The following is a 56412-nucleotide window of genomic DNA, read 5'->3' on the forward strand; positions in this document are numbered from 1 at the left end:
AGGGATCTCCCAGCACCTGGTCGATCAGGGCTACAACGATGTCGCCGCCGCTACGTAGGGGCCGCCCGAGGCGAAACAGCCGAGACGCAGGCCGTCGGCCGTTCGAGCTGGCTGCGCGAACGTCGCCACCGAACAGGGCGCCGAGAATCGGCGGGACGAGAGTGATCACGACAACCTCCCCGTGGGCCAAGCACCAAGGCGACCGTTGCGGGAGGGGACCGCCAGGTAGTCGGCGTGCTTCCCCGTCACGCCGAAGTGGCGCAGCAGCGTCCTCAATGCGCCGAGTGGGATGGGGTACTCGGCGCGCTCCCACCGGCTGACAGCCGAGACCGACGCCCCCGCTACGCGGGCCGCGTCCTGCAGCGTGGTGCTCTTCGCCTCACGCAGACCGCGCAGGTACACGCCCAACACGATCCCGGCAGGTGCCTGGGGCACTTCGGTGGGCGGCGAGAGGAGGTCAAACATGATCGTCCTTGCGTGGTGTGGCCGAGCGGTTCAGGACTGGTCGCGTGGCACAGATGACCGGGTGTCGGTAGGCCCCGGCCGGGGCTGCCGGCTCGTTCTCTGTCCTCGGACGACGAGGACGGCCATGGCTCCGACGATCAGACTGATGATGATCAGTCCGGTGCTGGTCACCGCAGCCTCGGCGTGGATCCGGCGTAGGCGATCGTGACCAGCACGAGGGCGAAGGTGAGCGCGCGCAGGCATTGGCAGTTGGGGCACCAGGCCCGTCGGCGTGGCCGCCAAGGACTAGGCACGGCAGACTTCCCGGCGCTGCGGGACGGGCGTTCCGCGCGGCGCCCGCATGCGGTCCCTGGTACGGCTGAGCGCCTCGTGCAGCGCAGCCGCCGGGGTGGTGGACACAGCTACCGGCTCCGGCCGGGTCACCCACAGGCCCGTACAGCCGCGGCCGCCGTACCCGTCGCAGACCCACCGCCCGGTCCTGGTACCGGGCACGCAGTCGGAGTGGGCGGCCCCCCACCGGTGGAATGTGCCGGCCTCCACCGGCACCAGAAGGCTTTGGTGGCCGAGGCAGTACTTCAGCGGGCCAACCCCCGTGCCGTCGGCCACGAGGGCGTCGATTGCGGGCAGCCCCAGAGCCATTCCCACACGCACAGTGTCGTGGGCTCGCGGGAGCGCACCCGGCGGCGGTTCACCGATCGCGACATGCCACAGGTGGTGACTCCGTAAGTTCATGTGAACTGCTCTCCAGACGAGAAGACCGCTCGGGTGAATCGTGAGAGGGGGTTCTGGTGCCGTGCCGTAGCGGGGGAGGCCGGCGCGGCACCAGAACAGGGACAGGTCCCACGACTGTCAGGCGTGCGCGGAACCGATCTGGACGGCCCGGGAAGGAGCTGACCGCCCAGACAGCGGCCCGTGATCCGGTGGCTCCGGGACCGCGGTCGCTGGCGTCACTCCACGGTGACGGAACCGGCGGGACAGCGGTACGCCAAACCGCGGCCACTTGTGGGCCACTTCACCCGCGGCACGCGCACAAACCGAGGGTGTTTTGGTCTGCTTTATCCATCGTCATGGGTGCGGCGCAGCGACGGGCGGCGGGCGAAGTGACACAGAAGTGGCCGCGGTTTGGCGTACCGATGCCTGCCGTGTTCCGTCACGGTGGAGGTGGGTCGATTCCGGCCGCGCCGCAGGGCGTCTCGATCACGAGGAGACGAGGTTGCCTCCGACTACCGCCGAGCTGGTCCATGACCAGAGCCTCGGAAATCTGCTAGACCACTGCGATGTCGAGCTTGCAGGACTTCCGGCCCCGCAACGCACCGCACGCGTTGCGCTCACCAGCTTCCTGGACGATGTCGACGAGGGACAGCTCGATGACGCCAAGCTGGTCGCAAGTGAACTCATTGCCAACGCCGTCAAGCACGGCCGCGGCGCGGTCCTCATAAGGATCGAGGTCTACGAACTTGGCACGGCGCTGGGCGTCGTCGACCTGGGTCATGACACCGGCGTCCTCCCCTCACACCCGCGCAACTCGTCCGTGGAGCCGGACACCGCGGCCACATGCGGACGCGGACTGTTCATCGTCCAGAACCTCGCCAACACCTGGTCGGTCGAGGAAACCGCGAACGGAAAGATCGTCATCGCTGTGCTGACGCGGGAAGGATCTCGCTGATGACCGACTTGGACACCATGAGTCGTCATCTGGGACAGGGCCTCTTAGCTCATCCCCTGGGCGTCAACCTCGGCGCCGTCGGACTGGCGGGGAGCCCCACCCGCGGCGAGGACGATGGTCCCTTCCTCGACGGCCTGCGCCGCGCCGTGGAGCTCGGCGCCAACCTCTTCGACGCAGCGGACTCCTACGGAGCCGGGCGGGCCGAACGAATGCTGGGGCGCCTGCTGAGGGAGTATCCGGATCAGACTTTCCTGATCAGCAGCAAGGTCGGGAAGATCCGAGGCTCCGCGCCGCACGCCTACGCCGACCGGCACATCCACCACCAGCTGCAGCAGACACTGGAGAACCTCTACGCCGAGGAGCTGGACCTCTACACCCTGGACTCGTGGGACTTCGGCCCTCAAGACCGCTACCTGGGCACCGCAATCGATCAGATGCACACCCTGCGGGAAGTCGGCGCCATCAAGGCCATCGGAATGCGGGGGCCATACACGCCCGCCGAAGCGACTCCCGCCGAACGCGCCGCCTGCGCCGAGCGATTCCTCCACCTCTTCCGGCTCATCAGACCGAACGTCATCTGGACTCGATGCAACGCCCTGACGCCGACCATCACGCTGGAAGGCGAAGACCTCTTCGCCTTCACGGCACGCCACGGGGTCGGCGTGATCCTCGCGGCGCCGAAGGCCCTGGGTCTCCGGAACGCTCTCGCTCCGGCCGGCGCCGAGAAGGCACCCTGTGGGCTTGAGTCGCTGTACGCCAGATTCGGTGACACTCCGGGAACGCTGACCCGGCTCGCGTTGCTGTCTGGCGTTCAGCGCGCCGGCCACTGTGCCACGGTCGTCGGCTTCACCAGTGAGGCTCAGCTCGAAGAGAGCTTCGGGTCTCTTTCCGGACCCGTCCTCACGGCCGTCGAGCTGCGGCTGCTCGACGACGCGTACGCCCGAGTCCGCGCGCAGATGCACCCGAAGCCGAAGGAGAGGCTGGCGGCCGGCACCGGCCTGTGATGGGCCAGCGCTGCCGGGCCGTTGCCGTCCATTGTGCGACCACTTCTAGGCGAGCGTAGTCCGCGAGGTTGCGGAGGAGGGCAGGGGAACCGAGCGGATGGTCCTCCAGCGGTAGGTTCTGTCCTGGCGCCGCAGTTCCACGAGATCCACGGTCGTGAAGTGCAGCGGCACCGGCGGGAGAGACCGCAGAGGTTCGACGGCGTCGATGACCGCGGGCGCGGATCGCTCCTGGTTGCTGTAGGCGATACCCAGATGCGGGCGGAACGCCGTCGTCGGAGCGCCGCCGGGGACGCCGGCCTGCTTTCCCACAGCGTGAAGGGCGGCGTGGAGGCGGACCAGCGGTTTCCAGGGCGTGAGGCTGAAACGGACGGCGCCCCGTGAGCCGGCCAGAGGGTGAGCGAGGCCGTGGAAAGCGCTGACGGGCAGCTCCTGCGTCAAGTCGAGCAGGTGCTCCACCTGCGCGGTCGATACCTGGTCGACTGCGCCCACGCGCAGCAGGGTCACGTGCAGACCGTCGGCGGGGACAGGATCCATGCCCAGGTGCTGCAGAGCCCGTTGGCAGTGTTCCGTCCGCTGCAGCAACTGGCCGGGGTCCGGGAACGTGTGCATCCAGTAGTACTTGCGCTGCCGATCCGACCACCCGGGCCGGTCCCAGTGATCGGCCATGCGCTCGACCCGCTGGAACGCCCGCCAGTCGTGCTCGACGATCACTTCGGGATCGTCGAGGCTGGCAGGCGGCGCGCTGGGAAAGGCGCTGGGATCGGTGTCCAGCTCGGGCGACACGTAGCTCCTCGGAGGGTCAGGGTGCGATCTGCGACGCCCAGCCGACGGCGATCAGACCGACCTGCGGTTGTGACTGCCAAGTCCGCAGTTCCTCGGCATAGTCCCCTACCTCAGCTTCGTCGTGCCACCGCTCGGCGTTCTGGTAGAGCTCGACCGCCCTCTCCCAGACGGATTTGATTGGCCGACCGGTGCCTGATCTCAGGGCGCGGCGGCCCCGCGCCATGGCGTGCTCGATCTCGGGCGAGCCCTGCTTCAGCAGCGCGGATGCCACATCCAGTCCGACCAGGGCACGGCTCCACTCTGACTGTGAATGCTCGATCAGCTCTTCGATCTGGTCGGCGTGGGCCAGGACCTCCGCGGTGTCCCCGAGGGACAGCCGTGTGGTGATGGCGTTGGCGAGGGAGCGCGCCATGGAGTAGGGCTCGAAGCTGATGCACGAGGTGAGGCCGTCGGGGAGTGACGTCTGGCGGTCTGAGAGTTCGAGGGCGTGCCCGATGGCTGCTTCAGCTCCTGCGCGATCGCCGATGCGCGCGAGCGCCCGGGCACGGCCGTTGACCAGCAGTCTGATGGCCTGGGGGTGGCCCGGGGCGAGGGCGATACCCGCGGAAGCGGCGTCGTCAGCGTCCGCATAACGCTTCTGGTAGTAGAGGCCGAGCGAGCGGGTGCCGTTCGCCCACATCTCCATGGCCACCTCGCCGACCTCCCGGGCCAAGGTCTCCGCTTCCGAGCAGTAGGCGTCGACCACCTCGTAGCGGGCGCCGGCGTTGACGGCCATGTATCCGAGAAGTCCCGAGGCCTGTGATGCAAGCCGGAAGAGTTCCGTCCTCGTACGGGGCGGTTGGTGGCCGGCGAGGATGCCGTGCAGCGTCTCGCGGATGATCCTGGCTTCCCCTGCCAGATGCTGGGGCCCGAGCGTTTCGTACCGGGCCACGATGCTGGCGATCGTTCCCCTCACCATGCCGAGGACGGGGTCGTCGGCGTTGGAGCTGGTCAGCCTGTGAGTCTGGCTCACGATGGTCAGAGGGTCGTCGAATCCGGGGGGATCCGCGGGCGCGACAGGGGCGGTGCTGCGGTGCCCTGAGCTCCAGGAGCTGGCGTCGATGGGTTCGAAGAGCCGCTCGGGCGACATGTTGAACATGTGCTGAAGGACGAGGGCGGCATCACGGCGGGGGGTGCTTGAGATCGCACCCTTGCGCCCCATCCAGCGGGCGTAGGTACTGCGGGCAATGTCGGTGCGTGCGAGCCGCGGGTTGTTCTCCTTCTCGGCCGCTCGCGCCGCCGCTTTGGCGAAGCGGATGCAGAAGACCTCGTACGAGTCCCAGTGCCGTTCTTGCACCAGGAGGGCGAATCGTGTGGTGGTGTGCACCTGCCGTCCCCTTCAGGTGGGCTCCGGATGAATGCATGTGCTCCGCTGGCCAGGTCCTGGCGTACCGGCCGCGTCGGCCAGGGCGTCAGTCCGTCCGGCCGAACGTGAGCAGGGGCACGTCATACAGGCCGGGGTCACGTGGGCGGGTTACCTCCGGGGCAGTCCACTCTTCGATGACGACCTCGGCAAGGAACTGCACTGTCCCGCCTTGCAGATGGCTGGTGCGTCCGTCGGCGGAGTCCGCCTTGAGCCCTGCCGAGATGTGGATGTGTGGGGCGACTCGCTCCTGGTCGGGGTCCCAGGCGAGCGTCCCGCTCCCGAGGACCTCCAGGGTCTCGACTTCGACCTCTTTCCACAGCGGGCGCTCTGGGTGCTCCAAGGGCTCGCAGGTCCCCACCAGCCGGGCATGACTGAAGCCGCCGATGAAGGTGAGGTGGCCCGCCCGGACGCCGGCCTCGCGACAGAAGCGGTCCAGGGACTCGTAGAAGTCCTCACCGTGCTCGAAGACGACGGCGAACGTCCGGCCGACGGTGATCTCGGTGGCGCGCATGATGATCCGATCGTGGGTCTCGGTGGGTCAGCGGTGCGCCGCGAAAGCGGCCTGGATCGTGGTCTGATCGGCGCCGGAGCGCAGCAGCGCCAGCAGAAGCAGCCGGGCCTTACGCGGCTCAAGCCGGCCGCCGTTGATCAGGCCACGGCCCAGGAGGTCGGTCTCGGAGCCCGGGCCGAAGTCGTAAGTGCCGGTAAGGACGCTCCCCGCCCCCGTCCTTGAGGTGAGGACGACCGGGAAACGGGAGGCCAAGTTGCCCAGCCGCGGAGCCCACGTCCGGGGTACGTGGCCAGCGCCGAAGGCCGCGACGACCAGGCCGTCCAGGGAGCTCGCTGCGTCGAGGAAGGCGCCCTCACTTCCGAGCGTGGCTTCGATCACCTCGACGGAGGCGGGGCGGATCAGGGGCAGCTCGACGCGCGGCTGTCGCGGCAGGGCGAACTGGAACCGCGGCCGGCCTTCGATCAGGAATCCGACCGGGCCAGCCCCGGGCGAGGAGAAGGCCGACGGGCTGGTGCTGTGAATCTTCTGGACGTGGCGGGCGGCGTGCAGTTCGTCGGCGAAGGCGACGAGGACACCCATCTCGCGCGCTTGGGGGCTGACGGCGGTGCGCACCGCGGCGAGGACGTTGGCCGGACCGTCGGCCCCGGCCATCTGCGCGTGGCGCATGGCGCCGGTAACCACGACGGGCGCCGCCCCCTCGTACAGCAGGTCGAGAAGGTAGGCAACCTCCTCCAGGGTGTCGGTCCCTTGGGTGATCACAAATCCGGTCGTCCCTTCCGCGGCCTGCTTGTTGAGCAGCTCGGCGACAGCGGCGATGTCGTCGATCTCCAGCCACGCTCCGGGGATCTTTCGGAAGTCCCGCAGCTCCAGCTCGGCCTCCTCGGCGAGCTCCGGAACCGCGGCGACGAGGTCCTCGGCGGTCAACCGGGGCGCTACGCCGCCGTGTCCTGCTCCCGGGGCCGCCATCGCGATAGTGCCGCCAAGGGAGAGAACCAGAGCGGAGGGGAGCTGGGCCCGAGGGCTGGGGTCCATGAGGGCTACCTTTCGAAGAAGCGGATCAAGGAGTGCGGAAGCGGCGTCGGACTTCTCAGCGGTCCGGGGCAAGAGAGGCGAGGAAGGCGAACACCTCGTCGAGGGATTCCGCGGTCAGGTGCCGGCTGCGCGGGCGGACGATGCTCGCCGTGCCGCATTCGCGCATCTCACGGGACCGCTCGACCAGCCACACCCAGTCGATGTCCAGGTATCCGGCCATGGAGCGGAGCCGGACTTCCGGGTCGGGGCCCTGCATCACGCTGTGCTCCCGCGCTTCGCCGAGGGCCTCGCTGTACTCCCGCAGGGCTGGCCGCCGTGTGACGGTGTCGACAGCCCAGATCTCCTCGTCTGTCCGCGCCCAGTTGGCCACCACGGCTCGCTGCCCCGGGACCAAGGCGAAGCCGTCGACGTGGGAGTACTCAGGCTTGGACAGCACATCCACACGAACCCCGTGCAGTTCCATTAGCGCGATGGCCAGCAGCAGAAGGATCCGCTCGTACCTGCCGCTGCGGCTCACCTCGGTCTCGGGAATGCAGAAGGCGCGGGAGAGCGGGGCGGAGCCGGCATAGCGCGCCGAGATGGTCTGGAGGTAGTCAGTCTTGTGCCTGAGCCACAGCCACGCGGCGGCTTGCTCGCCCGTCTGCTCACGGGTCCAGAACGCCGGGGGTTCCGTCAGGCCCTCCAGCCGCCGCATGATGTGGCGGGCACAGTAGGTGGATCCGAGCCATTGGGCACCTGCCTTCGTGAGGTCAGGAACGGTCCTGCGACTGGGAGCCGATCGCGGGAGATCGAGGTACGTCTCCAGTACCTTCTGCTCCTGCTCAAGAGCGAAGTCGTCGGCCAGGAGTCCGTCGTCCAACTGCACGAGGGACCACACCAAGCCGTACGTGAGGTCATCCAGTAAGTGACCTTTCGGCAGGGCTAACGCGCCTTGCCCGGCCGATGCCGCTCTGTCACGGCGGGCGATCGCGGCGTCGACGACAAAGAGCTGCGGCGACTCCCGGTCGTCAACGCCGATGAGGAAGCCGCGACGGGCTGGTCGGAGGAATTCGTACAACGCTCCCGCGTCGCCAGCGTCGAGGTGGGCGAGGCAACCTTCACCAGTGGCGGCGCGGAAGGCGACAGCCGCTGTCGTGCCGTCCAGTGCCTGCCGACCGGCCAATTCCCACCCGCCGACCGTTTCACCGGGCGTCATGAAGAACCGGCTCGTGGGCCACTGCTCTGCGACGAACACGGAGGCGCGCAGAGCCTCGCCCTCGGGCGCGGAAGCGCTTGATGGGATGAGAGCCGGTGCTGGGCTGAACAGATCGGCTGCCGGGACCTTGAAGAGATGTTCGAGGATCAGAGCGGTGTCGGGCCAGGGCCGTCCATACCAGTCGCCCTTCGCCCACCGGTGGAAACTCTTCCGCGACACCGTGACACTGGCCAGCCTCGGTTTGCCCAGCTCCCCCGCCAGATCACGGGCTGCGCGCTCGAACTGAAGACAGAACGCGCTCCACTGGTCCCACCGGCGCTCCACGAGCATGACGTGGAACAAGCTGGGGTGGGGCATCAACACGGCCCTCCTCGAACAGCTACGGAGCGCGGCTCTCACGGTGGAGCGGACACATCCCACACGGCGCGACACCAACAACACAGATCGTGACCTCGGTCAGGATGCTCCTCCATCTGTGTCCTGCGCAACACAACCTAGAAATTTTCTTCATAGAATTGGTTGTCGCAAGCCGGACCGACCGCCACACTGGCCACCATGGCGGATGCGAACGAGGCCCCCTGGTCACTCACGCACAGCGAAGTGGGCAGTCGGCTGGAGGAGTTGAGAGAGCGCCGCGACCTGACGCAGGGCGCGACCGTCGAACTCCTCATGCGAGAACGCAGCATCAGGACCAACGTCTCCACGTTGAGCAAGATCGAGAACGGCAGGCAGAAGACACTGCCGAGCGACCTCGTAGAGGGCCTGCTCGACCTGTACGGGGCCGAACCCGAGACGCGACGGTATGTGCTCGGCTTGCTGAGCGTGGACACGACTCCAGCCGGTCGCCGACGTCGGCCGGCGCTTTGGCGACGCCACGCAGCGCTACTCGGACCGATGAAGTTCGAGGGGTACCTCCAACTGGAGCGGCGCGCGTCGCGGATCCGGAACTATCAACCGCACCTGACGCCGGGTCTTGTCCAAACTGATCTCTACGCACGACATGCCATCGCGAGCATGCGCCCCGAACTCAGTGCAGCGGATGTCCGCGGTCTCGTCGACGTCCGTATGGATCGGCAACAGCAGGTCTTCGGCGGGAGTCCGCTTCGCGAGTTCCAGGCATTGCTCGAACAGGGGGCGTTGCGTCGCAAGGTGGGCGACGAAGAGGTCCGGCACGGGCAGCTCGAGCGCCTCCTGCGTGTGTCGCAGGAGGAGAAGATTGAAATCCGCGTGCTGCCGGACAGTATCGGGAGCCACCCAGGCCTTGCTGGGCCGTTCGTTCTAATGGGGTTCGACGAGGCGTCCAGGGACGTTGTCTGGTGCGAGCTCGCGAAGAGGTCGGTCTACTTCGACCAACCCGATGACGTGGCCTACTACGACGAGGTATTCACCGATCTATGGAAGCGGGCTCTGAGCCCTGCTGACACGCGCGTCCTCATCGAGGAAATGATCAAGGAGAAGTAGTGAGCAAGAGCAAGCCCGCCCCCTCCGAGTTCGACCTGTCGGCCGTGGAGTGGGTGGTGTCCTCGCACAGCGGTGGCGGGGGCGACTGCGTCAGGGTCGGCACGCAGGACGGGTTCGTCCTGGTGGGCGATTCGAAGAACCCGGATCGCCTCCCGCACGTCTACACCCCCGGCGAGGCCAAGGCCTGGCTGCTGGGGGCGAAGGACGGTGAGTTCGACTTCCTGCTCGGCTTGTAGACCCCAACTTCCAGGCGATCACGCTACAAATCGGACGCTGAGAAGGTCGACGCAGAACTGTGGCGACAGCGGCGGGCTCGTTCCGGTCGGGCGACCCGCCGCTTTGGTGTGTTCGATAGCGATAGGGGTCGTCTTGTTGGTCGGGCCGCCCCCCAGGCCCCGGCGCCGACGGTCCTGAGGGAGAAAGGCCGTTCATGCTGCACGGCAGGACTGACTAACGGGAGCCCATGCGCGGCGAAATTTCAGGACTCGCGCAGTCTAGATAATGGCTGGCGCCTCGGCTGGCCGGCGAAGCGAATTCGTGAAGAGCCGCCGGGCCTCGGCAGCATTTGATCGCGCAGCCCCTGATAGGGCATTTCGCAGACTCCTGGAAATCACGGCTGAAGATTCGCTGGTGATGAGCCATCCGGCGAGAGAGGGTACTCGCTCGGCCTTCCGCTCTAGAGCGTACGTAGTGTGGCCGCCGAGGGTCGCCACACTACGGATGAGTCGAAAGTTCTGCTGCTGGTAGTACGCGGCGAGGGCTGCAGAGCTGCAGTCGCGGCGGACGTGGCTGATGCCTGCACGGGCTGCGTGGTCGACGGCCCAATCGGCAATGAGTGTGCCGAGTTTGCGGTGCCGTACAGCGGGGTCGGTGACGGTGCCGTTCAGATAGTAGGCAGTCTCGGCCGCTTCGTCGGCGGTCCAGGTCCAGGGTGCCGCGGTTCGGAGGACCGTAGTGCAGCCCAGGATCCGGTCGTCTTCGGTGAGGACCCACATCTCGCTCGGGTGCCTGGTGCAGTTGCCGGCCAGCTCGTGGACGTGTTTTCCCCAGCTGCGCCAGCTCGGGAGCTGCTTGTCCTTCATCCAGTCGGAGCGGGCCTGGATCATCAGGGCGAGGCGGGGTTGGTCTTCCGGCGTAGCCGGGCGCATTGCGAGCATGCGGTCCGCTCCTGTGTGTGCTCGTCCACGAGCGGGTCAACAAGTTGATGTGCTGGGCGGAACCTTAAAGGCCTACTTCCTGGTAGCTACAACTTTCCCGCCAGAGCACTTCGAAACGCTTGATGAACCATGCCGGTACGTGGAGGGATGCCCGGAAAGCGCTCTTAACAGGCAGGTCCCAACCCGGCTGAAGTCCGCTCAGGCCGCGGTAGGCATGGCTCGGCGCAGCCCGTCGGCGAGGCGCTGGGCGAGGACGGCGGCCTGGTGGGCGCCAGCCGGCCCAGGGGTGGCCTCGATGGCGCGGATGAATGCGGATCCGACAATGACCGCGTCGGCGTAGGAGCCGACGCAGGCCGCCTGCTCCGGGGTGGAGACGCCGATGCCGACGCCGACGGGGAGGTTGGTGAGGGTGCGCAGGCGGCCGACGAAGGTGCGCAGGCCGGGGTGAAGTGGGCCTTGGCCTCCGGTGACGCCGGCCGTCGCAGGGGCGTAGACCATGCCGCTGGCGGCGGCGCACACGCGGGCCAGGCGTTGATCGGTGGCGTTCGGGGCGACGACGAACACGGCGTCCAAGTGGTGTTCGTGGGCGGCGCTCAACCAGTCGGTGGCCTCTTCGACGGGCAGGTCGGGGATGATCACGCCGGTCCCGCCAGCGGCAGCGAGTCGCTGGGCGAAACGGGAGGGCCCGAAGTGGTGGATGGGCTGCCAGTAGCTCATAACGACCAGCGCGGTGTTGGAGGCAGCAGCGAGCTCGCGCACGGTGGTGAACAGGTGCTCGGTGCGGAAGCCAGCCCGGAGGGCCTGTGCGGCGGCGTGCTGGATGACCGGGCCGTCCATGAGGGGGTCGGTGTACGGCAGGCCGATCTCGATCACGTCGACGGTCGTCGACAAGAGATGCAGGGCGTCGAGGCTCTGCCCGAGCGTGGGGTAGCCGGCGGGGAGGTAGGCGGCGAGTGCGGCCCGGCCTTGTCCGCGAGCGTTGGCCAGGGCCTGACCCAGGCGGGATGGCGGTGCGTCGAGTGACGAAGGGGTGGGGTTCATAGTGCCCGTCCTGGGGCTCGATCGGCCGGCCGACGGTGGTCAGCCCGGCCCGGGGCTGCGAAGCAGGCGATGGAGGCCCTGCGAGGTGGGAGCTGGGCTCCGCGTGCGGGTACGCCGACGGCGGCCCGGGATCACAGGGGGCCGGGCCGCCGTTGCGTCGTCCTGAGCCTTCACGAGGTGTCGGCTCAGGCGCTGGTGGGCCGGGAGAGCTCGATTCGTCTCCGTCGGCCGGTGAGGGTCAGTCCAGTTGCATGGGCACGTTGATGTACTGGGCGGCGACCCAGCCCTTCTGGCCCTTGTGAGCCCCGGACTTGACGGTGACGTAGCCCCAGGCGCCCGGCTTGTCGTTGCGGCCCTTGTTGCACTGCCAGTACACGTCGGTGCCCTTGGAGAGCTGGCCGGTGGCGGTGTATCCGGTGCCCGGGCCGGTGCGGAACTTCACCGTTGTGTACACGTCGGTGTTGATCTTGATCTGGTGGGTGCAGGCGCCGCTGCCGACCGTCGCGGCGCTGGCGGTCGAGGCGGTGGCGACGGCGCCGCCGAGGAGCAGCGCGCCGGTGGATGCCACGGTCGCGGCTCGGCGGGTGAGGGTGTTCATGTGCGGCTCTTCCTGGTGTCGTCGGCCAGAATTCGCTCGGCCGCCTGTGCAAGGCTTCTTCACCGCGGTGCTCAGGCGGTGCGATGAAGGCGAGCGAGAAGGGAATCCGGAACCCGACAGGTTCGTCTTCGTTCCGGATCCGATCTTCTTGCTGAGCAGGGGAGTTGACCAGGCTCGGTTTATTCCGTGAAACCGCATTCCGGAACGGTGGTGTCAGGTAGAGGCCGTTCCGGGAATCGATATGCAGGAAGAGCTATTACAGGAAGCGGTATTTCCGAGAGCCCCGCGGCGGCGACGGTCAGGCTGTGGTGACGGAGACGGCGAGGGCCCCGATGACCATGTAGGGGCCGAAGGAGACGTGCGTGCGGCGGGCGCGGCGGGCCGTCAGCCGTGCCACCTCCGACACCGCGCCGACGACGAATCCCGCGGCTGCTCCCCAGAACAGGGCCGTCCAGCTGCTCCAGCCCAGGAGAGCCCCGATGGCCGGTGCGAGCTTGACGTCGCCGAGTCCCATGGCGCCGGAGAACGCCATGAGGAGGAAGACGGCGGTGAGCACGCCGGCGGCGGCCGCCGCGCGGCCCAGGCTGCCGGTCTCGCCGGCCAGCGCGGCCGCGGTGAGCAGGATGAGCGTCCCGCCGCAGGCGGGGAGGGTGAGCACGTCGGGAAGCCGTTGCACGGCGAGGTCGATCAGGGCGAGGGCGACACCGCACGCGGCGACCCAGTACTGGGCGGCGGCGAACCAGCCGCTCGCTGCGCCCGTTGCGACCACGGCGAACGCGGCGGCGGCCACCGCCTCCGGCACGAGGGCGCGCGGTCCGATCGCCTGTGCGCACGCCGGACAGCGTCCGGAGACGGGCAGTACGGGCAGCCGGCGTCCCAGGACGGCGCTGCCGCAGTGCGGGCAGGCACTACGGGCGGACGCGGGCGCCGGGACCGAGCGGGCGAAGACCGCAGGGCGGGCCGCAGCACCGGCCAGGGATCCGACGACGGCGGTCAGGGCAACGCTGAGGGCGGACAAAAGAGACTCCTACGTACACAGCCCGGCCTCCCCGTGACGGGCCGGTCTGCTTCGACCCTACGGCTCGCTGCGACGACTCCCTCCGGCCCGCCTCCGTGAGTCCCTACACCGCGCCCGGTAAGGCCGCCGGGCGGCAGAACTCGAAGGCACATCGGCCTCGTACGGCGCCGGCTCATGCTCCCCGTGCGCCGGCGTCGAGCGTCTCCGCCAGGCTGAGCGCGGCCAGGACCTGCGCCTGGCCCTCGGCCGGTTGCAAGGTGCCGGCCGCGGTCGCCTCGGCGATCCGGGCCGCGTGTTCCAGTGCCGTGGCCACGCCGGTCGGCTCCCGGTAGGTGGTCAGCCACTCGAATCCCGCGCGGAGCGCGGCCGCGAGGTCGCCGCCGTGGTCCTCGGGGGCGTTCGTGGTTAACGCTCGGAGCCACAGGTCGGCATGGGACTGCATGATCGCGGCGAAGGGCCGGTAGTCCGTGACGGTGCCGCACCGGCCGCCGGCGCCTTCGGGGCCGCGCCGCCCAGTCCATCTGTCCGCCAGCCACCGGTGGCGGCGGCAGACCTCCAGTCGGTAGTCCACCGGCCGGTCCCGTGCCCGGGTGCGGCGTTCGACGACGACGGTCGACGGTGTGGTGCAGGTGGTGATCTGGCGCAGGACCGGCACAGCGGTGCCCCCTTGGTCGTGGGTGAGGATCTGATCATGGCCACGGAGGGGCGCGCCGGCGTCCACGATTGGACGGTACGGCTGTGACCCGGATCTCACTTTGTGGGTGGTGTTCCGCAGCCGTGCCGGTCTCGGTGCGGGGTGCGGCGGTCGTTTTCGGAGATTGGTCAGCGCGCGCCGGCGGATCCCGGTACGACGCGAAGGCGGCCGGGCTCGGGTCCCGGACCTGTGGGTGGCGTGGGAAGCAGCTGGTAGGGCTGCCACAGTGCGGGGATTTGCTGGCTGTGCTCCCAGTGCGGGGCGCCGGTCAGGGCGACGATCCGGTGCACGGGGACGTGCAGCGGCAGGTGTCGGCCGCCGGGGTTGAGTGCGATGCCAGCGCTGTCGACGGCTTCGAGCGTCCCGAACAGGGTGGCCCACGAGTGCTGTTCAGCGTCACGGCCGCACAGCACGTCCAGGCGCAGCGCGCTCCAGCGCAGCCAGGGCGCCATCTCCTCCAGCTCGGCCAGGGCCTGTGGGCTGTCGGGAATCCAGCAGCCGTACCCGTCGCGCAGGGCGCTCGCGATGCGGTAGGTGCGTTCCTCGCCCGCTCCGTCGCGCCACGGCCGGTCGGCCGCACGCCGGGCCCGGCGCTGCTCGAGGACCTCGTCCGTCGGGGTGGACGGCTCGCGGTCGCCGTCGCCGGGCAGGAATGGGAACGCCTGCCGCAGCAATGCCTCAGCTGCCGCCTGGTCTGCCGCGCCGCCGGTGACCGGGCCGCCGGCGGTGAACCGCGGCTCGTAGTGGGAGGGCTGGGCTGCCTGTTCCCGTTCCAGCTTCGCCACCAGGTGCGCCGGGGCAGCAACGACCGCCGCGTAGGACGGTCCGGCGGTGTCGCCGCCGCTCCAGGACACGTAGTCGTCGACCTCGCGGTGCCCGTGGGGGACGACCGGGCCCAGTACGGGGGAGGCGGCCAGGTAGGCGACCGGGGTGTCCCGGGTGCCGGTGAGCGGCCAGTCGCGTACCAACAGCAGTCGCGCGGACATGGCGGCGGACTCCGCCTCGAACTCTTCCTCAAGGCGGGTGCACGCGGCTGTCACGGCCTGCGGCCACCACAGGGCCAGCTCGGCGTCCGCCCACGCTGCCGGGTCTGCGTGCCGGTCGCTGGGGGTGCGCGGCGGCACGGGCAGCCGGGTGACGTCCCGCACTCGGGCGCCCTTCAGCTCGTCCGCGACGGCGGCGCGGGCCAGGTCGGCGGACTGCTCGGCGCCACGGCCTCGCGAGCGGGCCGCAAGCCACACCCCGCATACCAGGGTCCACACGTCCAGGCGCGGTTCTGGCTCGTACATCCGGGCCCGCCGGCGCGAGAGGTTGCCGACCGCCGCGCCGATCTGGTCCAGCTCCCGGCGCTGGTCGGTGTCGGCGCAGCGTCGCACCGCGTCCCGGGCGCCGTTGTATGCCTCGACCTCAGGGCACTGGGCGGCGTACTCCTCCAGGAAGCCGCGGAACTGGGCTGCCAGCTGCTGCCAGGCGTCGGCGAGCACGGCGGCATCGGCGGCCAAAGTGGAGTCGGTGCGGGCGGTGTCCAGCCAGCGCCGGAACTGCTCGTCGTCACCCGGTGCCCACCGGGCGGCGTGCCGCGCGTACCCGAGCCAGGTCTGCGGCTCCCGGTCGGTCCGGCAGCGGTCCAGCTGGTCTTGGCGCTGGGCGGCGAAAGCGGCCGCCCGCCACAGGGCATCGGGCGCCTTCGGCAGGACGATGTCGCACTTCTTGCAGATCTGCGCGAAGACCTCGACGAGCGGATGAGTGGAGGCCTCGGCGGCCGGCTTGGCGAACCGGCAAGCATCGGAACTGAAGCGGCGCAGGTCGGGGTGGGGGACGTGGAACTTCCCGCTGCGGCCGCCGGTCAGGGCCACCCGGATCGCGGCCAGGGCCGGCAGCTCGGTCCCGAGGGCGGCGAGCCCGCGGCCGGAGATCTCAGGGAAGGCCCGCCGCACCGCTCAGGCCCCCGTCGCCGGGGCCATCACCGGGCGCGTGCCCAGAGCTCCGCAGGCGCACGGCGGTGACCCGCCGTCCAGATGGGCGGGGAAGATCTGCGCCCACGCCAGCAGCGAGGCGGTCCACAGACCACTCAGCAGCTCGTGCACCTCCTCCTCCGACGGGGTCCTGCCGGTGTCGCAGCGCAACAGGGCCCGGGCTAGGGCGTGGACGGCGATGTTCACCATCGACTCGCGTTCCGTGCAGCTCTGCCGGAGCGGGTTCTCACCCGCCAGCGAGAGGCACCGGTACGCCTCCGCGAGCTCCTCGCGAGCCGCTTTGGTTTCGGCGGCGTCCATGGCAGGCAGGATGTCCGCGGCCAGGTCGCCGAGGAACACAGCGGTATGGGCGCCGGCCTCACCGCCGGTGTGCAGGGCGCGGGCGTCGAAGGCGAGCAGGGCCCGCCGCAGAAGGTCTTGGACAGCTTGCGGGGCGGGGGCGGTCGTCACGGGGAAAGCGTACGGGCTGCGCTGCGCCGGCCCAGGGCGTTCTCGGTTGCTCACCCTCCCGAGTGCCGTGACCTGTACGGGCTTTGCAGCCCGTCACGCCCTGATCCGCGGCGGCAACAGCACCTTCTCGGCCAATGCGGGTGGGAAACAGGGCAGGAAGAGCGGCTCTGGCGTGCTGCTTGCCCGGTCCGCTCCATGATCTGGCCTGGGCCAACTCGGCTCTGGGGACGGTGAGGAGCAGCGGTATGGGCGTGAGTGACAGCTATCTGTCCAGGGCGGAGGTCCAGCAGATCCTGGGCATCAACTCCTTCGGGCTGTGGCGCCTGGCACGCAAGTACGACGACTTCCCACAGCCGACCGAGCCGCCGTACAACCCGTTCGCGGGGTTCGGCGAGAAGAAGGAGCCCGAGGAGGTCTGGGACGGCACCCAGGTCTACCGATGGGCGGCGGACACCCCCGAGTTCACCCACCGCGGCGCCGTCCTGCTGCGCCCGCGCGAGAAGGACCTGCCGGCCGGCCGGTGGGCCGGATTCCAGGACACCGTGCGCGGGCCAGCGCTCGACTGGCACACCGCCGTGGGCACGATCCGCGTCGTGCACTGCGACGATCGAAGGGTCGCCACCGACGTCGCCTCCGCCCTTGCCGCCTCCGGCAACCCGGACAGTGTGGTCACCGTCTGCGCCCTGTACGGGGACATGAGTTTCCGCGGGCCCTCCCTGGTCGCCTCCGACACCGCGCACCCGGGCATCGAGTACGAAGCCGACTGGGGCGACGTCGCCGCACTCGCCGGGCAGGATCTGCCCTGGTGGCCTCACCTGCTGCGCCTGCCCCAGCTGATCCGCGAGTGGCAGCCCGGCGCTCCGGCGGCCGTCGTGGAGGTGCCGCCCAACGCCAACGAGAAGATCTTGCGCCGCGCAGCGCGCAACGACGCCTTCGACGTCACCTCACACCTGGCCGCGACGGACATGGCCAACGACATCCGCAACGAGCGCATCGACCACACCACGCACGACAACGAGATCTTCGGCAAGGAGGGATACGGCGAAACCCCCAATCCCGTTGCCATCGCCGCCGTACCCGACACCAGCCACCACCCACTGCCCGTCGGGGGCGAGCGCCAGATCCTCAAGGCCGGCTGGACCAAGCTCGCCCTGAGCAATCACCCGGACGCCGTCGCGGCCCTCGAAGTCGCCGTCGGCCGCGAGCCGGCCCTGCTGCCGTTCGGCGCGCTCGCCGAGGTGCCGGTGAGCACCGGCACCATCAGCGACCGGTGGACCCGCCGGCTCACCATGTGCGACCCGACCGCAGCCCACGTCGTCCTCGCCCAGGGCAAGAAGGCGGACGCGTTCTTCATCGACCCGCTCACCGACATGCCCGTCCTGCGTACCCCAGACGACGGAGGGAGGCCGGTGTGGCGCTTCTACGCCCCGCTGTCCCTTCCGGCCGGCGGCGCGGAACTCACCTCGGTCGTGCTGCACCACACGGTGTGGGTCCTGACCAGCGACGACCACGTCCACCCCGCCCCATGCACACCCTCCGAGCACCTGTGGTGGGGCAACGGAGGGGGCGACCGTCCCAGCGAAGCCGCGATGGTCATCGACGCGCTCCTGGACGACCTCGGCGCCACCCTCAACCTCCGCGAGCACTGGAAGGCGCCCAAGGGCCTGACCGCACTCCTCAACGAGGACCACAGGCAGGGCAGCGAACTCACCCGCAGCACCCTGCTGCACGCCCGGATGACCCCGCCACGTACCAACTGAAACACCCACACCGATGGGTGCGGCCGCGTGCAAGACCGCACCCATCCACCACCTCGACACGGCCACACAGGCACTCTTCGCCCGCGTCACGTGACGAACAACCCGCCATGCAGTTGAACCGGCGAGAGATCCACCTCTTCGACACAGGCAGGCATGATGGGGAAAAGGGCGCAGCAGAAGCGAGCGGCCAAGCACGCGAAGCAGGCGAAGCAGCGCACAGCCGCAGCATCGCGGAACACCGCCGTCTTCAACGCGCTGGCGGCGCAGATGCCACGTCTGACCTCCATGGACGACTACGAGCCGATGAGCACGCCGTGGGGTGACTTCACCGACTCCTTCACGACGGTCGCCGAAGCGCTCACAGCGGCGGAGGAAGCCGGCGGTCTCCTGTCGTGCTTCGCGTTCGACGACTCCGGTGAGTACGAGCGGGCCTTGCGCCGGGGCGAGGACGGCTGGCGTTACGAGGTGACGCTGTACCCGCGGGGCTACCTACGGGAGCTGGTGAAGACGTCCTGGCTTAGCGCCGAGGACCGGGACCAGGCCGTTGAGCAGCTGCGCCTGGCCCTGTCCGCGTACGTGCCCCCAGGGCTGCGCCGCCCCGACCTTGAGGTCGTACAGCGGCCGTCGACCACCAGCGTGCCCCGCGTCGGCTGGACACAGAGCGTGCCCGTGGCCGGGCTGGAGACCTGGGAGGACGTACGGCTTGCGGAGAAGGACCTGCCGCTGTTCGCCCTCCCACCGCTCGCCGATGGCCCCGGCGGCGTCTGCGACCCTCTGCCGGAAGAGATCTTCACCCTGTTCCAGGCACAAGGTCTGGACGCGCACAGCTGCGCCGGCTGCGGTATGCCGGTCACCAACCGGCACCCGCACTGGCCGGACGTGTGGGTCAGCGTGGAGAACGAGTTCGGGCCGTCCTGCGAACGCTCGCTCCTTACCGGAATGGACTCGCCGCAGAGGGTGCCGCACGTCATCGACGCGACCCAGGCACGGCCCGCCAGGCGGCCGACCGGCAAGGAACAGAAGGTCCAGTGCCGGCACTGCGCCGCGCATGTGACCGAGCAGCATCCCGACTGGCCCGGCGTGTGGACCGAGGCCGGCGGAGACAGTTCGCCGGTCTGCGCGGTGGTCGGCTCCGGATGCGGCGACGCGCAGTCGTACGACCTTGTCGACTGCGTCTATCCGCACATCCCGGCCGGCGGAGACAGCCCGGCCGCCGCAGCCATCGCCGCAGCCCAGCAGACGGGCTACTTCCACCAGCCGCGGCCCGTCCTGTTCTGACCCACAGCGCGCCAGGGCCCCGAACGGGGCCTCGTGAAGTGAGGCACCGCCTATGCGCGGGCATGTCCTTGTGACGCGCCCGCGCCATCAGGCCGCGCAGGCTGGAGAAGCACCCGGAGCCTAGACCTCCCCCGAGGTCATGTCGTCACGAAGTCGCAGGAAGCGCACGGGGTGCCGGTACGTTCCCAGGTCCACAGCGGTATCGACATCGATCTCGGCGACGAGGTCGGGTACGACGGTCTGGAAGATGAGCGGCTCGGAGGCGCCCCACCCGGCGGAGAAGCGACGGCCGTACCAGGGGTGCTCCTGCCCGGCGGGGCGCAGTGCGACGCCCAGTTCGGCTGACGCGGGCCGGGACAGCGGTGTGGAGCGGGCGATCAGCTGGAGCCGGCCCGCGGGGTCGAGACGGCCGAACAGGAGGCTCTTCGGAGCGTGAACGGTTCCGGTGACCGCTCCGATGATCCCCTCCGCCGTCGTGCGTGTCCGCAGCTTTTGCCACCCGCGCTCTCCGGGCCGGTACCGGGAGCCCGGGTCCTTGATCATGACACCCTCGACGCCAGCCGTGCCCCAGGCCGGGTCCAGCCAGGACAACGCGGTCTCCCGGTCTGAGGTCTGCGGGCACAGGGCCCAGGGGGCGGCCAGCCGGCGCGAGGTGAAGAGGTCCTCGAGCGCAGCCCTGCGCCGGTGAAGGGGTTCGTCAAGGAGGACGGTGCCGGCGACTTCCAGGAGGTCGAAGACGATCAGGTAGGCGGGCTCCTGGCGGGCGGCGTGCTCCGCGGTCGCTCCCCGGCGCCGGGCTCGCCGCTGAAGGGCGGAGAAATCAAGCCCGTGCTCGCTCCACACCACCAGCTCCGCGTCCAGGACCGCCTCGACACCCAGGGCGGCCGCGGCCCGGACGACCTCCGGGAACGCCGGCCCGAGGTCCGCGCCACGCCGGGACTGGATGTAGGGCGTCGGGCGGGCGAAGACGAGGGTGCGGTAACCGTCCGCCTTCTGTTCGAACAGCGGCGGCCTTGATCCGGCGCGCGGCAGCGTGGTCACGGAGCGGGCCAGCATGGGCTCGACGGGCGGCGAGAGGTGCACCCTCCACTCCTACGCGATCCGCCCCAGGCCCGCCCTTCGGCCGGCGGCAGGGACTCGGTGCCGATACACGGCCGGATGCGCATACGTCTGCTGCTGGCTCAGGCATGGCTGAGGATGACCAGCAGCGCGGTGCCCTCGGCGAGCACCTGGACGGTGAGCGCCGCCTGCCGCATCCGTACGGCCGGCGCGGCCAGTGCGACAAGCAACGCCACCGTGCCGACGCCGGCACTCCACTTGAACACCCAGCTGGGCAGGCCGGGGGTGCACTGCTCGCCGTAGGTCACGCACCGGGAGGCCTGCTCCGAGGCCAGCGTCAGGATCCCGGTCACCACAGCTGCCGGCACGAACAGGAGTGCGGCCAGGGCGGCCCACAGTCGTGTGCGCTCCCTCGGGGCCGGAGACTGCACAAGGCGAGCGGAAGCGGGTGCGGAGGCGTTCATGCCCCCATCAAAGGTGGGCGGCCGGCGCCGCACAGCCGATCGGCTACTCAGATCTCGGGCGTCACGTACTCAGACATGCGGTCCTGCCCCCTCTGTACACCTCCCTCGCGACCCTGGATGGCCGAACAATGATGTCCGGAACTCGCATGTTCGAATTAATGTTCGATACAGTCGAGAGTGACTGGATCGGTTGGTACGGGTTTGGGGGTATCTGGGCGGAGGGTGTCATGCGAGGAGGCGTCCCACACCTACACGTCAGCAGTGGGTTTTCGGCCCGCTACGGCGCCTCGCACCCGCGCGACATCATCGCCCGAGCCGCCGAACGCGAGATCGGGACGGTGGCGTTGACCGACCGCGACATGGTCACCGGAACGGTGCGCTTCGCGAAGGCCGCCGCGGCCGCCGGAGTGAAGCCTGTATTCGGCGTCGATCTCGGCGTCGCCGCCCATGTCCCACCGGCCGAGGTACGCCACCGGTCCCCAGTACGCGGCGGCGCCCATGTCACCGAGGCCGCCTTCCGGGCCACGTTCCTGGCCCAGGATGCGAGCGGGTGGGCGCGGCTGTGCCGGATGGTGTCCTGCGCGCACGCCGAAGCCTTCCCCGCGGGCAAGCCGCCCACAGCGTCCTGGGAGATGCTCGCCCAGCACGCCGGCGATGGCCTGACGGTGCTGCTCGGTCCCGCATCGGAGCCCCTGCGCGCCCTCGCCGCCGGCCGCCCGGACGTCGCCGAACGACTCCTCGCCCCATGGCGGCAGATCACCGGCGACGGACTGCGGCTGGAAATCGTGTGCTGGGGCCTGTCCGGCACCGGCCCGGGCTCTGTCCGCCTCGCCGCGCACACCCTGACGCTCGCCGACCACCTTGCCATTCCGGCCGTTCTGACCAACGCCGTCCGCTACGCCGACCCCGCCCAGCACCGGATCGCGGACGTGCTGGACGCGGCCCGGCTGCTGCGGCCCATCGACCGGCGGCGCCTGGACTGCGGTGAACGCTGGCTCAAGGACGGGCCCGCGATGACCGAGATCGCCGAGCGGGTGGCGGCCGCCGCCGGGGCGGACCGACGCCGCGCCGAGCGGCTGATCGCCGATACCGCCCTGATCGCGGACGCGTGCGACGTCGACCCGGCCCGGGATCTGGGGCTCGGGGTGCCGCACTTCCCCGAGCCCTCCGTGGTCGGCGCCGAGCCGGGGCCTGACGGGGCCATGCGGCTGCTGCGCCAGCGGTGCGAGAGCGGCATGGTCGCCCGCAGCCTCGACCGCGACCAGCGCGCAATGGACCAGCTCGACTACGAGCTCGGCATCATCGGCCGCCTGCACTTCGAGCCGTACTTCCTTGCCGTGGCCCAAGTCGTCGCCGATGTGCGGGACATGGGCATCCGGGTCGCAGCCCGCGGCTCCGGCGCCGGCTCCATGGTCAACCACTCCCTCTTCGTCGCCACCGCGAACCCACTGGAACACGGGCTGCTCTTCGAACGCTTCCTCAGTGAACGGCGGACGTCACTGCCGGACATCGACGTCGACGTCGAGTCTGCGCGCCGCCTGGAGGTCTACGACCGGATCATCGACCGCTTCGGACGGCAGAGGGTCGCGGTCACGGGCATGCCCGAGACCTACCGAGCCCGGCACGCCCTCCGGGATGCCGGCCTCGCGCTCGGGCTGGCTCCGGCCACCGTGGACCGCATCGCGAAGTCCTTCCCGCACATCCGCGCCTGCGACATCCGCTCGGCCCTCACCGAGCTCCCCGAGCTGCGGCAACTCGCTGCTGAGGCGGAGCAGTTCGGGCCGCTGTGGGAGCTCGCCGAAGGGCTGGACGCTCTGCCGCGCGGAATCGCCATGCACCCGTGCGGGGTGATCCTCTCCAACGTGAGCCTCCTGGACCGGCTGCCGGTGCAGCCCACGCCTGGCGGCGAGTACCCGATGCTCCAGGCGGACAAAGAGGACGTTGAGGACATGGGCCTGCTCAAGCTGGACGTCCTGGGGGTCCGGATGCAGTCCGCCATGGCTCACGCGGTGAAGGAGATCCGCCGCACGACCGGCCGGGCGATCGACCTCGACAACGCCGACCACGTCCCGCTCGACGACCGGTTCGCTTTCGCGCTCATCCAGAACTCCGACACGGTCGGGATGTTCCAGCTCGAGTCGCCCGGCCAGCAAGATCTGGTCGGCCGGCTCCAGCCCCGCGGCCCGCAGGACGTGATCGCGGACATCTCCCTGTTCCGCCCGGGTCCGGTCCAGGGCGGTATGCCCGCCCTCTTCATCGCCGCCCGCCACGGCGCCGCACCCGTCTACCCGCACCCCGACCTGGAACCGGTCCTGCGCGATACGTACGGGGTGACGATCTGGCACGAACAAATCATCGACATCCTGGCGGTCATGACCGGCTGCGACCGCGCGCTGGCCGAAGTAGCCCGCCGCGCCCTCAGCGACGAGCAGCGCCTGGCGAGGGTCGAGGCTTGGTTCCGGCAGCTCGCCGAGGCCCGCGGCTACAGCCCGACCGTGCTGGACAACGTCTGGGAGATCGTCTCGTCGTTCGGGGCATACGGATTTTGCCGGGCCCACGCGGTGGCGTTCGCCGTACCGGCGCTGCAGTCCGCGTGGCTCAAGGCCCATCACCCCGCCGCGCTCTACGCCGGGCTGCTCGAGCACGACCCGGGCATGTGGCCGGCCCGGGTGATCGTCGCCGACGCCCGCCGCCATGACGTTCCCGTCCTGCCCGTCGACATCAACCGTTCACAGCCGCAGTACACGGTCGAACGGACCGCATCCGGCTGGGGCGTGCGGATCTCCCTCGCCTCCGTGCACGGCATCTCGGACGACGAGGTCACGAGAATCGCCGAGGGCCAGCCCTTCACCTCCCTGCAGGACCTCTACGCCCGTGCTCACCCCAAGCTCCCGACGGTCGAGCGGCTCATTCGCATCGGCGCCCTCGACCCGCTCAAGGGGGAGTCGTCGCGGCGGGACCTGCTGCTGCAGGCGACAGAGCTCCACCGCCAGACCCGCAGCCGGCCGGGCGTCGGCCAGCTGCAGCTGGACACCCCGCTCGATGCCGCCGGCCCGTCCGGGCTGCGGGAGATGACCGCCCGCGAGCGGCTGGAGGCGGAGCTCGGCGTCCTGAAGATCGACGTCTCCCGGCACCTGATGGAGGACCACCACCGGCTGCTGCGCGAGATCGGCGCCACCGACGCCAAGCACCTGCGCGCCATGCATCCCGGACAGCGCGTCCTTGTCGCCGGCGTCCGAGCATCCACCCAGACTCCGCCGATCGCGTCCGGGAGGCGCATCATCTTCGTCACCCTCGAAGACGGCTCCGGCCTCGTCGACCTCGCCTTCTTCGAGGACTCTCACGAACGGTGCGCGCACACGATCTTCCACCACGGCCTGCTCCTCGTCCGCGGCACCGTTGAAGCCCGCGGACCCCGGCGCACCGTCGTCGGCGAGATGGCCTGGGATCTTGACGAGCTCGCCGCCGCCCGCGCCACCCACGGGCCGCAAGCCGTCCTTGAGCTCCTGGGCCAGGCCCCCGCGGCCACCCCCGCCCAGGCCAGCCCGTCGCGGGCGATCCCCGTCGGCACCGCGGGCGCTCTCATGCACCCCTGGAGCGATCTTCAGCCCGCCGGAAGCCGATCAGCCGACCTCACCCGCTTCGGGCACAAGAGCCAAGGGAGCGCCGGATGACCCCTGCCAGGAACCCGCGGCCGCGCGCGATTCTGCGGATCCACTTCCATCCCGTGGAGCGCAACGACGAGCTGTACGGACACCTGCTCACCGTGCTGGACGGCATCAGCCCCCGCATCGAGCCGCTGCCCGCCGACTGGTCCGCATACGTCGACCTCACCGGCGCCCTCACCTTCTGGGACCGCGATGTCGAAGGCCTCATCGCCGTGCTCCGCCTGCGCCTGCTCGCGCTCCACGGCGTCCAGAGCTCGGCCGGCGCCGGTCCCACGCGCGGTATCGCGGCGATGGCCGCGGACGCCACCCCGCCCGGCGCCGCCACGGTGGTCGTCGACGACCCGTACGAGATCGCTGCGTTCCTCCGACCGAAGCCAGCAGCGGCCCTGCCCGGCATCGGCCCCAAGACGGCCCGCACCCTCGCCCGCTACGGCATCACCACCGTCGGCGACATCGCCGACACCCCGCTCACCACGCTCCAGCGAATCCTCGGCACCGGACCGGCCCGGCAAGCCCACGACTTCGCCCACGGCCGCGACGAGCGCCCCGTCGTCCCGGGCGCCGCCCCCAAGACCATGAGCGCCGGACACCGGTTCGACGGCGACGAGCTCGACCCTGACCGGCACCACCGCACGGTCCTCGGCCTGGTCCAGGAGCTCGGCGCCCGGCTGCGCACGGCCGGCGAGATCACCCAGGCCCTCACGCTCACCGTCACCTACGCCGACCGCACCCAGACCACCCGCACCCGCAGCCTCACCGAGCCGACTGCCCACCCCCCCGCCCTGGCGGCCGCCGCCCGCGACCTCCTCGCCGGCCTCGGTCTCCAACGCGCCCGGGTCCGCGCGCTCGCCCTACGAGCGGAACGCCTTCGCCCCGCCGAGTACGCCGTCCACCAGCTCACGCTCGACGATCGCGACGAGAAACTTCTCCGCCTTGAGGCTGCCCTCGACAGGGCGCGCCGTCGCTACGGTCCCGGCATCGCAGGGGCGGCATCGACCTTCGGGTGACTCCGGCTCCGAGTCCCCACCTCAGGGCCGCAGACAAGGTCCGGTCTCAGCACCCGTACCGGTCGAGGACCTCACGGGTTGCCTGGTCCAGCGGCCCAAGCGGGTGGGTGCCGCCGTCCTCGGCCGGCCCCAGGCGCAGCGTCGTCTCTCCGCTGATGGGGGTGACGACGAGTACGCCGCCGTCCGCCGTGGCCTGGACTGCATCGTGCCGGTAGGGGGAGGCCGCGAGGCAGCCGTTCGCGTACTCCCGCTCGTAGCGTTCGTACGGGCCGGCGAAGTAGTAGCTCGCGACGGGCCCCTGCCCCTGCCACACGACGAGGGCGATCAGGCCCGCTGCGATGCCGGGCACCGCTGCGCCGAAGCCGGGCCCCTTGATCAGTTTCGGTCCGTACCGGATGACGAGCCCGATGCCCGTGCAGGCGATGAGGCCAGCTGCCATGAACAGCAACAGGGCGTGGGACAGCAGGTCGGCCTCCTTCCCGAAGGTCAGCGGCAACCCCGTGCATGCGAGCACCAGCCAGCCCAGTCCGGCCAGGGTCACACCCTCGTAGACGTTCAGCTTCGCCGGCCACTTCGCCCGGTCTGGCACCAGCTGCCGCTCGCGTCCCACCCAGCGCCCGGCGCCGCGCAGCCGCCCCGGCTGCGGTGCGACGCCTGCGGCCCGGTGCTCGACGAGGAGTGCAAGGACTGCGTCCCCGAAGGCAACGGCTCGGGTGTGCACCGCGAACCGGTCGCTCGACAACCGGGTGAACTCAGCCTCACGACCGGGCTGGATGCGCGTTCCGCTGCCCTGGGGGAAGGCACGGTTGATCGGGTGACCCGGGTCGGGGAAACCGGGAAGCGTGGGCGCCGACCGGCCCCCACCGCCGACCAGATCGGCCACTGCATGGCCCGTCCGCTCGGGGATGAAGGACTCGTACAGCCGGTCCACCTGCCGCTCGCCATGAAGGCTGGCCTGCAGGGCCTCGGCCTGCTCGAGGACCGCGGTCAGGAGAGGATCGGTCGGGGCGCTGCGCATCTTCTCCAGTGCGGCGTCCCGGGGAATGGCCCGCCACACTCCGCCGAGCCGGTCGACCGTCCGGGCCTTCCACGCATTGCGGAAGTACGGCCAGATGAGGGCGACCGGTAGCCGCCGGGGCGGACGCCGGTCGCTCAGGTGGGCACGCAGCAGCATGCCCGCGCTGCGGAGATAGTCGGTCTCGGCCGCATAGGAGATCGCGACGGCGGTCGTCCGCTCTGTGCTCGGAGCGTCGTCCACGCGCTGGGCGGCTGCTCGGGCGGCGTCACCCTGGGCGCTCAACTCGGCGATGGCCCGATGCCAGTGGCTGCTCACCGGCCGCCCCCTCTGTCCCCCGGTCTGGTGTCGCCCTGAGGTTACCCGCACGGTCCGACACAGCAATCTCCCCGGCCAGGGCCACCGGCCGGGGAGGTCGTAACCGCAGGGGTCAGGCCGCCACTGCGTGACCGGAGTCAGCCTGCTGCTGGTGGCGGGACCAGTTCAGGTCGACGTGGGTGGCACCCTCGCGGACCAGGATGGGGCCGTGCGTCCTCTCCAGCCGGCGGTACTCGTTGCCGCCCGAGTTCGGGTTCTTGTAGCCGGCCCACTTGCCCAAGTCGGCTTGTGTCAAAGCCACACCCGCGGCCTGGTGGGCGACATAGATGCGCTCGGCCCGCTGGCGCTGGGACAGGTTCGGCGGCAGCACCGACAGGTCGATCTCGATACTCACCCGCTCTCGTGCATCCTCCTCTGCGTCCTCGTCCGGCGGGGTGTCGTGCTCCGGGTCCGGCTCGTCCTGGTCCAGGTCGGCATTCTCGTCGCCAGGCAGCAGCTCGTCCTCGCCAGCCTGCTTCGCGGGCTCGCCCACCTTGGAAGCCTCGACAGGGTCTGCCGCGCCCTCCCGCGACCCCGGCTCAGCCTCGCCCGGCTGGCCTTCGGGCGCACGCTTCGCGGCCAGGTCGCCGGATTCCGGCCCAGAACCCATGCCCTCGGGCTCCGGCTCCGGTTCGGTCATGGCCGCAGCTGCAGGCTCCGCCACCGGCTCCGGCTCCGGCTCCGGTTCGGGTGCCGCCGCTGCTGTAGGAGCTGCCGCCGGCTCGGGGGCCGGGCGCGGCTCAGGCACTGCGGCGGGCGCCGGGGCCGCGGTCGCCGGTGCCGCCGGTGCGGGTTCGTGCGGTACGGCACCGGGTTCGATGGCCGCGGCCGCCGGCGGTGCCGTCGCGGCCACCGCTGTGGGCGCAGGCTCCTCGGCCTTCTGGGCGGCAGGCTGCACGGGACCGGCGGTCAGGGCGTTCATGGGCGCCGTGGTGACGGCCGGGGGCGCGGCGGTCTCGGCCCGCTCCACGGTCACCTCTGCCGTGGCGGGCGCAGCCGCCGACGGGAGGGGGCGCTGGGAGCCGATCACGCGGACATTGTCGACGGTCGCCAGGAGCTCGGCCCGCCACGCCTTCCACATCTTCACCGGCGCGCCGATCGGCCAGGGCAGCCACAGCAGCAGGCTGTAGTTGCGGTCGCGGTCGGCCTTGCGACGCTTCTGCCGTCCCATGATCACTTGCTCGATCTTGAAGAGCAGCATCTCGAGCAGCACCGCGTACACCAGCGGGGGGACCATCGCGAGGAAGGCGGAACCGGCGCCCGCCTCGGGGGCGTGGAGGAGGTTCATCGCCGCTGACGCGGAGACGAACCCGAGCAGCAGGATCCGCGTGATCGCGCTGGAGCGCAGGGTCAGAGCCTCGAAGAAGCGGATCAGGCTGAGGCTGAGGGCGCCGGCGTCCAGGAGCAGCGCGAACCCTGTCGCGGCGTCCCAGTCGCCGCCGTTGTGGGCGTGGGCGTACTCGCGCTGCGCCCCGAAGGAAAGCCAGGCGGCGATGCCAGCGAGGACGAACATCATCAGGCAGCCGACGCCGAGCGCGATCACGGCGAGGCGGCGCTGCCAGGCGTTGCGGCGCTGGAGGGCGAGCTGGGTGCGCTCCTCGGCGGTGGCGTTCTGCTCGGCGGCTCTGCGTCGGTTGCCGAACACCATGGCGACGGTGGCCGCAGCGCCGATTCCGGCCACGGCGAGGCCGGCGGGCAGCGCCCACTGGACGGTGGTCATCGCTGTCCTCCTTCCCTGGTGTGGCCCGCCGCGGTGGTGGGCCCGGCGGGCGGGATGGCGGCGTTCTGCCGGCGGCGGCTCATGTGCGCGGTCTCCTTCGTCGGACGGACGGCCGAAAGGGCCCCTCGCTCTCTACAGGTGTGATCGAGCGGTGCGGTGTGACACCGGAGGTCGGTGAATCTGAGACGCGTCATGAGGCCGCGGACCCCAAAGTGGGCTGGATCCTCTCGCCCTTGAGGAGCGTGCGCAGCAGGCCCACGGTCTCGGGCGAGGAGTCGACGCCTTCCTCGGCGTTGATTCGGGCCAACTGGGCGGCGGCGCGCTCCAGTCCCTCCCGGTCGCCCATCTCGTGGCAGATCGTGAAGAGGTCCCGGTAGAGCAGCTCGCTCTGGGAGTCGACGAGCATGCCCTTGGTGACGGCCTGGGCTGCCGCCCGGTAGTCGCGGATCTGGCGGCGGCGTTCAGCGAGTTCGTGGGCGACGTCGACGATCGCGCTGATCATCTCCTGGATGTCGGCTTCCGCCCAGCAGTACTTGGAGGGGTCGACATCCGCGAAGGGGCGGCCGCGTACGAGGGCCAGGGCGTGGGCGAGGGCGACGTCGGCGTCCTGCCCGTCGTAGTGCATGCCCTGCTGGTACAGCTCCTTGAAGCGGTCCCAGTCCGAGGTGACGGCGGGGCCGAGCCGGTAGACGCCTTCGGTGACCGCGGGAAGGTAGGCGCCCCGGGGGTCGTCGGCGGGAAGGTGGGGGTTGGGGCCGAGCCAGGAACGCAGCCGCGAGATCGCGGTGTTGCGGGTGCTGGAGGTCTTTCGCAGCCCGGGCCAGATCGCGTTGTCGAGGTCCTGGCGGCCCAGGCCCGGGTGCAGCACGAGCCAGGCGGCGATCTCCAGAAGGTGGTTGTGCCGGTTGCTGCCCACCCGGCCCTGCGCGCCGGCCAGTTTCACCGGGCCGAGGACCTGGACCTGGGGGCCTGCGGGCTCGGCCGGCGGGGTGGCCAGCGCGGCCAGGACGGTGGAGGTCGCGGCGCTGGGGCGGGGGATGATCCGTGCTTCGGTCGCTGTCGCGACTGTCGCGGCTGTCGTGGTCTCGCCGAGCGCGGCCGCGGTCAGGCCGGACTCGTCCTCGTCCTCGTCGTCGGCCAGGGCTGAGTCCGCTTCCTGCGGCTCCTCCTCGTCCGGGCCGTCGCCGAGCGCGGCGGCGGACAGTCCGGAGTCGGCTTCCTCCTCGTCGGGCGACGCCGGGGAGTCGTCCTCCTGCTCGCCGAGTACTTCGTCGAGGACCCTTTCGAAGTCCTGCTCCGGCTCGGCGGTGTCCCACACCTCGGCGCCCAGCGCGGACGCTTCCTCGGGGTCGCCGTCCTCAGCAGGCTCGCCGTCCTCCCAGTCGGTGGGCTCACCGGCGGCGTTACTGTCGGTGTGCTCGTCGGGCTGGTCGTCGGGGGCGGGGGAGCCCGCGACTGCGGGGGACAGGGCGCTGCCGTCCTCCTCTTCCTCCCAGCTGTCGCCGTTTCCGCTCTGGGCGTCGTCGTCGATCAGGGCGGGGGAGAAGGCGGTGAGGGCCGGCAGAGCGGTCGCCAGGCCGCTGCCCTGCGTGGCGACCGCGGTGGTCATTGCAGGGGCGGCGGTGGTCTCCGGAGCGAGCGCGGAGTCCCCGCTGACCGGAACGGTGGGGCGGGGGCCGTTGGTGTCGGCCGACCCGGTGTGCCCCGTCCACGCCGGCGGGGGGACGTCGTCGGTGCGGCTGGAGGTGGCGATCAGCTGGACGAGCCGGTCGTAGGAGTCGTCGTCCAGGTGCTGGAGCTTGACCGCCAGGTCCAGGTCGGGCAGTTCGACGGTGGTGCCGGGCTGGGCGGGCAGCGTCCAGGCGCCGGGCAAGTCGAGTTCGCCGCCCGCGGCGGTGACGACCGCGACCGAGGTGCGGGGCCGGGAGGCGAGGAGGTCCTCGAGCTCGGCGACCGCCGGGCCGGTGGGCGGGGCGGTGGCGATGAGGATGCGGGGGATCCACGTGTCGCCGCCGTCCTCGCCGAGCCGGGCGGCCCGCAGGTGGTCGTGGCCCCCGTCGGTGAGGGCCTGGCGCTGGAAGGCGTCGTGCGCCTGGAGTTCGGTGGCGGCCGGGCCGAGGTCTGCGTGGTGCTCGATCTGGTCGGGGTAGAGGTGGTGCAGGTCGCTGCCGGCGCCGGCGAGGACGATCTGTGTGTCGGGCGCCAGCTTGGAGGAGGCGAGTTCAACGGCGAGGGCGAGCATGACCGCGCGGACGTCGGCCGGACTGCCGACCAGGCGCAGCAGGCCGATGCTCTCCAGGTTGACCAGGACCGCGTCGCCGTCCTCGGTCTCGCCGAGGCTCACCAGGGCCGGGTAGGGCGCGGTGATGTCGGCGGCCTCGTCTTCGTCGAGGAGGTTCGCGCCCCGGGTGGGGCACGACCACACGGTCGGGTTGTCCTCGTGCTCGGAGAACGGTTCCAGCGGCGGGGTGGCGGCGGCCAGGTGGAGCTCGACTCCGCGCGCGGTGATGCGCATCGCCTCGACTTCCGGCAAGGGTCGGCCGGCTTGGCGGCAGTTGGCAGCCAGGGTGCGCAGGGCGCGGTCGGCGAGCACGGTGCCGGTGATGTCGGACGCGACGCGGAGCTGCTTTTCGAAGTCCGCGGTGGCACCGGAGGGCATGGGGATGCGCCGCTTGGGGCGCCGTCGGCGCTGCTGGCGCGCGCGACGGGTCGCGATGACCGCGAGGACGGCCGCGGCCAGGATGCTTCCCGCCGCGGCGATCGTCTGCACACTCTGGTCCCCGCTGTCGGAGCCGTCCGCGGCGTCGTGGGCCTGGGGTGCCTGGGTGGGCGTGCCGTGCTGCTCGCGATCGGGCGCGGGGGTGTGCGCGGAGGGCTGCTGGGTGGGGGTCTCCGGCCGGGCGGTCGGCTGCTCACCGTCCTGGGCGTCCTTGTCCGTGCCCTGGCCGGGGGTCTGGGCCGTCTCGCCCTTCTCCCCGTTCTCGGCGCCCGGGCCCGGCTTGTCCTGGGCGGGCGGCTGCGTCTGGTCAGAGCCAGGTTGGTCTTCGGCCTTGCCCTGGTCCTTGCCCTGGTCGGCGGGCTGCTCGCGCGGCGGCTGGGCCTCGTGCGGCTTTGAGTCGCTTTGGTCGCTGCCGGCCGCGGCGGGGATCTGCAGTTTCCAGCCGGGGTAGATCTCGTCGGGGTCGCCGAGGGTGCGCCCATCGGCCTGCCTCACGCCCTTGTTCGCTTCGACGATCCGGGGATAGTCGTCGGCGTCGCCGAGCTCGTCCTCGGCGATGCCGGACAGCGTTTCGCCCGCGCGGACGGTGTGGGTCTCGGCCGCGGCCTTGGAGTCGGCGGTCTGCGGACGGACTCCGCCGTGATCGGCGACGGGTGCGGCGTCGGCGGGAAGGCGCAGGGTCCAGCCGGGCTGCAGGACGGTGGTGTCGGCGGTGACGAGCGAGCCGTCTGCCTGGCGTACGCCCTCGTTGGCGTCGACGATCCGGTGCCACTCGATTCCGGCACCCAGGCGCTTCTCCGCGATGTCCCAGAGCGTGTCGCCGTCCTGGACGTGGTGGACGGGGCCGTCCCAGGCCGCGGAAGAAGAGGACGCAGCCTTGGTTGCGGTGGCCGCTGTGGAGTGGGCGTCGGCGGTGACGCTGGCTGTGGCAACGGTGGCGGGGGCGGCGCTGGCGGGAGTTGCCATCGCGGTGCCCGCCGGCAGCAGGACAAGGATGCCGCCGACGAGCGCGCCAGCGAGCTGCTGGGATCCGCCCAGCATGCGGATCCGGGGCGCCCGGACGTGGCGCAGCGCGGCGCCCGTCTCCAGGACGACCGAGGCCACGAAGCTGAGCCAGCCGTACCAGCCGATGAGGGTGATGGCGCCCAGGAACAGCTGGCCGGAGTCGGGACTGGTGAGCGCGGCGGTGATCTCGTCGAAGCCGGGGACGTGGTCGGGCAGGACTCCGATGCCGAGCAGAACGGCGGGCACGCCCACCAGGAGCGCGACCAGGGCCACCAGGGCGACGAGCGCACGGACCAGGGTGGCGGCGGTACTGCGGTTTCTCATGATCGTCACCCCTTGTAGACGAGGTTGGCGCTGCCGTGGCCGGTGACGGACCCGCTGGCACCGGCGAGGAACACGGCGCTGTACGACTCGGTCACGGTCACCTCCAGGGATCCGCCGTCCTCGCTCACGCTCACCGTGCCGCTGACCCCTGCGTGGCTGAGGTAGGTCCGTGCCGCGGCGACGGCCGCGTTGCGGTCGACGGTGATGCCGTCGCCGGAGATCGCCTTGCTCGCATCGACGGCCTGGCCACCGGCTCGCGCTGCCTCGGCGGCAACGCCCTCGGCGTGGGTGAGCGCTCGCAGTTTGCCGGCGCCGTCGTAGACGAGCGCGGCCACGGCGAAGAGCGCCACGATGGTCACGAGGGCGAACACGCTCATCGCGCCCCGGTCATTGCGCAGGGCGCGACGGATCCGGTGGGTGAGGGCGAAGCGGGCGGGTGGCATGCGGTGGTCCTGTCAGCCGCGCTGGCGGTAGGAGTCGATTGACGAGGTAAAGCTGCTGGTCAGAGTCTTGGATCCGGGCAGTCCGGGCAATCCGATATCCGAGAGCCGCACCACGCAGGTCACCGTGGCGGTGGTCGAGGCGGGCTCACCGATCTGCGCGGAGAACCCGCCGGTAGAGACGGATATGGAGGTGGACGTGCACTGCAGTCCTTGCTGGTCCAGCACGCTGCGCGCCATTTGCGATCCGGCGGAGCTGGCGGCACCGCCGGTGCGTTCCAGTGAGGCTGCGCGCGCTGCGTTGCGAGCCGCGGTGTCGACGGCGTTGCCGGCGGACCCGATCCGGCCGAACGCGATGACCAGCAGCAGCACCAGAATGAGGACGGGAAACAGGATGACCGCTTCCAGCGACAGGGCGCCGCGGTCGTCGCGGAGTCTTTCGGCGATGCTCACCGGGCCTCCGTGATGCGCTCGGCGGCCGCGTCGGCATGCTGGTCGATCCTCAGCTTCAGGCCGGGGATCATCGTGTCGACGTAGCCGGTGACACGGATGGTCACCGTCGCTCCCTTGCTCCCGCTTACCGACGTGCCGGAGATGGTGCCGCCGGCCCTGGAGAGGAACTCCCGGGCCTCGGCAGTGCCGGTCCCTGCAGACGCTCCTCGTACGCGGGCGGACTCAACCCCCAGCTGTGCGGCGGACATCGCCACGTTGCGCGCGTGCCACCACAGGCCGACGTGCACGACCGTCAGGATGATCAGCAGTACGGCTGGGAAGACGATGAGCATCTCCAGGGACACGGCTCCGCGGTCCCGCGCGTCGCGCTCGGCGAGCGCGCGGGACCAACGGCGAAGAGCCCGGCGAAGTCGGATCACTTGATCTCTTTCGACTTCTCGTTGACCTTGGTGAGGATGACGCCGGCGGCGATCGCGGCGACGACGACGAGGCCCGCGACGATCATCATCGTCTCGATCGAGATTGAGCCTCGGTCGGCGCGGACGTTGCGCAGCCGCTCGATCCGGGCGCTGAAGAAGGTCTTCAGGAAGATGAGGTTGGGGTCGTTGCCCATCGTGGATTTCCTTGTCTCTTTAGGGAGTTAGCTGGCCATGATCCGCGCGATCGCGGGATAGCCGATGTATACGGTCATGATCAGGACGAGCATCGCGACAGGCATCACCATTTTTTCGGAGGCCATGTTGGCCTGGGCCTTCGCCGTGGTGACCAGGGCGCCGGAGAGCGACTTGGCCTGCGCGCCGAGGGTGTCGCCGACGGCCGCGCCTTCCTCACCGGCGATCGCGATGATGTCGGCCGGCGCTCCGAGTTCAGGGACGTCGAGTTCGAGCGAGAGCCGCTTGAGGCCCTCCCACGGGCTGATGCCTTCGAGCTCAGCGCGGGTGATGGTGTCCCGGATCTTCGCGAAGACCCAGCCTTCGCCGACGTCTGCGGCCCGTTTCAGGGCCTGGGTGGGGGCGGCGTCAGCGGCGCGTTCGAGCTGGACGAGCCGCAGGTATGCCTTGACGGCGTACCGGAAGTCGTCCTTGGCTTCCACGGCCTGCTGCTTGAGCTGCAGGTCCGGCAGGAGCCAGAAGACGATCGCGAGGCCGAGGCCCGCCATCGCCGGGATCGCCACGGGGAAGGGGTAGCCGGCCAGGTTGGCCAGGCCCACCGCCAGCACAGGCAGCAGCAGTCCGTACAGCGCGAGGCCGATCTTGCGCCCGAGGTGCGCGGCGGGGGACCGGCCGACGAGCTCCAGCTGCTGGCGGGGCAGGCGCAGGGTGCCTTCGCCGACGGTGCGCAGCAGGAAGGCACCGGCCTTCTCCATGAGGGAGTTGGGCTGGCTGTCTCGGTTGCGGTCGAGGTTCTCGAGCCGGGTGGCATCCATGCGGGACAGAACGTCGCCGAGGTCGGGCCGACCGGGCAGGATGCCGCGGGCGGCGATGACCAGGCCGAGGCCGGTGACGGCGCCGCCGACGATGGCATAGGGGGAGAAGATCACGGCGTCTCCTTGGCGATCTGGCCGCCGGAGCGGTCGGCCGGCGACAGGAACCGGGGCGCGGGTTCGAGGATCGCCATGCGTCGCATCCAGATCTTGACCAGGACGAAGGCGACGGCGACGAAGGCCAGGACGAGATGCCCGGCAAAGGTGTCGTAGGGCTCGACGTAGGCGCCGGAGAACGCGGTGACTCCGAAGATCGCCAGGCAGAAGATGGTCACCCAGCGGTCGTTGGTGCGGGGCTTTTGCCGGTCGGCCTCGACCTCACGCCGTGAGAGCACTTCATGCTGGAGGGCTTCGGCAAGTTCACGAAGAGCCTTGCTCAGCCCGCTGCCTCGGTCCTCGACGTGCAGGATCAGCAGAGCGGCGACCTCGTCGACCATTGCGTCGTTCAGCTCGTCGGCGAAGGCCCGGTAGGCGTCCTGGGGCACCCATCCGGCCTGCTGGCGTGAGACGAGGAGGCGGACCTCCTCCCGGATGGCGCCCGGGACGGTCTCCAGGCTGCGCTGGATAGTGGCCTCCAGACTGACGCCGACGGTGTGGATGTCGGACATGCGCCGCACCCATTCCTCGATCGCCTCCAGCTTGTCGATCTGCGACTTGCCGGAGCCGGAGGTGTTCAGCAGCCAGGGCAGGCCGATGACGACGGCGACGGTGACCAGGCCGCCCATCAGCCAGCCGGTGAACAGCCACACGCCGAGGCCCGCCACGGCAGAGCCGGCCAGGCGTGTCTGGCCCCGGGCCCACCAGGAGGTCGGCGTACGGGCGTCCTTGACGAAAACGGCCCGGATCTTGCGCTCAAGGCGGCTGCGGCGGCGCACCGTCGTCGACGGTGCCCAGCCGACGCCGCCGGCGACCGCCAGAGCGAGTCCGCCGACGGCGGCGAGACCGCCGAGCGCGGCGAGCAGGGAGTTGAGGGTGAGCGTCACAGCGGCATCACCGATTCCAGCGGCGCGCCCCAGCTGCCCCACGGCCGCTGCATGACGGTGCGGTCCAGCCCGGCCCGGACGAGGTCTTCCAGGTTGCTTTGGGAGATGTTCCCGTGGGGCACGGCCCTCGGCTCCCGGCGCCCGTCCTGCTCGCGGGGAGCGAAGACCATCTGGTGGGAGGGGCGACCGCCCTCGCCGATGCCGGTGATCTCCATGACGTGGCTGACGAATCGGTGCTTACGTCCCGGCTTGCCGCGCTGGTCGACGAGCTCGGTCTCGTCGACCAGCCGTACGTAGACGACGAAGTCGACGGCTTGGGCGATGAGCCGGTAGGCCAGCGCTTCGGTCATTCCGATGCCGGCCTCCAGACACAAGGTGGCCAGGCGCTCGATCGACAGCTGGGGGCTGCGGGCGTGCAGGGTGGCCATCGACCCGCCCTCGCCCTCGTTCATCGCGTGCAGCATCGGCACGACCTCTTTGGAGCGGACCTCGCCGACGATCACGCGCCGCAGCGACATACGCAGGAGCTGCGGGAAGAGGTCGGACAGGGACAGCTCGCCCTGGAGCTTGCCGTCGGCCCCGCGCTCACCGTTGGACTCGCGCCCTTCGTAGGCGACGACCTCTGGACCCTCGGGGTCCTCGTGGAGATGGAGCTCGTACTCCGACTCCAGCGTGCCCACGCGCTCGGTGCTCGGGATTTCCCGGGCCATGGCGCGCAGCAGGGACGTTTTTCCCACGCCCTGGGAGCCGACCACGATGATGTTCTTGCGGCCCTTGACCGCGGCGGTCAGGAAGTGCGCGAGCGAGGCGTCGATCGTGCCCCAGCGCACCATGTCGTTCAGGCCCTGGCCGCGGGTGCGGTGGCGGCGGATGACGATGCTCGGCCGCGGCGTGACGTACGCAGACGCCGCCAGACGCGATCCGTCGGCCAGACGGAGGTTCAGGTTCGGCGTGGCCGGCGTCAGCGCCCGCTCGCCCTGACCCTGCATGCGCGCCAGGTGGTTGATGAGGTTGATCAGGTCGCGGTCGGTCTTCGCGATCGGGTCCCAGGTGCGTGTCGGACGGTCGGCGTAGTCGACGCGCACCTTGTCGCCGTAGATGATGATGTTCTCGACGTGCGGGTCGTCCAGGAGAGGCTGGAGACGGCCGGCGCGGAACAACTCGTCGAAGACCGCCTCGCGTACTGCACGCTCCTGCTGGGGCGTCAGATCCGATCCGCTGGCCGCGTACTTCGTCGCCCATTCCGAGACGACCTGCCTGATGATCGACTGTCCGCGCTGCCGGCGGTCCTGCTCGGTCATGGACGCGTCGGCACCGGCGGCCTCGCCGATCTTCATGCTGGCCTGTGAACGCAGCTCGGCGAGAACCTCGTGACCGACCGGGAGCGCGGCCGGGACCGCGGTGTCGGGAACCCGGACGAGGCCCTGAGGGAGGCCGGCCGGAGACGCCTGCGCGGGCACGGGCCGGAGAACCGGCGCGTCCTGCGTGGTGCTCTCCTGGAGCGCCTGGGCGAAGAGGGCGGTGTAGTCGTGGGCCGTGGTCTCCGGCCTGGTGTCGGTCATGATGCCCTCCCGGTGACCGCCTGCATTCCGGCCGGTTGCAGCTGCACGCGCCGCTTGGTCACCAGCTCATTGATCGTTTGGTGGGCTGTGCGCGCGGACCGCAGAAGGGTGCGCGGCATTTTCTTGTAGGCCCCGTGAGTGAAGACGTCGGCGCTGTCGGGGTCCCACGCGAGCATGCCGACCACCGGTGCCATCAAGTGCTGCTGTACCTGGCTCGAGTTGAAGGAACCCTCCTCGATCAGCAGCAGCCCGAGTGCGTCGGAGCCCGTGCCGTGGTGCGCGAGTTCCTCCCTCAGGACCCGCACGGCGGGCGCGGCAGCCGCGATCGAGGCCTGGGTGGTGCGGACGACCATGAGGACGGCGTCGGCGCGGTGCAGCAGCGGCGTCGGGTAGCGGGTGGTGGACAGCCGGGTCTCGGACTCGGTGAGGATGCGGCCCGCGTCGACGATCACGTCGTGGCCGGTCTGGTCCATCACGCCGAGCAGCCGGGAGATGGGTTCCCAAGTGCGGCTGAGTGATGCCGCCTGCGTGGGGTCCGTCAGTCCTGGCAGGAGCATCCGCTGGCCGGTGTTGTCGCGGTCCAGGCTGACGAAGTGCTGGGAGAACTCCCGCGCGAGGGTGCCCTGGCGGTCTGCGGCCGCCAGCCGGTGCAGTCCGGTGGCTGCGTTGCCTTCTCCGCCGAGGTAGCCGGCGCGGATCGTGCCGCCGGCGGGGTCGGCCTCGACCAGCAAGGAAGGCTTCGGTGAGGAGAGGGCGAGCGCGAGTGCCGAGCAGGTGACGCCGCTGGACTTTCCCGACACCAGTGCGATGACCGCCATCAGCTCGTCGCCTTCAGCACGATGGCAACGTTGCCGCCGGCAGCCCAGGCAGCAAGTGACGTGCTGTTCACCTCGGCCGCGGCAACGTCGACGACCACGGCGCCGTTGGCGTCGGGCGCGCCGACGCGGGACACGACGGCAGGAAGACTGTCCGGGGTGGAACCTGCCTTGGTGGAGGAGGCTGAGGCGCTGCCGTCCTGAGGGGTGTGGACGATGGTGACCGCATCGCCGGTGCGCAGCGTCTGGATGGGCAACTGGCCGGGCTTGGCGAGGATGCCCACCACGGACTTGCCCTTGGTCACACTGGATTCGGCGCTCACGGAGTCCTCAGTGACCAGCGCACCGCTCGGCAGGTCGGCTGCGGCCGGCTTGCCGATGATGTCGGATGCGCGGGAAGCGGGCAGCGAGCGCAGCTGGGTGTCGTGGGATATCTCGGTGGCCACCAGATCCGACGCCTTGATGTTCTCGCCCGCCGCAATGGGGTGCCGGGTGGCCACGACAGAGACCTTGTCGCCGGCCTCGTTGACCATCCACACCGACACCAGGGCGCCCACAGCGGCCAGCGCCAGGCCGGCGCCGACGACCACCGGACGTCGTCGGCGGCGCGGGGCGTCGTTGGTAATCGGCAGCAGCACAGGCGCGGAGCCCGGCTCGGACGGTGCCGTCGGCTGCTTGGTTCGCGGCATTGTGATGGTCTTCCTTGCGCTAGTTGACAACCTGCAGCTCGCCGACGCGCGCTGTGGTGTTGGACGTACGGATCTCGTCGGGCAGCGTCCCGCTTGCACCGTTCGACGCCTGCCAGGTGACTTCCCAGGAGCTGGTCGCGGTGATGGTGAACTTCCCGCCCGACTGGCCGGCGGAGACCTTGGTGTAGCGGTAGCCGCAGTCCGGCGAGGTCTTGTCCCCGAAGGCCTTGGAGTACTTCGTGCCCGCGGTCGTGCAGGTGACCGAGCCGCCGTCTCCCATGGAGTAGGTGATCTTGGTGACACGGGCCGTGGCCGTCACCGACAACCCCGGGACCGCGGCCGTCGCGCTGTTGGGACCCCAGGTGGTGTCGCTCTTGTTGTTCCACAGCCAGACGGGCATGCCGACCAGACCAGGGGCGTCCGGACCCGGCGAGCTGCCGATGTTCGCGCCCAGCAGCGTCATCTTGTCCCGGGCCTGACGCGCCAGCACTTCGGGGTCAGGGAGAACAGTGGCGGGCGGCGTGGTCAGCCAGACGATGCCGCCGACGTCGTTGACGATGCAGTCCCTCAGGTAGAAGGCGCCGGGACCCGAGGTGTCCGCCCCGTTCATGTCGGTGTGACCCGGGCCGGACGGCGGCTGGGGATCCATGAGCTCGTAGAAGCAGCGGTCGGCCGGGTTGTACCCGGGCATGCAGGGGATCTCGGTGTCGTCGGTGAGCTTGCACATCCCGTTTCCGCCCCCGCCTCCTTCGCCCCCGCCTCCTCCTCCGCCGGTGCCGCCGCCTCCGCCCCCACCGGGCTTGCCGGGCGTTCCGGCGTCGACGCACACGTCCACGTCGGAGCAGTGGCCGGCTCCGTCCGCGTACGCGAGGCCGGCCGGAATCAGGGCGGTCAGGACCGCAAGGAGGCCCAGCACGCGGGCAGAACGGATCAGCAGCCCTTCGTGCGGTCGGCTGTGATCTTTGTGACGAGCCATGTGTCGCCCTCCAGCGTGGCTTGGGACGTGACGGGGTACTTCAGGCGCTGCTCCGCGAGCTTGAGCTCCTTGCCGGAGTCCTTGTAGACGGGCTTCCAGCTGGTCGCGTCGAAGCAGTCGGTGACCGTTGCGGTCTTGCCCTTGGTGTCGACGGCGGTGACCTGAGGCTTCATCTCAGGACGGCCGGTGAACTTGATGCCCATCGACTCGTTGCGGAGGACCGACTTCTTGAGGTCGGTGGCGGCATCGTCCCTGGCGTACTTGGCCAGTTCCTGGGTGTGCAGATCTCCGTCCGCGGCCATCTTGATCTGGACCTCGCGCATGTTCGTGTACGAGGCGAGGACCTTGTCCCTCGCTGCCTGGTCCGGATCGTTGGACGGCGTCGAGGAGGCAGTGGTCGAGGGCGAGGAAGCCGTCTTCTTGGGTGTGTCGGAGCCACAGCCAGCCAGAGCGCCGGCAGCGACGGTGCACATGAGGACGGCACCTGCGAGTCGCAGGACATGGGTGCGGTGGGCGGTGGTCGAAGCCATCGACAGATCCCCTTCAGGAGTCGGGTACGGGCGCTGGCGCGCGCTCAGGGCGGACAAAACGCGGCGAGGTGAGTCCTCTACCGCGCTCAGCCGGCTCTGGAGGTGCACGCCAGGCCAGGACCCGGCGAGCCTACGGCCACGGCACAGGGCCAGTGCCTGGCTCCCAGCCGCGGCGGGGGCGTTGTGCCGTCGGTGAGCCACCGGTGACGAGGTGCCAGCGGATGAAGCGAGCTGCTTCGCACCGAAGCCTCGATGGTCGACTCGGTCATCCACCCGGTTCCCGACCGGAGGCCGGCCGGTCGTAGCAGCGATGCGGACCCATATGGCACGAGTCCAGTTCGTAGATGTCGCAACGCGATTTCCCCCTCGCGGTCACGGACGTCGCGTCTCCCACAACGCGATCAGCCCGAGCCTGATTCTGGCCAGAAAGATCAGGTGCAGCCAGGCCCGGTTTTTTCCGGTAGCCGCACTTCCGGTATATGCCTCTGGCGCGGGCAGCGTGAGAAGGCTGTGGCCAGGGCTTCAGGGCTTGATCAGCAGGGCCGGTCCCGATGCGCGCAGGGCGTTCCGGGCGGCCTCCCAGTCGGCGCCGGTAATGGCGTTAAGTCGACGTTCCACGAAGGGTGTGGAGGGGTGGTCCTTGCCGTACACGGACTGCAGCAGTGCCAGGAGAGACGTTCCGGTCCTGACGGCGTCGGGCGCGTTGGTGACGGTCAGCCAGGTGGCCGCCCCGTTGCGGGCCTGCCGGCGAATCTGGCGGTGGTTGGCATCCAGAACTTGCTGCCAGGCGGCGGCGGTATGCACTGAGATCTCGGTGGCCATGGCGGGATGCCCGGCGAGCTGGGCGCAGAAGGCGACGAGTTCGAGGGCGTGGAGGGTGTAGTTGTGCAGGGGGCCGTGGCTCTCGGCGAGTTCCTCGCTGATGGTCCGGGCGGCCGTCAGGGCCTCCTCGCGCCGGCCGGCGCGGAGGGTGCGGCGGAGGTCCTCGATGCGGGGGGCGAGGAACTCGGGGACGGCGGCGGGGACCGGCAAGGCGATGGCGGCGGGGCTCATGAACTCTCCCTGGTGCGAGGCGGCTTCGAGCGGATGCCGCCACCGGGGGGCCGGCGGCGGCATCCGGAATCGAGTCCAGCAACAGCGTGCTGCTCGACCGCGCACGTCAACGGGCGTGGGAGGGCCCTCGGTGCCTGGGTGGGCGCTCCCCCGTGCGTGCACGGCGCGCCGACGTCGGTAGTTGACCGCCTCTGAGGAGCGCGGGGCAAGCCCCTGCGCTGCACAGGCGGTTCATATTTCAATGATCGGAACGAAGTGGGCCGTGCTGTTTCACCAGCCGGAATTGGCGAGGTGGCGGCCGCCGGAGCAGAACTCAGGGTGCGAGCGGGCCGACTGCGGAGCGGTCCCAGGCGATGCGTGCTGCGTGGTCCATCAGCTCCAGCAGGTCCGGGGCGGCGGTGTCCTGCTCGAGGTGGCGGTATTCCGTGCTGAGGGTGATCGCGAGCCGTTCGGGAAGACCAAGGCCGGGGTAGCGGTCTTCCTTGATCAGGATGCGGGCCGCCTCGACGGCGGTCCGGCCCTGGCCGTGCATTACGTACGCCTGGTCCGAGAGGTCGTCGAGGTAGGCGACGTAGGTCCGCAGGTCGTCGGGGGTCATCAGCGGTCCGTGGCCGGGGACGACCCATTCAGGGTCGAGGTCCAGGATCCGCAGGCAGGCGGCGGCGACACGATCCAGGGGGCCCGCCCAATGCGAGGGATGGTCTCCCGCGAAGACGATGTCGCCGGCGAAGACCACGCGCTGCTCGGGCAGATGGACGATGAGGTCGCCGACGGTGTGGGCGGGGCCGACCTCGTGCAGCTCTGCGGTGATGTCGCCGACTGTGAGGTCGTGGCGTCCGGTGAACGTCGCGGTCGGCGGGAGGACCTGTATGCCCGCGAAGTCGAATTTGCCGAAGTGCTCCCGGAAATACCAGCCGAGGGGCTGGCCGGGGTCGGTGTCGTGGATGAGGGTCTGCAGCTGCTGCGGCTTCGGTTCCAAGCACTGGTGCTCAAGGGCGGCGTGAGTGGCGAAGACCTCGGCGCCGGGAAGCTGCTGAAGACCCCAGGTGTGGTCACCGTTGGCGTGGGTGACGGCGACCCGGTCCAGCGGGACGCCGGGGCCCGCCGCCGTACGGACCGCGGTGAGGAAGACGTCGGTCAGGGCGGGCGTGTAGGGCGTGTCGATGACGAGGGCCTGACCCCCGGAGGCGACGAGACCGCAGTTGGCCATGCCCCAGGTCGCTTCGTGGCCGGGCTGCCAGGCGAAGACGCCGGGCGCGATCTGCTTCAGGTCAGTGGTAGCCATGGGCATGCATTGTGCGTGCCGCGGCCGCCCGGACGAAATCCCTCCGCCGGGGCGACCGCGGGCGCGGTGTCAGTGGTGGGGCACGAACGGCAGGAGGAAGAACCGGGCGCCCGGGCTGCCGAACGGCTGGGCGGCGCACATGGTGACGGTGCCCAGCTGGGACGGCGCGTGCCGCTCGCAGCACCGGGTGCGGTGGTCCTCGGTGCCGCGCGGGGTCACGTAGCCGGCGTGCCGCATCGGCCGCGCGTCGCCGTCGGGATGTATGTACGCGAGGCTGTGGTCGCGGTAGATCGGCCCCGCCACCGGGTCGTCGTTGACCTCCTTGTCGAGCAGCTGGAGGTCCCCGTTCTCGGGGTGCGCGGCGACCGCCGTGCGCAGCTGGGCCGCGACCTGCGGCGCCCAGCGTGTGTCCCAGTCGACCAGGTGGTGCTCGCGCGCGTCCTCGCGCAGGAGCATCCACCGGATCAGGTTGCGCTCGGGCAGCGCCGGGGACTTCCCCTCGGGCTGCGGGAACATGAGCTTGAAGTCGTCGTTGGCGGCCAGCACGTTCCAGGCAACGTCGTTGATGTAACAGGGCTGCCCGGAGACGCCGTTGACGGCCACCTGCCACGCCGGGTCGACGTTCGTCCCGGCCATCGGGTCCATGGGGAACGGGGGCTCGTAGCCGATCGCATAGACGTAGAGCGCGGTCCGCTCGCGCTCGTTCATGTTCAGCACCTTGGCCACGTTGTCGAGGAACTCGGCCGTCGGCTGGGGCGTGTTCCCGCGCTCGAACTCGGCGTAGGTCTTCTCCGTGACGAACAGTGCCTGGGCAACCTGGGCCTGGGACAGTCCGCGTGAGCGCCGCCCCCTGCCGGTGCGCTTGGGCCAGCCGAGCTCGACCGGGTCTATCTCTCCGCGCTTCCATTGCAGCAGCTGCTGCAACGCCTCCTTCTGATTCAACTTTGTACCCTTCCCCGTGTTGCCATCCCCGTGCCGGCCGCGCGATATACCGGAAGCGCTCGCTCCTGAAATTCGAGGACCGGAAAATTCAGAGCCTGGTGGGCGGGATCTTGGCCGGGAAGAATCGACCACTGGATCGAATCCGCGTTGTGGGAGACGCGAAGGTCCTCCACAACCGCGAGGGGGAGTTCGCGTTGCTGCATCCCGTTGCCACCCCGCCGGACCGCACGGGCGGAGCCGTGGCACGCACCATGGCGGTCCTCAGAGCGCTGATCCGTCTCGGGCCGGGTGAACATCCCCTGGCGTCGGTAGCCGAGTCCGCGGACCTTCCCGCGCCGACCGCTCACCGGTATCTGCAAGCCTTGATGCGGGAGGGCGCCGTCGAACAGCGCGGGCCGCGTGCTCGCTACGCCCTGACTGACGCGCTGCACGGTCCCCCCTCTTCGACACCCGCCCAGCCTCTCCAGGCCGGCCCGCCCTCCCCTGCGGTGAGGGCCGAGATCGTCACACTACAGTCGCGAACAGGCCAGGTCGCATTTGTTTACCGACCACACCTGATCGGCACTCCGATGAGGATCTGCGCGGAACGGGCATACGGTCCACACGCCGATGAGGTCCTCACGTCGCCTCAGATCACTTTGCGATCTCTTGAATCAGCGCCTCTGGAGGCCGACGCCGCCGGCCTGGCGATCCTCGCCTGCCTCGGCTCCGTCGGCGACACCAAGATCGACACCGCGCACGTCCGTGAGGAAGGTCACGCCATCGGCCCTTCCCCTCTGCCCGGCCGCACCATGATCGCCGCGCCCATCTGGTACGGCTCGGTCGTCGCCGGCTCGGTGGCGCTGCTGGCCATGGACGGGCCCATGCGGCGGGCTGCCACTCGCGCCCGGTACGTGGCCGCCGTGATGGACACCGCCGCGGCGATGAGCGGACAGCTGACGCGTTCCGGCGCCCGCCGGGCCAGTTGATTCACTACAGAACCCCATAAAGCACCACAGAAAGGCACCACCTCGTGTCCCGTTCAGTCCTGATCACCGGCGGCAGCCGCGGCATAGGCCTTGCCATCGCCCGTCACCTCGCCGAAGCCGGCGACCGCGTCGCCATCACCTACCGGTCGGGCGAGCCCCCCGAGGGACTGCTCGCCGTCCGCTGCGACATCACCGACACGGACCAGGTCGACGCCGCGTTCAAGGAGGTCGAGGAACAGCACGGCCCCGTCGAGGTCCTCGTCGCGAACGCCGGCATCACCAAGGACCAGCTCCTGATGCGCATGAGCGAGGACGACTTCGCCTCCGTCGTCGACACCAACCTCACCGGCGCCTTCCGCGTCACCAAGCGAGCCTCGCGCGGCATGCTCCGCGCGAAGAAGGGCCGCGTGGTGTTCATCTCCTCCGCCGTCGCCCTGCGCGGTGAGAGCGGCCAGGCCAACTACGCCGCCTCCAAGGCCGGCCTGGTCGGCTTCGCCCGCTCCATGGCCCGCGAACTCGGCTCCCGCGGCATCACCTTCAACGTGGTGGCCCCCGGCCTCACCGAGACGTCCATGAGCCAGGCGCTGAGCGACGAGCAACTCGAGAACCTCAAGACCCAGATCCCCCTCGGCCGGCTCGCCCGCCCCGAGGAGATCGCCGCGACCGTGGCCTTCCTCGCCTCCGAGCAGGCCGCCTACATCACCGGCGCCGTGGTGCCCGTCGACGGCGGCGCCGGCATGGGCCACTGACCTCTTTGACCGCCCGCAACCCTGGAGTCCGATGAACGCATGACCTGACAGCGGGCAATCCCCCGTGGGCTGCCCCGCGGCAGCAGGCCACCCGGTGTGTCCAGCACCCCGGCCCCGCCGCATCTCTGCCACCACCCGGCGAGTGTCCAGCCCGCCTGGTGAAGAACCCGGTCCGCAGACCGGGCAACACCGCCCCTGCCAGGGCGGATCACTTGGTTCCCGAAGAACCCGGCCCCACCGAAGAGGGGCTCACGCATGCCCGAAAGGAGGGCGTGCCCTGCCCATGATGCAGCATGCCCGCGCGCCGGTCCACGCCACCGCCGCCCCACCGCGCCCGACGCGCGGACAACACCGAATATCCCCGAACAACCGATTCATACCGGTCTGTGAGCATGCGGACCAGGAGATCGGCACGACCGCGTCCCGGCGTACCCGGCGCGGTGACTTTCTGCGCGCCGCCACCTGGGCCATCACTCAGCGCCTGCACCCCAAGGCCGGCGACACCACGTTGCGCGTCGCGCGTGACCTTGCCGCGCGTCTGAATGCCGACGGGCACGTCGCCTACTGCCGCGACACCATGTTCAAGCGCCTCGGCATCAGCCGCCGCACCCTGGAACGGCACATCGCCGTCCTGCGCGAGCTCGGCCTCCTCGTCTGGGCGCTCCACGGAACCCGCACCAACACCCGCCCCGCCGGAGCCGGCGAGTGGGCCGGCACCGCCACCATCTACGCCGCCGTCGTCCCCCGCGCCTGGGACGACGCCCTCGGCCACCGCGTGAGCGGCCACGGCTACCACGCTCGGCACATCGGATTCACCGATCGGGGACGCCAGTTGGCCATCGCCGACGCCCGCCGCCGCACCCGCCCCTCCCACCGCCGTGACACCCCTTCCTGTAAGACCAACCACCCACGTCCTAAAGCTGAGATGGGAGGGAAGAAGAACAACACCAGCGCACCCCGCAGCGCGCGGCCGCGCCCCCGACGCAGGCACGAGGTTCCGGAGCCCTACCGGGCCAGCACCCAGCAGGCCGCCCACGCCGTCTCGGTCGCTGCCTGGATACGCCCCCGGGTGCCTTGGACTCAGGGCGAGGGCCTGCGCCGCCTCGCCTTCGCTCTGCGGCCCTGGATCGCCACGGGCCTGTCCGCAGCCGATATCGCCGCCGACCTGTCGGTCTGGCGCGTGCCCCGGCGGCCGGCCTCCCCAGCCAGCGTGATCATGGCCCGCTGGAGCGAGCGCGCCGACCAGGACCAGCCAGCCCCGACGCCCAGCCCGCTCGCCGAACTGGCCGACGCTGTCCCGCCCAACACGGCCTTCCTGGAGGCCATGGAGACGGTGCGCACCCGCCTGCACAGCCTCTGCACGCCCGCCGAGCCGGAACCCGATCCGCCCGGCTTCGTCATCCGCGACAGGATCCTCGCCTCGTTCGCGGAGGCGGACCGGGCCCGCCACGCGCGCACCGCCGAGCAGTGCCTCAGCTTCGCCGAGTGGGAGGCCGTCTGTGACGCCAAGGAACGAGCCCCCTGGTGACCCCGCGCCGGCCCAGCCCCCGCACGAACGGAACGCACCAGGCCACGGCACCGACGGCGAATCCGACGGCGAAGCTCTCGCACCGGAACACGGCTCCCCTCTCCCGTTCAGGACGCCGCCGGCGCGGCCTCGGGCTCGGTGTCCTCGGCGGCCGCCCCCTGCGCCTTGCCGCCGGTGCCGCGCCGGCGCGTACGGATGACCGCCCGCACCGACCGGAACAGGGCACGGACCAGCCGCCACAGGCCGACCGCGCCGCAGCCGACGGCTGCTGCGCTGGTGCCCAGGCGCGCAACGGTCGCCAGCCATCCCGGCAGATGCAGGTAGCCCAGCGTCAGCGACGTGCCGATCAAGCTCAGGCTGAGGACCATGAGGACACTGCTGTGCCCGATCACCCCCCAGGTGCGCTTCAGTTCGGCGTAGGCGTCCGGATGGGCCTCCCGCCACAGGACAGGCCGGTCCAGCTCGTGCTCACTCATCGCTCTCTCCATTCGTCGCATGCTGCGTTCCTTCGTCGGCGCCGCCCAGGACCTCCCGGGCATGGCGCAGTCCCTGCCCCAGCTCCTCCAGCTCCAGCCGCACCTCGTCCAGCAGCTCCCGGGACAGCAGCCCTTCCGGCAGTGCCAGCCGGGCCGGCGAGGCGGGCGCGCGATCGTCACGGATCGCCGACTCCACCGCCTCCTCCTGCCGCTCGACCTCGACGGCCTGCTCGACCAGGAGGGCGAGCGACTGCTCGTAGCCGAGGAGGAGTTCGCGGGCCTCCGCGTCGTCCGCCGCCAACGGGACCAGCCCGGCCGCGTCCCACACCAGCCGCAGCAGCAGTGCCGCCGCGCGCGTCAGCTCGTAGCGCTCGCTGCGCTCGGCGAGGAGGCGCAGGCGCTGCTCGGCGGCCAGCAGCCGGAAGAAGACCGCCGCGTACGCCTCGCCCGTCTCCACCACGCGCACGCGGCGCCGGGTGAGGTGCCGGACGGCCGCGGGCAGTCCGGCAGCCGCGACCAGGCCAGCCACGCCGGCGACGAGCAGACCGGAGGTCGCCGGCAGTACGGACGTCGCGGGGCCCAGGGCGGCGAAGGCGGTCACGGCGAACAGCGCGGTCCGGCCGACCGGTAGGGGGCGAGGAAGCTCCAGTCCTCCCAGCGTCCAGATGTACAGGGGAGGGCGACGCCCCCAGACCGTCCGGCACACCCAGCGCCCCACCAGGTGCTGCCCCGGATCGAAGACGCCCGCCTCGCGCAGCACGCCCGCAGGGTGCGGCCCGAGGATGTCCCAGCGCAGCCACCCACCCCGGGTCCGCTCCCGTATCAGCAGCAGGGCCTGCATGGCGGACCGCTCGCTGGCCGGGGCCGCGAGCCGGCCGGCCAGCTCGGCGCGCACGGCGTCATGGAGCCGGGCGGCTTCCCGGACAGCATGGGTCCACCGGTTCCGGTCCGCGCCGAAGGGCAGCGGCTGTGCGGCCGGCCTCATCGCCGGCCCGCCTCGGCCGGGCAGGTGTCCAGTGCGGTGCGCAGGGCTGCCTTCTCCGCCGGCGTGATTGACAGGCGGTACAGCACGGGCGCGCCTCCGGCCACGGACGGACCACGAGCGGGGGCGGCATCGGCGGTGAAGCCGGGGGCGGTGAGGGGACCGCAGGCGGAGGCGGCGAGCACGAGGCCGGCGGCCAGGAGGCGAGGGGCCATGTAAGGGAGTCCTGTTCGGGTCGGAGAAGGCACCGTTCACCTGCTACAGGTGTGGCGGAGGCCGCCGGTGTGACACTTCGCCCGAACTTTTACGGGCTCCTTCAGCCCAGCGTGCCCTCGAAGGTGACCTTGGAGCCGCCCGCGTCGACTGCCTCGACCGTAACCGGGCCGTCGACGGCCGCCTCCGGAACACGGAAGGAGACGCTCTGCGTGGCGGTGCGGTACGGGGCGATCGCGGCGTCGCGGTACCCGTACACCGGGCGGACGGTGGCGGCCAGGTGCAGGTCCTGGCCGGTCAGGATCCGCACGGTGGTGCCCAGGCCGGGCATCGGGTCGCCGGATCGGTTGACCACGCTCAGCTCCAGGCTCCCCGTGCGCGAGGCGCCCTCGCCGCTCACCGTCACCTTGCCCACGCGCACCTGGCCGCTCCACTGCCCGAGCGGCGTGACCGACTGCCCGGCCGGCGCGCCCTGCGGCGCCTGGGCGTCCGGGGATGCGGCGGTGCCTGGAAGGGCGCCTTCGAAGAAGAGCAGCTCCGGCTCGGCCAGGCCCTCCTCGGTTGCTTCCACGGTCACGGTGACCGGCAGGCCCTGGGCCTGATCGGGAAGGACCAGCTTCAGATCCCGGTCGACGGATCCGTTGGGGCGCACCTGCTGCGGCTCGTCCTTGGAGGAGGACGTGCTGATGTCGGCGGCTTCGGCAGCCGTGCGGCCGAGAGCTCCGTAGCGGGCGGTGGCGGCGGTCCGCGGCGCGGTAGCGACCTGCGCCCGCTGGTTGGCCACGGTCACCCGCGCCGTGTACGCGCTCGAGCCGGCCGGCACGCCGGGCACGGCCCCGGCCGGCAGCCGCTCGAATCCCTGCAGCGTCACCGTCCATGCTCCGTCGCCGACCGGCAGCGCGGTTCCCGGCCTGACGATGCCGTGCGGCAGCACCGTAGAGGCCGAAGGCCGGGCCGCTGGGGAGCTGTTCGTCGGCTTGCTGTCGGCCTTGGGATCGCTGTCGGAGCCGGCGCAGCCGGAGATCAGCAGCGCCCCGGCCACGAGCACGGTCGGAAGGGTGTGGCGCAGGCGCACGGACATGGTTCCCCCTGTGTCAGGTACCGGATCTCGGTCGAGGGGGATCATGCCAAAACGCGTCCGGCCGGAGCCGGACGCGTTGGTGAGGGGTGTCTGATTCGGGCCACCCGCAGCCTGTGCGGGCTGCGGGCTGCGGGCTGCGGGCTGCGGGCTACAGCGTGATGGGGATGGGGACCAGGAAGTACTCGGTGTCGCCGACGCGGACGCGCAGCGGGTGTCCGGGCGTCAGGTTGAGAAGCCGATGGTGCACGGTCGCCGGGGAGTTGCGCACGGACAGGGCGGGCTCCAGTGCGGCACGGACGGCGGCGCGGGAGGTGTCGGACAGCGGGTTGCGCTCGGCGATCTCCGCGCATGCGTCGAGCTGGGCGTCGGTCAGGTCGGGTCCGAGGCCCTTGCGGAGGGCTTCGACGGCGACGGCCGGGGCCAGAACTGCCCGGTTGTGGTCGCGGCATACATGGCCGGGCGTGCCGTGGGGCTGGAAGTGACGGGCGGTGCCGATGGAGGTCATGGAATCTCCTGGGTGGGGTGGGCGGTGTCAGTGCTCGCGGATCGTCGCGGTCTCGGCGACGGTCAGGACCTGCGCGGGGAGGGTCGGGCGGCCTTCGGTCATCGCCCGGTACATGCGGTGCACTCCGTCGATCAGCAGGCGAGCCGGGCCGCTGTCGAACTCCAGGGTGGCGATGATCACCGGCTGTTCGAGGCCGGTGCGCATGGCGTGCTCGGCGCTGAAGTGGGACTGGTCCGGGCCGAAGATCGGGCACCAGGTAGGGCCGTCGTAGTCCGGCCTGAGCAGGCTCAGGTGGTAGGCGGCCGACCAGTCGGCTACGGAGGTCTGCTCAGTGGGCCGGGGGTGCTCCTCCAGAAGGCGCATAGCCCGCTCGATGTCGAACATCCACCTTCCGTACTTGAACAACTGGCGGGACGGGATGCTCACGGTTCCTCGCTGACGGGTCGCGGATCGGGGGGATGGGCGGCATGCAGTGGCTGACGGTCACGGGGGCGGGTCTGTCGCCGCCCCGGAGCGAGCCCGGGGCGGCGAGAGCCGGGTCAGCGCGGGCCGAGCGGGATGACCAGGACGCCGACGTGCGGCAGGTTCATCTCGGCCAGCAGCCGGGCGGCCCTGCCACCGGGGCTGTTGGAATCGCTGGGGTCCAGGCGTATGGCGCCCCGGTGGGGGCCGCGCGCGGGGGTGAGGTACACCGCGTTCTCCGGTGCGTTGCGCTCGAAGACGCTGACGGTGGCGTAGTCGAACCCTCCGAGGTTCGGGTACCGCTCGGCGACGGCCGCAGACATGGCGGTGACGAGTTCGGGGCTCGGCGAGGCGACCGAGAGGGGGAGGGGGGTGCGGCGCGGCCGGATGCGCAGAGCAAGGGCGCGGATCAGAACGCTGAGGACTCCGAGGCCGAAGCCGAGGGCGAGAGAGGCTGGCTGGATCAAGGTGTTCTCCCTGATTGCGGCTGGTGGTGGAGCGTGGGTTCTAGGCGTCGGCGGTGGTCACGGCGGCGTGGACGAGGCGGGCGAGTCCCCGGCGCCGCTGCCGCTTGGTCAGCCCCTGAACGCTTCCGGCGTTCTCGTGTCCGGCGGCGGCGGTCAGGCCGGAAACGAGGGCGTGGACCAGTTCCTTGCCCTCGTCGTCGGGCGTGGTCGTCTGGGTGGTGGCCGCCGTCAGTGCACGGGCGACGGGCCGGGTGGCCGCGAAGTACGCCTTGACGAAGCGGGGGTCCCGCTCGGCGGCGACGGCGGTCAGTACGCGCATGACCGGGAGGTGATCGCTCCAGCCGTCGAGTACGGCGTCGACGAGCCGGGTGGCGCCGGGCAGTCCGTCCGAGGACCAGGAGCCGTCCTCGAAGGCGTCGAGCGCGGCGCTCGTCTCCTCGGCCAGGAGCCGGGACGCTTCGAGGACGACGCCCTCGATGTCGGGGAAGTACTGGTAGAACGTCGCGGGCGAGGTGCCCACCGCGTGGGCGACGTCCATCACCTTGATGTCGCGGTAGGACCGGGTGGCGAGGAGTTCGATCGTCGCTTCCATCAGCTTGCGGCGGGTCTGGAGGCCGCGCTGGCTGGGCACGCGGCGGTCGGGGGTGCGGGTCACGACAGGGGTGGGCACAGTCGTCTCCTGAGCTGGAGGAAGAAGGGAGAGTGGTTCAGGTCTGGGGCGGCGGTGGACGCCGGCCCCGACGTGCAATCACATTACACACTGGAACACAAATACACAACATGGTTGGTGTGGGTGTCTCAGTAGTTCCCGCCTTCGACCTGTGCTCGCGCGGCCGTGGCGGCCGCGTCCCCGGACTCGGCGCGGAAGGTGTCGATCCACCGGGTGAAGTCGGTCTCGTCGCCGTCCAGTTCGACAGCGGCAGCGGCGTGCTCGCCCGGGATGACACCGGCGACCAGCAGCGCGTCGGCTCGGTCGTACCGCAGACCGAAGACCGTGAACACCTCTCCCGTGCCGGGCGGCTCGACCTGCGCAGGGGGGCCGTCCGGGTCCAGGCCGAGGCCGGCGAACATCTCCTCCACGGCGCTGGCCAGCTCCGCAGCCTCCGGCCGGTGCCCGGGACCGGTCTCACGCAGGGAGCACCACACGCGGAACAGGGACGCGACGGCCGAGCCGCTCGTGGTGGCGGGGTCGAAGTGCAGCATGACGGTCTCTCCAAAGACTTGAGGGCAAGGGCGTGCCGGGTGATCGCCCAGCGCGGTGCGACAGCGGGACAGTCACGCCTCGGGCTGCGGCGCCTTCGGGGCTCGGGCGGACATGCGGTGTGTGAGGGCATGCGCGCCGGCGAACGCCGTCCCTGCGCCGAGGGCCAGGTAGTCCGCCGCCCGTCCGCGCAGGACGAGTGCGTCACCATGGCCGAGCAGCAGCACGGCGCAGACGGCGAAGGCGCCCGCCACCAGGGCGGCGTCCAGACCGGCCGCGGCAGCACCCCACGCCCAGCGGGCGCGAGCCGGGGCGGCTTTGCGCTCATCCCGCCTGCGCAGGGCGGCGGACGCCAGGCTCCGGGCGAGCCGGCGCGTTTCGACGACAAGGACAGCGAGCGGGAATGCGAACAGCCACATGACCGGCTGCTCCAGGAGGATGCCGCAGCCGGCGAGCAGCGCGACCAGGCCGTAGACGGTGTGCAGCGGCTGGCAGCGGCGGTGCTGGTGCGTACGGGGGCGGCGTCTTCGGACATGGCTCTCCTCGGTTGAAGATGATCGGGAGTTCGGCCCTGTGAATGGGCCACGGGGTGCTCTGGCCGGGCAGGCAGGGCCTGCCCGGCCAGAAGATGGACGACTACGCCTCTGCGGTGCGCTCGGGCTTCGCCGAGGGGCGGACCCGGGCGCGGCGCAGCCGGTCGGACCACGGCGCGTCGGCGGGCCCCACGGGGTGCTCGGGGATGGTGATCTCGTAGTGCGGGCAGCTGCCGGACTTCACCGCCTCAAGGGCGGCGTGCCGGTGGGGATTCGGGCACTGCTGGCGCTCGTGCTCACCCCTCCAGTAGCGGACCGTCAGAGTGTGGCCGGATCCGCCCTCGCGGGGATGGCTGGGCCGCTGCTCCTGGAAACGCTCGCCCGCGTCCGGGTCGACCCACCAGTTCTCGACCTGGCCGGAGTCGGAGATGCCCCGCCGCCGCTCAGCCTCGCGCTTGCTGGGCTTGAGCTGGTGGACCTGGTGAGAGAGGACCCGCACCGTGGTCCGCTTGTGCTGGGTCAGCAGCTCCCACAGGGCGCGAACGTGGCGCGTCATCAGCTCCTGGCAGCCCTGGCGCGCCGAGCCGCTGCGGTACCGCTCGGGGTTGTCCGGGTCGCGCAGCCGGGCCTCCGGCTCCAGGACCTCGCCGGGGCGCGCCATGAGGGTGTCGTACGGCGAGAACGGCAGCTTCAGCAGCGACTCGTCACACGTCAGCGGAGTGACCCATGTCCAGGGGACGTCATCGTGCGGGGACTCCACCGGCTCCAGGTACCGGTCGGGCCGGAGAAGGAACCAGCCCTCTTCCGTCCGGGGCGACCACGGGCCCCACACGTAGCCGACGATGCGTCGGCCGTTGGGAAGGTCCAGGGGGGTGTCGAGGAACAGCATTCCGCGCGAGGCGGGGAGGTGGGCAGGATCGAACGGGGTCGTGGCCTTGTCCGCCCGCCGCACCACGCGGCGTAGTGCCATCTGGCCGAGGGAGTCGCCGATCTGGAAGAGACGGGCGGAGCGCGCTCGGTCGGCTTCCTGCCGCAGCTGCAAGGCGACGGCCGCTTCCAGGCCGTCCGGGTGGCCGTAGGGCGCCAGTCGTTCAGCGTCCCGGCGGTACGCCTTCGCCTTCATCAGGGCGAAGGCGAGGCTCTGGGTGTGGGCATCCACGTACCGGCGGCGCCAGATGCGGATGCGGTGCTCGTCGGGGGTGCCCCAAGCGGCGGTGTCCGAACCGGTGAGGGCCTCGCCCGGGACCGTGCCCGTCTCGGGGCGAAGCCCCAGTGCCCGGAACCGGCGGACTTCGGCATCGGCGTCGTTCACGACGCCGTCCGTGGTGTCCATGACCGGCCGGTGGTGCTTGTCGTCCGGGTCGAGGGCCCACTCCAGACCCGCGAGCTGTGCCATGGCCGCCCGTACGGTCTCCGGCTCCGTGGACCTGACGAAGTCGGCGAGGAGCCCTTGGACCGTGCTGGCGTACGCGTCGGCCGCCGCGAACCGCAGTACGCGCTTGAGGAACGCCCCGCCCGGGCCGTGCTGAGTACTGGACAGCGCCAGCAGCTCGTCGGCCACCCGCTGCTCGCTCAGCGCCGCGTTCGCCAGGTGGTCGTACATCTGGCGGAAGACGGCCATCTCCTCATCCGCGCCGAGGATGGCATCGATGGCGTCATGGACCCGCCCGACCTTCGCCGGGGAGGTCTCGCGGCCCTCCGGCGCCCGGAGCAGATGGTCCGCAGCGGCGTGGAGCTCGCGGTAGAGCCGCAGCTGGAACTCAGTGAGGATGAGGAGATCGGCTCCACCGACGGGGGCCCGCTTGGCTGCCGCAGTGACGCCCGCCAGCAACTCGGAGTCGGATACGTCGGACAGATGGAAATTCATGTCATCCCTACCTGGACACAGGGGACTTGGGGAAATTCGCGGGTGCTGTGCACCAGGCGATAAGACGACAATACATATTGAAACCGGGATACGCAACGTCGTAGATAAGGGAACGGCCCGTTCCTCCAGGGCCGGTGGCGGGCGCGTAACCCTGCGCGCCCGCCACGTGGTCCCTCCGGTCAGGCCAGGTAGTCGGCGACCATCTCGGCGAAGTCCTCCGGCGTGCGAACCTCGACGCCGAGTTCGGCCGCCTTGACCGCCTTCGAACTCGGCTTGCCACCGGCGGACGGCGCCGCGACCAGGATGGACGTCTTGGCGTTGACGCTGCTGCCCGCGCGCCCGCCGGCCCTCTCGATCAGGGCGTTCATCTCGGACCTCGCGTAGGCCGCCAGCACCCCGGTCATCTTGCCGGTGACCACCACAACCTTGCCCGTCAGCGGCCCTGCACCCTCGCCCGCCGACGTCTCCTGGGGCTCTTCCATGTTGACGCCCGCGGCGATCAGCTTGTCGATGACCGGTGCCAGTGCGGCGACCTGCTCGACGATGACCGGGGCCTTCTCGGGACCGATGCCCTCGACGTCCTGCAACGCAGCCGCATCGGCCTGACGGATGTCTTCCATCTTGCCGAAGTGCCGCGCGATGCGGCGGGACATGCTGCGCCCGGTGCCGAGGACACCCAGGGCGCAGAAGACCCGGCTGAGGGGGAGCGCCTTGGCAGCCTCGATCTGCTCGGCGAGCTTGGCGGCCAGCTTGGCGCTTCCGGACGCTGCCGTGAGCTGCTCGGCGGTCAGGGTGAACAGATCGGCAACATCGGCAACGTCACCGGACGCGACCAGGGCCGCCACGGACGCCGGACCGAGGCCGTCGATGTCGAGCATGTCGCGTCCGGCGGCGTACTGGATCAGCGCCGGAAGCGCGCACGCGCTGCCCTGCGCGCAACGCCACCTCTCCTGCGCTTTGTTGATCTTTCCGTCGCAGTTGGGGCAGGCCTCGGGCAGCGGTACCTCCAGTGCCCCCGCCGGCCGCAGCTGGACCACGGCCCCCTGCACGCGGGGGATGATATCGCCCGCTTTGTAGACAGTCACGGTGTCTCCGATGTGGAGGTCCCGACGGCGAATGTCAGCGGGGTTGTGCAGCGTGGCCCGGGTGACGGTGGAGCCGTCGATCTCGACCGGGGTGAGGATCGCGGTCGGCGCGAGGACCCCGGTGCGGCCGACTTGCCACACGACGTCTTCCAGCACGGTCTGCCGCTCGACCGCCGCGAGTTTGACCGCGATGGCCCAGTGAGGAAAGCGCGAGCCGAACCCGGCCGCCGCCTGCTCCGCCGCGTCGTTCAT

Annotated in this window: 56 protein-coding genes (1 of these 56 running past the window's edge); 11 read left to right on the plus strand and 45 right to left on the minus strand. The window is 70.6% G+C overall.

Going from position 1 to position 56412, the window contains the following annotated elements; all coding sequences use genetic code 11:
* Positions 1-165 precede the first annotated feature (165 nt).
* Together IE239_RS10160 and IE239_RS10165 are read right to left on the minus strand one after the other, a co-directional pair.
* Entirely contained in the window at positions 166-465 is a 300-nt protein-coding gene (locus tag IE239_RS10160; protein ID WP_190148958.1) for a helix-turn-helix domain-containing protein, read from the minus strand.
* A 285-nt stretch (positions 466-750) separates the two neighbouring features.
* Positions 751-1104 carry a hypothetical protein gene (locus IE239_RS10165; RefSeq protein WP_229878022.1) on the minus strand — a complete coding sequence of 118 codons (354 nt, stop codon included), beginning with the start codon at positions 1102-1104 and terminating at the stop codon, positions 751-753.
* Between the two features lie 574 nt (positions 1105-1678).
* Between IE239_RS10165 and IE239_RS10170 the strand changes: the two genes are divergently transcribed.
* Both IE239_RS10170 and IE239_RS10175 read left to right on the plus strand, forming a co-directional pair.
* Entirely contained in the window at positions 1679-2131 is a 453-nt protein-coding gene (locus IE239_RS10170) for an ATP-binding protein (protein ID WP_190148959.1), read from the plus strand.
* Entirely contained in the window at positions 2131-3135 is a 1005-nt protein-coding gene (locus tag IE239_RS10175) for an aldo/keto reductase (RefSeq protein ID WP_006379101.1), read from the plus strand. Before IE239_RS10170 ends, IE239_RS10175 begins: the two co-directional genes overlap by 1 nt.
* 45 nt (positions 3136-3180) lie before the next feature.
* On the opposite strand, the gene IE239_RS10180 is transcribed toward IE239_RS10175, so the two are convergent.
* From IE239_RS10180 to IE239_RS10200, 5 genes are all read right to left on the minus strand, one after another.
* Positions 3181-3918, minus strand: a complete 738-nt coding sequence (locus IE239_RS10180) for a 2'-5' RNA ligase family protein (protein ID WP_006379247.1) — start codon at positions 3916-3918, stop codon at positions 3181-3183.
* Positions 3919-3934: 16 nt separating this feature from the next.
* Entirely contained in the window at positions 3935-5284 is a 1350-nt protein-coding gene (locus IE239_RS10185; protein ID WP_006378694.1) for an NsdA family TPR-like regulatory protein, read from the minus strand.
* Positions 5285-5369: 85 nt separating this feature from the next.
* Positions 5370-5834, minus strand: coding sequence for a PPC domain-containing DNA-binding protein (locus IE239_RS10190; RefSeq protein ID WP_006378560.1), 465 nt, complete (start codon positions 5832-5834; stop codon positions 5370-5372).
* A gap of 27 nt (positions 5835-5861) precedes the next feature.
* Complete coding sequence (locus tag IE239_RS10195; RefSeq protein WP_044472856.1) at positions 5862-6866, minus strand: asparaginase; 1005 nt, start codon at positions 6864-6866, stop codon at positions 5862-5864.
* 55 nt (positions 6867-6921) lie between these two features.
* Positions 6922-8418 carry a transcriptional regulator, XRE family protein gene (locus IE239_RS10200; RefSeq protein ID WP_190148960.1) on the minus strand — a complete coding sequence of 499 codons (1497 nt, stop codon included), beginning with the start codon at positions 8416-8418 and terminating at the stop codon, positions 6922-6924.
* A gap of 198 nt (positions 8419-8616) precedes the next feature.
* Between IE239_RS10200 and IE239_RS10205 the strand changes: the two genes are divergently transcribed.
* Entirely contained in the window at positions 8617-9522 is a 906-nt protein-coding gene (locus tag IE239_RS10205) for a helix-turn-helix domain-containing protein (RefSeq protein WP_006379119.1), read from the plus strand.
* Positions 9522-9758, plus strand: a complete 237-nt coding sequence (locus IE239_RS10210) for a DUF397 domain-containing protein (protein ID WP_006379209.1) — start codon at positions 9522-9524, stop codon at positions 9756-9758. Before IE239_RS10205 ends, IE239_RS10210 begins: the two co-directional genes overlap by 1 nt.
* A 258-nt stretch (positions 9759-10016) precedes the next feature.
* On the opposite strand, the gene IE239_RS10215 is transcribed toward IE239_RS10210, so the two are convergent.
* From IE239_RS10215 to IE239_RS10245, 7 genes are all read right to left on the minus strand, one after another.
* The gene (locus IE239_RS10215) at positions 10017-10679 is read right to left on the minus strand and encodes a GNAT family N-acetyltransferase (RefSeq protein ID WP_024127122.1); all 663 of its coding nucleotides are present in this window, start codon (positions 10677-10679) and stop codon (positions 10017-10019) included.
* 198 nt (positions 10680-10877) lie between these two features.
* Positions 10878-11720, minus strand: a complete 843-nt coding sequence (gene trpA, locus IE239_RS10220) for a tryptophan synthase subunit alpha (RefSeq protein WP_190148961.1) — start codon at positions 11718-11720, stop codon at positions 10878-10880.
* A gap of 238 nt (positions 11721-11958) precedes the next feature.
* A complete protein-coding gene (locus IE239_RS41940; protein ID WP_024127120.1) occupies positions 11959-12318 on the minus strand; it encodes an SH3 domain-containing protein in 360 nt (119 codons plus the stop codon).
* A gap of 298 nt (positions 12319-12616) precedes the next feature.
* Entirely contained in the window at positions 12617-13336 is a 720-nt protein-coding gene (locus tag IE239_RS10230; RefSeq protein ID WP_190148962.1) for a prepilin peptidase, read from the minus strand.
* A gap of 172 nt (positions 13337-13508) precedes the next feature.
* The gene (locus IE239_RS10235; protein ID WP_229878001.1) at positions 13509-14057 is read right to left on the minus strand and encodes a hypothetical protein; all 549 of its coding nucleotides are present in this window, start codon (positions 14055-14057) and stop codon (positions 13509-13511) included.
* 101 nt (positions 14058-14158) lie between these two features.
* A complete protein-coding gene (locus IE239_RS10240) occupies positions 14159-15967 on the minus strand; it encodes a hypothetical protein (RefSeq protein ID WP_190148963.1) in 1809 nt (602 codons plus the stop codon).
* 3 nt (positions 15968-15970) lie between these two features.
* Positions 15971-16456 carry a hypothetical protein gene (locus tag IE239_RS10245; RefSeq protein ID WP_190148964.1) on the minus strand — a complete coding sequence of 162 codons (486 nt, stop codon included), beginning with the start codon at positions 16454-16456 and terminating at the stop codon, positions 15971-15973.
* Positions 16457-16701: 245 nt separating this feature from the next.
* Here IE239_RS10245 and IE239_RS10250 point away from each other — a divergent pair, with 245 nt between their 5' ends.
* Together IE239_RS10250 and IE239_RS10255 are read left to right on the plus strand one after the other, a co-directional pair.
* Positions 16702-18216, plus strand: a complete 1515-nt coding sequence (locus IE239_RS10250) for a hypothetical protein (protein ID WP_190148965.1) — start codon at positions 16702-16704, stop codon at positions 18214-18216.
* 153 nt (positions 18217-18369) lie between these two features.
* Positions 18370-19494, plus strand: a complete 1125-nt coding sequence (locus tag IE239_RS10255) for a hypothetical protein (RefSeq protein WP_190148966.1) — start codon at positions 18370-18372, stop codon at positions 19492-19494.
* Between the two features lie 120 nt (positions 19495-19614).
* Here the strand turns inward: IE239_RS10255 and IE239_RS10260 are convergent, their stop codons facing one another.
* Positions 19615-20577: an ATP-dependent DNA ligase gene (locus tag IE239_RS10260; protein WP_190148967.1), complete on the minus strand. Its 963-nt coding sequence runs from the start codon at positions 20575-20577 to the stop codon at positions 19615-19617.
* A 98-nt stretch (positions 20578-20675) separates the two neighbouring features.
* The gene (locus IE239_RS10265) at positions 20676-21017 is read right to left on the minus strand and encodes a hypothetical protein (protein ID WP_190148968.1); all 342 of its coding nucleotides are present in this window, start codon (positions 21015-21017) and stop codon (positions 20676-20678) included.
* Positions 21018-21244: 227 nt separating this feature from the next.
* Between IE239_RS10265 and IE239_RS10270 the strand changes: the two genes are divergently transcribed.
* Both IE239_RS10270 and IE239_RS10275 read left to right on the plus strand, forming a co-directional pair.
* On the plus strand, positions 21245-24691 hold the full coding sequence (locus IE239_RS10270) for a DNA polymerase III subunit alpha (RefSeq protein ID WP_190148969.1): 3447 nt from the start codon (positions 21245-21247) through the stop codon (positions 24689-24691).
* A complete protein-coding gene (locus tag IE239_RS10275; protein WP_190148970.1) occupies positions 24688-25692 on the plus strand; it encodes a DNA polymerase Y family protein in 1005 nt (334 codons plus the stop codon). The genes IE239_RS10270 and IE239_RS10275 overlap by 4 nt, the downstream gene beginning before the upstream one ends.
* 46 nt (positions 25693-25738) lie before the next feature.
* On the opposite strand, the gene IE239_RS10280 is transcribed toward IE239_RS10275, so the two are convergent.
* The 17 genes from IE239_RS10280 to IE239_RS10360 form a co-directional block, all read right to left on the minus strand.
* On the minus strand, positions 25739-27025 hold the full coding sequence (locus IE239_RS10280; RefSeq protein WP_190149063.1) for a hypothetical protein: 1287 nt from the start codon (positions 27023-27025) through the stop codon (positions 25739-25741).
* A 112-nt stretch (positions 27026-27137) separates the two neighbouring features.
* A complete protein-coding gene (locus IE239_RS10285; RefSeq protein ID WP_190148971.1) occupies positions 27138-28784 on the minus strand; it encodes a DUF2637 domain-containing protein in 1647 nt (548 codons plus the stop codon).
* A gap of 190 nt (positions 28785-28974) precedes the next feature.
* Positions 28975-32832 (minus strand): LysM peptidoglycan-binding domain-containing protein, encoded by a 3858-nt coding sequence (locus IE239_RS10290; RefSeq protein ID WP_229878002.1) that lies wholly within the window; start codon positions 32830-32832, stop codon positions 28975-28977.
* 5 nt (positions 32833-32837) lie between these two features.
* Positions 32838-33275, minus strand: a complete 438-nt coding sequence (locus IE239_RS10295) for a hypothetical protein (protein WP_024127104.1) — start codon at positions 33273-33275, stop codon at positions 32838-32840.
* Between the two features lie 12 nt (positions 33276-33287).
* Positions 33288-33725 carry a TadE/TadG family type IV pilus assembly protein gene (locus IE239_RS10300; RefSeq protein WP_190148972.1) on the minus strand — a complete coding sequence of 146 codons (438 nt, stop codon included), beginning with the start codon at positions 33723-33725 and terminating at the stop codon, positions 33288-33290.
* Positions 33722-34144, minus strand: a complete 423-nt coding sequence (locus tag IE239_RS10305) for a TadE family protein (protein WP_024127102.1) — start codon at positions 34142-34144, stop codon at positions 33722-33724. Before IE239_RS10305 ends, IE239_RS10300 begins: the two co-directional genes overlap by 4 nt.
* The gene (locus IE239_RS10310; RefSeq protein WP_190148973.1) at positions 34141-34338 is read right to left on the minus strand and encodes a hypothetical protein; all 198 of its coding nucleotides are present in this window, start codon (positions 34336-34338) and stop codon (positions 34141-34143) included. The genes IE239_RS10305 and IE239_RS10310 overlap by 4 nt, the downstream gene beginning before the upstream one ends.
* 27 nt (positions 34339-34365) lie before the next feature.
* A complete protein-coding gene (locus IE239_RS10315; protein ID WP_024127100.1) occupies positions 34366-35265 on the minus strand; it encodes a type II secretion system F family protein in 900 nt (299 codons plus the stop codon).
* Positions 35262-36191, minus strand: a complete 930-nt coding sequence (locus tag IE239_RS10320; RefSeq protein ID WP_190148974.1) for a type II secretion system F family protein — start codon at positions 36189-36191, stop codon at positions 35262-35264. The genes IE239_RS10315 and IE239_RS10320 overlap by 4 nt, the downstream gene beginning before the upstream one ends.
* Positions 36188-37753, minus strand: a complete 1566-nt coding sequence (locus IE239_RS10325) for a TadA family conjugal transfer-associated ATPase (RefSeq protein WP_190148975.1) — start codon at positions 37751-37753, stop codon at positions 36188-36190. The genes IE239_RS10320 and IE239_RS10325 overlap by 4 nt, the downstream gene beginning before the upstream one ends.
* Positions 37750-38571 carry a CpaE/TadZ family protein gene (locus IE239_RS10330; protein WP_190148976.1) on the minus strand — a complete coding sequence of 274 codons (822 nt, stop codon included), beginning with the start codon at positions 38569-38571 and terminating at the stop codon, positions 37750-37752. Before IE239_RS10330 ends, IE239_RS10325 begins: the two co-directional genes overlap by 4 nt.
* Entirely contained in the window at positions 38571-39257 is a 687-nt protein-coding gene (locus IE239_RS10335) for a flagella basal body P-ring formation protein FlgA (protein WP_024127096.1), read from the minus strand. The genes IE239_RS10330 and IE239_RS10335 overlap by 1 nt, the downstream gene beginning before the upstream one ends.
* A 19-nt stretch (positions 39258-39276) precedes the next feature.
* Complete coding sequence (locus tag IE239_RS10340; RefSeq protein ID WP_190148977.1) at positions 39277-40233, minus strand: ATP-binding protein; 957 nt, start codon at positions 40231-40233, stop codon at positions 39277-39279.
* Positions 40188-40763 carry a hypothetical protein gene (locus IE239_RS10345; protein ID WP_190148978.1) on the minus strand — a complete coding sequence of 192 codons (576 nt, stop codon included), beginning with the start codon at positions 40761-40763 and terminating at the stop codon, positions 40188-40190. The genes IE239_RS10340 and IE239_RS10345 overlap by 46 nt, the downstream gene beginning before the upstream one ends.
* Positions 40764-41285: 522 nt before the next feature.
* The gene (locus tag IE239_RS10350) at positions 41286-41816 is read right to left on the minus strand and encodes a hypothetical protein (RefSeq protein ID WP_190148979.1); all 531 of its coding nucleotides are present in this window, start codon (positions 41814-41816) and stop codon (positions 41286-41288) included.
* Positions 41817-42129: 313 nt separating this feature from the next.
* Positions 42130-43101: an MBL fold metallo-hydrolase gene (locus IE239_RS10355; protein WP_190148980.1), complete on the minus strand. Its 972-nt coding sequence runs from the start codon at positions 43099-43101 to the stop codon at positions 42130-42132.
* Between the two features lie 69 nt (positions 43102-43170).
* A complete protein-coding gene (locus tag IE239_RS10360; protein WP_190148981.1) occupies positions 43171-44043 on the minus strand; it encodes an MmyB family transcriptional regulator in 873 nt (290 codons plus the stop codon).
* 251 nt (positions 44044-44294) lie between these two features.
* Here IE239_RS10360 and IE239_RS43525 point away from each other — a divergent pair, with 251 nt between their 5' ends.
* The 3 genes from IE239_RS43525 to IE239_RS10375 all read left to right on the plus strand — a co-directional run bounded on the left by IE239_RS43525 (position 44295) and on the right by IE239_RS10375 (position 47288).
* Positions 44295-45011, plus strand: coding sequence for a helix-turn-helix domain-containing protein (locus tag IE239_RS43525; RefSeq protein ID WP_506005307.1), 717 nt, complete (start codon positions 44295-44297; stop codon positions 45009-45011).
* A gap of 44 nt (positions 45012-45055) precedes the next feature.
* Positions 45056-45760 (plus strand): beta-ketoacyl-ACP reductase, encoded by a 705-nt coding sequence (locus IE239_RS10370; RefSeq protein ID WP_190148983.1) that lies wholly within the window; start codon positions 45056-45058, stop codon positions 45758-45760.
* 283 nt (positions 45761-46043) lie between these two features.
* The gene (locus tag IE239_RS10375; RefSeq protein WP_190148984.1) at positions 46044-47288 is read left to right on the plus strand and encodes a helix-turn-helix domain-containing protein; all 1245 of its coding nucleotides are present in this window, start codon (positions 46044-46046) and stop codon (positions 47286-47288) included.
* Between the two features lie 107 nt (positions 47289-47395).
* Here the strand turns inward: IE239_RS10375 and IE239_RS10380 are convergent, their stop codons facing one another.
* From IE239_RS10380 to ligA, 12 genes are all read right to left on the minus strand, one after another.
* Positions 47396-47764: a hypothetical protein gene (locus IE239_RS10380; protein ID WP_229878003.1), complete on the minus strand. Its 369-nt coding sequence runs from the start codon at positions 47762-47764 to the stop codon at positions 47396-47398.
* Complete coding sequence (locus IE239_RS41955) at positions 47757-48749, minus strand: hypothetical protein (protein ID WP_229878004.1); 993 nt, start codon at positions 48747-48749, stop codon at positions 47757-47759. Before IE239_RS41955 ends, IE239_RS10380 begins: the two co-directional genes overlap by 8 nt.
* Positions 48746-48961 carry a hypothetical protein gene (locus IE239_RS10385; RefSeq protein WP_190148985.1) on the minus strand — a complete coding sequence of 72 codons (216 nt, stop codon included), beginning with the start codon at positions 48959-48961 and terminating at the stop codon, positions 48746-48748. The genes IE239_RS41955 and IE239_RS10385 overlap by 4 nt, the downstream gene beginning before the upstream one ends.
* 101 nt (positions 48962-49062) lie before the next feature.
* On the minus strand, positions 49063-50040 hold the full coding sequence (locus IE239_RS10390) for a hypothetical protein (RefSeq protein ID WP_190148986.1): 978 nt from the start codon (positions 50038-50040) through the stop codon (positions 49063-49065).
* A 148-nt stretch (positions 50041-50188) separates the two neighbouring features.
* Complete coding sequence (locus IE239_RS10395; protein WP_190148987.1) at positions 50189-50545, minus strand: hypothetical protein; 357 nt, start codon at positions 50543-50545, stop codon at positions 50189-50191.
* A 27-nt stretch (positions 50546-50572) separates the two neighbouring features.
* Positions 50573-50971 (minus strand): hypothetical protein, encoded by a 399-nt coding sequence (locus IE239_RS10400; protein WP_190148988.1) that lies wholly within the window; start codon positions 50969-50971, stop codon positions 50573-50575.
* Positions 50972-51084: 113 nt separating this feature from the next.
* Positions 51085-51474 carry a hypothetical protein gene (locus tag IE239_RS10405; RefSeq protein ID WP_190148989.1) on the minus strand — a complete coding sequence of 130 codons (390 nt, stop codon included), beginning with the start codon at positions 51472-51474 and terminating at the stop codon, positions 51085-51087.
* 40 nt (positions 51475-51514) lie between these two features.
* Positions 51515-52144 (minus strand): TetR/AcrR family transcriptional regulator, encoded by a 630-nt coding sequence (locus IE239_RS10410; protein WP_190148990.1) that lies wholly within the window; start codon positions 52142-52144, stop codon positions 51515-51517.
* A gap of 128 nt (positions 52145-52272) precedes the next feature.
* Entirely contained in the window at positions 52273-52677 is a 405-nt protein-coding gene (locus IE239_RS10415; protein ID WP_190148991.1) for a hypothetical protein, read from the minus strand.
* Positions 52678-52749: 72 nt separating this feature from the next.
* Positions 52750-53094, minus strand: a complete 345-nt coding sequence (locus tag IE239_RS10420) for a hypothetical protein (RefSeq protein WP_190148992.1) — start codon at positions 53092-53094, stop codon at positions 52750-52752.
* A gap of 217 nt (positions 53095-53311) precedes the next feature.
* Entirely contained in the window at positions 53312-55075 is a 1764-nt protein-coding gene (locus IE239_RS10425) for a hypothetical protein (protein WP_190148993.1), read from the minus strand.
* Positions 55076-55254: 179 nt separating this feature from the next.
* Positions 55255-56412: the 3' portion of an NAD-dependent DNA ligase LigA gene (ligA, locus tag IE239_RS10430; protein WP_190149052.1), read on the minus strand. The gene runs 906 nt beyond the window's last position; the window shows 1158 of its 2064 coding nt (coding positions 907-2064); its start codon lies off the right edge, out of view — the gene reads right to left on this strand; it ends in the stop codon at positions 55255-55257.

This window comes from Streptomyces humidus, assembly GCF_014649655.1.
GTDB classification, from domain to species: domain Bacteria; phylum Actinomycetota; class Actinomycetes; order Streptomycetales; family Streptomycetaceae; genus Streptomyces; species Streptomyces humidus.

Coding starts and splice junctions, on each gene's coding strand:
- IE239_RS10195 (WP_044472856.1), bottom strand. CDS start 6,866: ATGGACCCCAGCCCTCGGGCCCAGCTCCCCTCCGCTCTGGTTCTCTCC.
- IE239_RS10255 (WP_190148966.1), top strand. CDS start 18,370: ATGATGGGGAAAAGGGCGCAGCAGAAGCGAGCGGCCAAGCACGCGAAG.
- IE239_RS43525 (WP_506005307.1), top strand. CDS start 44,295: ATGGCGGTCCTCAGAGCGCTGATCCGTCTCGGGCCGGGTGAACATCCC.
- IE239_RS10350 (WP_190148979.1), bottom strand. CDS start 41,816: ATGAGCCCCGCCGCCATCGCCTTGCCGGTCCCCGCCGCCGTCCCCGAG.
- IE239_RS10390 (WP_190148986.1), bottom strand. CDS start 50,040: ATGTCCGTGCGCCTGCGCCACACCCTTCCGACCGTGCTCGTGGCCGGG.
- IE239_RS10325 (WP_190148975.1), bottom strand. CDS start 37,753: ATGACCGACACCAGGCCGGAGACCACGGCCCACGACTACACCGCCCTC.
- IE239_RS10310 (WP_190148973.1), bottom strand. CDS start 34,338: ATGGGCAACGACCCCAACCTCATCTTCCTGAAGACCTTCTTCAGCGCC.
- IE239_RS10330 (WP_190148976.1), bottom strand. CDS start 38,571: ATGGCGGTCATCGCACTGGTGTCGGGAAAGTCCAGCGGCGTCACCTGC.
- IE239_RS10335 (WP_024127096.1), bottom strand. CDS start 39,257: ATGCCGCGAACCAAGCAGCCGACGGCACCGTCCGAGCCGGGCTCCGCG.
- IE239_RS10270 (WP_190148969.1), top strand. CDS start 21,245: ATGCGAGGAGGCGTCCCACACCTACACGTCAGCAGTGGGTTTTCGGCC.
- IE239_RS10375 (WP_190148984.1), top strand. CDS start 46,044: ATGATGCAGCATGCCCGCGCGCCGGTCCACGCCACCGCCGCCCCACCG.
- IE239_RS10200 (WP_190148960.1), bottom strand. CDS start 8,418: ATGCCCCACCCCAGCTTGTTCCACGTCATGCTCGTGGAGCGCCGGTGG.
- IE239_RS10295 (WP_024127104.1), bottom strand. CDS start 33,275: ATGCCACCCGCCCGCTTCGCCCTCACCCACCGGATCCGTCGCGCCCTG.
- trpA (WP_190148961.1), bottom strand. CDS start 11,720: ATGAACCCCACCCCTTCGTCACTCGACGCACCGCCATCCCGCCTGGGT.
- IE239_RS10425 (WP_190148993.1), bottom strand. CDS start 55,075: ATGAATTTCCATCTGTCCGACGTATCCGACTCCGAGTTGCTGGCGGGC.
- IE239_RS10275 (WP_190148970.1), top strand. CDS start 24,688: ATGACCCCTGCCAGGAACCCGCGGCCGCGCGCGATTCTGCGGATCCAC.
- IE239_RS10205 (WP_006379119.1), top strand. CDS start 8,617: ATGGCGGATGCGAACGAGGCCCCCTGGTCACTCACGCACAGCGAAGTG.
- IE239_RS10290 (WP_229878002.1), bottom strand. CDS start 32,832: ATGAGAAACCGCAGTACCGCCGCCACCCTGGTCCGTGCGCTCGTCGCC.
- IE239_RS10160 (WP_190148958.1), bottom strand. CDS start 465: ATGTTTGACCTCCTCTCGCCGCCCACCGAAGTGCCCCAGGCACCTGCC.
- IE239_RS10190 (WP_006378560.1), bottom strand. CDS start 5,834: ATGCGCGCCACCGAGATCACCGTCGGCCGGACGTTCGCCGTCGTCTTC.
- IE239_RS10215 (WP_024127122.1), bottom strand. CDS start 10,679: ATGCTCGCAATGCGCCCGGCTACGCCGGAAGACCAACCCCGCCTCGCC.
- IE239_RS10385 (WP_190148985.1), bottom strand. CDS start 48,961: ATGGCCCCTCGCCTCCTGGCCGCCGGCCTCGTGCTCGCCGCCTCCGCC.
- IE239_RS10345 (WP_190148978.1), bottom strand. CDS start 40,763: ATGGCTTCGACCACCGCCCACCGCACCCATGTCCTGCGACTCGCAGGT.
- IE239_RS10380 (WP_229878003.1), bottom strand. CDS start 47,764: ATGAGTGAGCACGAGCTGGACCGGCCTGTCCTGTGGCGGGAGGCCCAT.
- IE239_RS10175 (WP_006379101.1), top strand. CDS start 2,131: ATGACCGACTTGGACACCATGAGTCGTCATCTGGGACAGGGCCTCTTA.
- IE239_RS10340 (WP_190148977.1), bottom strand. CDS start 40,233: ATGGCTCGTCACAAAGATCACAGCCGACCGCACGAAGGGCTGCTGATC.
- IE239_RS10265 (WP_190148968.1), bottom strand. CDS start 21,017: ATGAACGCCTCCGCACCCGCTTCCGCTCGCCTTGTGCAGTCTCCGGCC.
- IE239_RS10415 (WP_190148991.1), bottom strand. CDS start 52,677: ATGCTGCACTTCGACCCCGCCACCACGAGCGGCTCGGCCGTCGCGTCC.
- IE239_RS10420 (WP_190148992.1), bottom strand. CDS start 53,094: ATGTGGCTGTTCGCATTCCCGCTCGCTGTCCTTGTCGTCGAAACGCGC.
- IE239_RS10285 (WP_190148971.1), bottom strand. CDS start 28,784: ATGACCACCGTCCAGTGGGCGCTGCCCGCCGGCCTCGCCGTGGCCGGA.
- IE239_RS41940 (WP_024127120.1), bottom strand. CDS start 12,318: ATGAACACCCTCACCCGCCGAGCCGCGACCGTGGCATCCACCGGCGCG.
- IE239_RS10165 (WP_229878022.1), bottom strand. CDS start 1,104: ATGGCTCTGGGGCTGCCCGCAATCGACGCCCTCGTGGCCGACGGCACG.
- IE239_RS10355 (WP_190148980.1), bottom strand. CDS start 43,101: ATGGCTACCACTGACCTGAAGCAGATCGCGCCCGGCGTCTTCGCCTGG.
- IE239_RS10395 (WP_190148987.1), bottom strand. CDS start 50,545: ATGACCTCCATCGGCACCGCCCGTCACTTCCAGCCCCACGGCACGCCC.
- IE239_RS41955 (WP_229878004.1), bottom strand. CDS start 48,749: ATGAGGCCGGCCGCACAGCCGCTGCCCTTCGGCGCGGACCGGAACCGG.
- IE239_RS10250 (WP_190148965.1), top strand. CDS start 16,702: ATGGGCGTGAGTGACAGCTATCTGTCCAGGGCGGAGGTCCAGCAGATC.